At 42.2% G+C, this 56,506-nt stretch carries 62 protein-coding genes and 1 other RNA gene (2 of these 63 running past the window's edge); 22 read left to right on the plus strand and 41 right to left on the minus strand.

Features of this window, described 5'->3' with window-relative positions:
* From M1M80_RS10680 to M1M80_RS10700, 5 genes are all read right to left on the minus strand, one after another.
* Nucleotides 1-193, minus strand: the 5' portion of a protein-coding gene (locus tag M1M80_RS10680) for a GNAT family N-acetyltransferase (RefSeq protein WP_060398808.1). Its footprint begins 551 nt before the window's first position; 193 of the gene's 744 nt are visible here — the first part of the coding sequence; its start codon is at nt 191-193; the stop codon falls past the left edge of the window.
* A gap of 77 nt (nt 194-270) precedes the next feature.
* Nucleotides 271-846: a TetR/AcrR family transcriptional regulator gene (locus M1M80_RS10685; protein WP_060398809.1), complete on the minus strand. Its 576-nt coding sequence runs from the start codon at nt 844-846 to the stop codon at nt 271-273.
* 4 nt (nt 847-850) lie between these two features.
* Complete coding sequence (locus tag M1M80_RS10690; protein ID WP_060398810.1) at nt 851-1,552, minus strand: MBL fold metallo-hydrolase; 702 nt, start codon at nt 1,550-1,552, stop codon at nt 851-853.
* Between the two features lie 76 nt (nt 1,553-1,628).
* Complete coding sequence (locus tag M1M80_RS10695; protein ID WP_060398811.1) at nt 1,629-2,111, minus strand: GyrI-like domain-containing protein; 483 nt, start codon at nt 2,109-2,111, stop codon at nt 1,629-1,631.
* A 53-nt stretch (nt 2,112-2,164) separates the two neighbouring features.
* Entirely contained in the window at nt 2,165-3,103 is a 939-nt protein-coding gene (locus M1M80_RS10700) for a helix-turn-helix transcriptional regulator (protein WP_060398812.1), read from the minus strand.
* A gap of 208 nt (nt 3,104-3,311) precedes the next feature.
* On the opposite strand from M1M80_RS10700, the gene csk22 reads away from it, so the two are divergent.
* Complete coding sequence (gene csk22, locus M1M80_RS10705) at nt 3,312-3,857, plus strand: mother cell-specific sporulation protein Csk22 (RefSeq protein WP_060398813.1); 546 nt, start codon at nt 3,312-3,314, stop codon at nt 3,855-3,857.
* Between the two features lie 25 nt (nt 3,858-3,882).
* Here the strand turns inward: csk22 and czrA are convergent, their stop codons facing one another.
* Nucleotides 3,883-4,206 (minus strand): Zn(II)-responsive metalloregulatory transcriptional repressor CzrA, encoded by a 324-nt coding sequence (czrA, locus tag M1M80_RS10710; protein WP_019258638.1) that lies wholly within the window; start codon nt 4,204-4,206, stop codon nt 3,883-3,885.
* 192 nt (nt 4,207-4,398) lie between these two features.
* Here czrA and M1M80_RS10715 point away from each other — a divergent pair, with 192 nt between their 5' ends.
* The gene (locus M1M80_RS10715) at nt 4,399-5,076 is read left to right on the plus strand and encodes a lysozyme family protein (protein ID WP_060398814.1); all 678 of its coding nucleotides are present in this window, start codon (nt 4,399-4,401) and stop codon (nt 5,074-5,076) included.
* Between the two features lie 93 nt (nt 5,077-5,169).
* Here the strand turns inward: M1M80_RS10715 and M1M80_RS10720 are convergent, their stop codons facing one another.
* Nucleotides 5,170-5,706, minus strand: coding sequence for a DUF420 domain-containing protein (locus tag M1M80_RS10720; protein ID WP_060398815.1), 537 nt, complete (start codon nt 5,704-5,706; stop codon nt 5,170-5,172).
* 137 nt (nt 5,707-5,843) lie between these two features.
* Nucleotides 5,844-6,626, minus strand: a complete 783-nt coding sequence (locus M1M80_RS10725) for a VLRF1 family aeRF1-type release factor (protein ID WP_060398816.1) — start codon at nt 6,624-6,626, stop codon at nt 5,844-5,846.
* Nucleotides 6,627-6,795: 169 nt separating this feature from the next.
* On the opposite strand from M1M80_RS10725, the gene M1M80_RS10730 reads away from it, so the two are divergent.
* From M1M80_RS10730 to desR, 5 genes are all read left to right on the plus strand, one after another.
* The gene (locus tag M1M80_RS10730) at nt 6,796-7,293 is read left to right on the plus strand and encodes an N-acetyltransferase (protein WP_003241676.1); all 498 of its coding nucleotides are present in this window, start codon (nt 6,796-6,798) and stop codon (nt 7,291-7,293) included.
* Between the two features lie 63 nt (nt 7,294-7,356).
* The gene (locus M1M80_RS10735) at nt 7,357-8,334 is read left to right on the plus strand and encodes a S66 family peptidase (RefSeq protein WP_060398817.1); all 978 of its coding nucleotides are present in this window, start codon (nt 7,357-7,359) and stop codon (nt 8,332-8,334) included.
* A 164-nt stretch (nt 8,335-8,498) separates the two neighbouring features.
* Complete coding sequence (gene desA / locus M1M80_RS10740) at nt 8,499-9,557, plus strand: Delta(5) desaturase DesA (protein ID WP_003241672.1); 1,059 nt, start codon at nt 8,499-8,501, stop codon at nt 9,555-9,557.
* 121 nt (nt 9,558-9,678) lie between these two features.
* Complete coding sequence (gene desK / locus M1M80_RS10745; RefSeq protein ID WP_060398818.1) at nt 9,679-10,791, plus strand: two-component sensor histidine kinase DesK; 1,113 nt, start codon at nt 9,679-9,681, stop codon at nt 10,789-10,791.
* 18 nt (nt 10,792-10,809) lie between these two features.
* Nucleotides 10,810-11,409 carry a two-component system response regulator DesR gene (gene desR / locus M1M80_RS10750; RefSeq protein WP_060398819.1) on the plus strand — a complete coding sequence of 200 codons (600 nt, stop codon included), beginning with the start codon at nt 10,810-10,812 and terminating at the stop codon, nt 11,407-11,409.
* A 968-nt stretch (nt 11,410-12,377) separates the two neighbouring features.
* On the opposite strand, the gene M1M80_RS10755 is transcribed toward desR, so the two are convergent.
* From M1M80_RS10755 to M1M80_RS10785, 7 genes are all read right to left on the minus strand, one after another.
* Nucleotides 12,378-13,241, minus strand: coding sequence for a LysM peptidoglycan-binding and 3D domain-containing protein (locus M1M80_RS10755; protein ID WP_003241667.1), 864 nt, complete (start codon nt 13,239-13,241; stop codon nt 12,378-12,380).
* Between the two features lie 247 nt (nt 13,242-13,488).
* On the minus strand, nt 13,489-15,264 hold the full coding sequence (gene recQ / locus M1M80_RS10760; RefSeq protein ID WP_060398820.1) for a DNA helicase RecQ: 1,776 nt from the start codon (nt 15,262-15,264) through the stop codon (nt 13,489-13,491).
* Nucleotides 15,265-15,405: 141 nt separating this feature from the next.
* Nucleotides 15,406-15,592, minus strand: a non-coding RNA gene (gene ssrS / locus M1M80_RS10765) — 6S RNA.
* Nucleotides 15,593-15,823: 231 nt separating this feature from the next.
* Nucleotides 15,824-16,450, minus strand: coding sequence for an FMN-dependent NADH-azoreductase AzoJ (gene azoJ / locus M1M80_RS10770; protein ID WP_060398821.1), 627 nt, complete (start codon nt 16,448-16,450; stop codon nt 15,824-15,826).
* 148 nt (nt 16,451-16,598) lie between these two features.
* A complete protein-coding gene (locus M1M80_RS10775; RefSeq protein ID WP_060398822.1) occupies nt 16,599-17,090 on the minus strand; it encodes a TraR/DksA family transcriptional regulator in 492 nt (163 codons plus the stop codon).
* A 229-nt stretch (nt 17,091-17,319) separates the two neighbouring features.
* Complete coding sequence (locus M1M80_RS10780) at nt 17,320-17,664, minus strand: PH domain-containing protein (RefSeq protein WP_003220141.1); 345 nt, start codon at nt 17,662-17,664, stop codon at nt 17,320-17,322.
* A gap of 326 nt (nt 17,665-17,990) precedes the next feature.
* Nucleotides 17,991-18,194, minus strand: a complete 204-nt coding sequence (locus tag M1M80_RS10785) for a DUF6501 family protein (protein WP_003241656.1) — start codon at nt 18,192-18,194, stop codon at nt 17,991-17,993.
* Nucleotides 18,195-18,423: 229 nt separating this feature from the next.
* Between M1M80_RS10785 and dhaS the strand changes: the two genes are divergently transcribed.
* From dhaS to M1M80_RS10800, 3 genes are all read left to right on the plus strand, one after another.
* Nucleotides 18,424-19,911, plus strand: a complete 1,488-nt coding sequence (gene dhaS, locus M1M80_RS10790) for an aldehyde dehydrogenase DhaS (RefSeq protein WP_060398823.1) — start codon at nt 18,424-18,426, stop codon at nt 19,909-19,911.
* 99 nt (nt 19,912-20,010) lie between these two features.
* Entirely contained in the window at nt 20,011-21,909 is a 1,899-nt protein-coding gene (locus tag M1M80_RS10795; protein ID WP_060398824.1) for a terpene cyclase/mutase family protein, read from the plus strand.
* Nucleotides 21,899-22,744 carry a superoxide dismutase gene (locus M1M80_RS10800; protein WP_060398825.1) on the plus strand — a complete coding sequence of 282 codons (846 nt, stop codon included), beginning with the start codon at nt 21,899-21,901 and terminating at the stop codon, nt 22,742-22,744. The genes M1M80_RS10795 and M1M80_RS10800 overlap by 11 nt, the downstream gene beginning before the upstream one ends.
* A gap of 32 nt (nt 22,745-22,776) precedes the next feature.
* On the opposite strand, the gene M1M80_RS10805 is transcribed toward M1M80_RS10800, so the two are convergent.
* Nucleotides 22,777-24,114, minus strand: a complete 1,338-nt coding sequence (locus tag M1M80_RS10805) for a sodium-dependent transporter (protein WP_060398826.1) — start codon at nt 24,112-24,114, stop codon at nt 22,777-22,779.
* A gap of 230 nt (nt 24,115-24,344) precedes the next feature.
* Here M1M80_RS10805 and M1M80_RS10810 point away from each other — a divergent pair, with 230 nt between their 5' ends.
* On the plus strand, nt 24,345-25,346 hold the full coding sequence (locus M1M80_RS10810; RefSeq protein ID WP_060398827.1) for a bile acid:sodium symporter family transporter: 1,002 nt from the start codon (nt 24,345-24,347) through the stop codon (nt 25,344-25,346).
* Nucleotides 25,347-25,360: 14 nt separating this feature from the next.
* Here the strand turns inward: M1M80_RS10810 and odhB are convergent, their stop codons facing one another.
* From odhB to cdaS, 8 genes are all read right to left on the minus strand, one after another.
* Nucleotides 25,361-26,614, minus strand: a complete 1,254-nt coding sequence (gene odhB, locus M1M80_RS10815; RefSeq protein ID WP_003241644.1) for a 2-oxoglutarate dehydrogenase complex dihydrolipoyllysine-residue succinyltransferase — start codon at nt 26,612-26,614, stop codon at nt 25,361-25,363.
* A gap of 15 nt (nt 26,615-26,629) precedes the next feature.
* Nucleotides 26,630-29,464, minus strand: a complete 2,835-nt coding sequence (gene sucA, locus M1M80_RS10820) for a 2-oxoglutarate dehydrogenase E1 component (RefSeq protein WP_003241643.1) — start codon at nt 29,462-29,464, stop codon at nt 26,630-26,632.
* Nucleotides 29,465-29,692: 228 nt separating this feature from the next.
* Nucleotides 29,693-31,609: a nitric oxide reductase activation protein NorD gene (locus M1M80_RS10825; protein WP_060398828.1), complete on the minus strand. Its 1,917-nt coding sequence runs from the start codon at nt 31,607-31,609 to the stop codon at nt 29,693-29,695.
* A gap of 10 nt (nt 31,610-31,619) precedes the next feature.
* Nucleotides 31,620-32,510: an AAA family ATPase gene (locus M1M80_RS10830; protein WP_003241639.1), complete on the minus strand. Its 891-nt coding sequence runs from the start codon at nt 32,508-32,510 to the stop codon at nt 31,620-31,622.
* An 87-nt stretch (nt 32,511-32,597) separates the two neighbouring features.
* On the minus strand, nt 32,598-33,185 hold the full coding sequence (locus M1M80_RS10835; RefSeq protein ID WP_060398829.1) for a superoxide dismutase family protein: 588 nt from the start codon (nt 33,183-33,185) through the stop codon (nt 32,598-32,600).
* Between the two features lie 93 nt (nt 33,186-33,278).
* Nucleotides 33,279-34,514, minus strand: a complete 1,236-nt coding sequence (gene cwlS / locus M1M80_RS10840) for a D-gamma-glutamyl-meso-diaminopimelic acid endopeptidase CwlS (protein WP_060398830.1) — start codon at nt 34,512-34,514, stop codon at nt 33,279-33,281.
* A 382-nt stretch (nt 34,515-34,896) separates the two neighbouring features.
* Nucleotides 34,897-36,114 carry a macrolide family glycosyltransferase gene (locus M1M80_RS10845; protein WP_060398831.1) on the minus strand — a complete coding sequence of 406 codons (1,218 nt, stop codon included), beginning with the start codon at nt 36,112-36,114 and terminating at the stop codon, nt 34,897-34,899.
* A 234-nt stretch (nt 36,115-36,348) separates the two neighbouring features.
* On the minus strand, nt 36,349-36,963 hold the full coding sequence (gene cdaS / locus M1M80_RS10850) for a cyclic di-AMP synthase CdaS (RefSeq protein WP_019258661.1): 615 nt from the start codon (nt 36,961-36,963) through the stop codon (nt 36,349-36,351).
* Nucleotides 36,964-37,238: 275 nt separating this feature from the next.
* Between cdaS and M1M80_RS10855 the strand changes: the two genes are divergently transcribed.
* Nucleotides 37,239-38,597, plus strand: a complete 1,359-nt coding sequence (locus M1M80_RS10855) for an MATE family efflux transporter (protein WP_060398832.1) — start codon at nt 37,239-37,241, stop codon at nt 38,595-38,597.
* 15 nt (nt 38,598-38,612) lie between these two features.
* A complete protein-coding gene (gene rsbRC, locus M1M80_RS10860; RefSeq protein ID WP_003241625.1) occupies nt 38,613-39,461 on the plus strand; it encodes an RsbT co-antagonist RsbRC in 849 nt (282 codons plus the stop codon).
* A gap of 25 nt (nt 39,462-39,486) precedes the next feature.
* Here rsbRC and bshB2 read toward each other — a convergent pair whose 3' ends face one another.
* From bshB2 to rarD, 4 genes are all read right to left on the minus strand, one after another.
* Nucleotides 39,487-40,152 (minus strand): bacillithiol biosynthesis deacetylase BshB2, encoded by a 666-nt coding sequence (bshB2, locus tag M1M80_RS10865; protein WP_003220099.1) that lies wholly within the window; start codon nt 40,150-40,152, stop codon nt 39,487-39,489.
* An 18-nt stretch (nt 40,153-40,170) separates the two neighbouring features.
* Nucleotides 40,171-40,521: a YojF family protein gene (locus M1M80_RS10870; RefSeq protein ID WP_019258663.1), complete on the minus strand. Its 351-nt coding sequence runs from the start codon at nt 40,519-40,521 to the stop codon at nt 40,171-40,173.
* A complete protein-coding gene (locus M1M80_RS10875) occupies nt 40,518-40,796 on the minus strand; it encodes a hypothetical protein (RefSeq protein ID WP_060398833.1) in 279 nt (92 codons plus the stop codon). Before M1M80_RS10875 ends, M1M80_RS10870 begins: the two co-directional genes overlap by 4 nt.
* Nucleotides 40,797-40,871: 75 nt before the next feature.
* On the minus strand, nt 40,872-41,768 hold the full coding sequence (rarD, locus tag M1M80_RS10880) for an EamA family transporter RarD (RefSeq protein WP_060398834.1): 897 nt from the start codon (nt 41,766-41,768) through the stop codon (nt 40,872-40,874).
* Nucleotides 41,769-41,866: 98 nt separating this feature from the next.
* On the opposite strand from rarD, the gene M1M80_RS10885 reads away from it, so the two are divergent.
* Entirely contained in the window at nt 41,867-42,325 is a 459-nt protein-coding gene (locus tag M1M80_RS10885) for an Hsp20/alpha crystallin family protein (protein WP_060398835.1), read from the plus strand.
* A gap of 32 nt (nt 42,326-42,357) precedes the next feature.
* Here M1M80_RS10885 and M1M80_RS10890 read toward each other — a convergent pair whose 3' ends face one another.
* Complete coding sequence (locus tag M1M80_RS10890; protein ID WP_003241613.1) at nt 42,358-42,594, minus strand: hypothetical protein; 237 nt, start codon at nt 42,592-42,594, stop codon at nt 42,358-42,360.
* An 86-nt stretch (nt 42,595-42,680) separates the two neighbouring features.
* Nucleotides 42,681-44,015 carry a gluconate:H+ symporter gene (locus M1M80_RS10895; RefSeq protein ID WP_060398836.1) on the minus strand — a complete coding sequence of 445 codons (1,335 nt, stop codon included), beginning with the start codon at nt 44,013-44,015 and terminating at the stop codon, nt 42,681-42,683.
* A gap of 343 nt (nt 44,016-44,358) precedes the next feature.
* Here M1M80_RS10895 and M1M80_RS10900 point away from each other — a divergent pair, with 343 nt between their 5' ends.
* Complete coding sequence (locus M1M80_RS10900) at nt 44,359-44,748, plus strand: tautomerase family protein (protein WP_060398837.1); 390 nt, start codon at nt 44,359-44,361, stop codon at nt 44,746-44,748.
* A gap of 59 nt (nt 44,749-44,807) precedes the next feature.
* Here the strand turns inward: M1M80_RS10900 and M1M80_RS10905 are convergent, their stop codons facing one another.
* Nucleotides 44,808-44,996 carry a hypothetical protein gene (locus M1M80_RS10905; RefSeq protein ID WP_060398838.1) on the minus strand — a complete coding sequence of 63 codons (189 nt, stop codon included), beginning with the start codon at nt 44,994-44,996 and terminating at the stop codon, nt 44,808-44,810.
* Nucleotides 44,997-45,197: 201 nt separating this feature from the next.
* Nucleotides 45,198-45,536, minus strand: coding sequence for a transcriptional regulator YodB (gene yodB, locus M1M80_RS10910; RefSeq protein WP_019258668.1), 339 nt, complete (start codon nt 45,534-45,536; stop codon nt 45,198-45,200).
* Nucleotides 45,537-45,665: 129 nt separating this feature from the next.
* Between yodB and M1M80_RS10915 the strand changes: the two genes are divergently transcribed.
* Nucleotides 45,666-46,274: a nitroreductase family protein gene (locus M1M80_RS10915; protein ID WP_060398839.1), complete on the plus strand. Its 609-nt coding sequence runs from the start codon at nt 45,666-45,668 to the stop codon at nt 46,272-46,274.
* 42 nt (nt 46,275-46,316) lie between these two features.
* Here M1M80_RS10915 and M1M80_RS10920 read toward each other — a convergent pair whose 3' ends face one another.
* A complete protein-coding gene (locus M1M80_RS10920; RefSeq protein WP_060398840.1) occupies nt 46,317-46,919 on the minus strand; it encodes an alpha/beta hydrolase in 603 nt (200 codons plus the stop codon).
* A gap of 15 nt (nt 46,920-46,934) precedes the next feature.
* A complete protein-coding gene (locus M1M80_RS10925; RefSeq protein WP_060398841.1) occupies nt 46,935-47,846 on the minus strand; it encodes a ring-cleaving dioxygenase in 912 nt (303 codons plus the stop codon).
* A gap of 183 nt (nt 47,847-48,029) precedes the next feature.
* On the opposite strand from M1M80_RS10925, the gene M1M80_RS10930 reads away from it, so the two are divergent.
* Entirely contained in the window at nt 48,030-48,230 is a 201-nt protein-coding gene (locus M1M80_RS10930; RefSeq protein ID WP_003241600.1) for a DUF3311 domain-containing protein, read from the plus strand.
* Nucleotides 48,230-49,720, plus strand: coding sequence for a sodium:solute symporter family protein (locus M1M80_RS10935; RefSeq protein ID WP_060398842.1), 1,491 nt, complete (start codon nt 48,230-48,232; stop codon nt 49,718-49,720). Before M1M80_RS10930 ends, M1M80_RS10935 begins: the two co-directional genes overlap by 1 nt.
* Nucleotides 49,721-49,754: 34 nt before the next feature.
* Here the strand turns inward: M1M80_RS10935 and ctpA are convergent, their stop codons facing one another.
* The gene (ctpA, locus tag M1M80_RS10940) at nt 49,755-51,155 is read right to left on the minus strand and encodes a carboxy-terminal processing protease CtpA (RefSeq protein ID WP_060398843.1); all 1,401 of its coding nucleotides are present in this window, start codon (nt 51,153-51,155) and stop codon (nt 49,755-49,757) included.
* A gap of 153 nt (nt 51,156-51,308) precedes the next feature.
* On the opposite strand from ctpA, the gene M1M80_RS10945 reads away from it, so the two are divergent.
* Nucleotides 51,309-52,010 (plus strand): class I SAM-dependent methyltransferase, encoded by a 702-nt coding sequence (locus M1M80_RS10945; RefSeq protein ID WP_003241595.1) that lies wholly within the window; start codon nt 51,309-51,311, stop codon nt 52,008-52,010.
* Nucleotides 52,011-52,097: 87 nt separating this feature from the next.
* The gene (locus M1M80_RS10950; RefSeq protein ID WP_003241593.1) at nt 52,098-52,349 is read left to right on the plus strand and encodes a hypothetical protein; all 252 of its coding nucleotides are present in this window, start codon (nt 52,098-52,100) and stop codon (nt 52,347-52,349) included.
* A gap of 82 nt (nt 52,350-52,431) precedes the next feature.
* On the opposite strand, the gene ldcB is transcribed toward M1M80_RS10950, so the two are convergent.
* Complete coding sequence (gene ldcB / locus M1M80_RS10955) at nt 52,432-53,253, minus strand: LD-carboxypeptidase LdcB (protein ID WP_060398844.1); 822 nt, start codon at nt 53,251-53,253, stop codon at nt 52,432-52,434.
* A gap of 82 nt (nt 53,254-53,335) precedes the next feature.
* Nucleotides 53,336-54,037, minus strand: coding sequence for a purine-nucleoside phosphorylase (deoD, locus tag M1M80_RS10960; RefSeq protein ID WP_003241589.1), 702 nt, complete (start codon nt 54,035-54,037; stop codon nt 53,336-53,338).
* Nucleotides 54,038-54,239: 202 nt separating this feature from the next.
* On the opposite strand from deoD, the gene M1M80_RS10965 reads away from it, so the two are divergent.
* Nucleotides 54,240-54,365 (plus strand): hypothetical protein, encoded by a 126-nt coding sequence (locus M1M80_RS10965; RefSeq protein ID WP_003241588.1) that lies wholly within the window; start codon nt 54,240-54,242, stop codon nt 54,363-54,365.
* Between the two features lie 35 nt (nt 54,366-54,400).
* Here the strand turns inward: M1M80_RS10965 and yodL are convergent, their stop codons facing one another.
* The 3 genes from yodL to M1M80_RS10980 all read right to left on the minus strand — a co-directional run bounded on the left by yodL (nt 54,401) and on the right by M1M80_RS10980 (nt 55,646).
* Complete coding sequence (yodL, locus tag M1M80_RS10970; protein ID WP_080429026.1) at nt 54,401-54,718, minus strand: shape determination protein YodL; 318 nt, start codon at nt 54,716-54,718, stop codon at nt 54,401-54,403.
* A 60-nt stretch (nt 54,719-54,778) separates the two neighbouring features.
* Nucleotides 54,779-55,390, minus strand: coding sequence for a phosphatase PAP2 family protein (locus M1M80_RS10975; RefSeq protein WP_060400033.1), 612 nt, complete (start codon nt 55,388-55,390; stop codon nt 54,779-54,781).
* Nucleotides 55,391-55,469: 79 nt separating this feature from the next.
* Nucleotides 55,470-55,646, minus strand: coding sequence for a YozD family protein (locus tag M1M80_RS10980; protein WP_003241581.1), 177 nt, complete (start codon nt 55,644-55,646; stop codon nt 55,470-55,472).
* A gap of 121 nt (nt 55,647-55,767) precedes the next feature.
* On the opposite strand from M1M80_RS10980, the gene M1M80_RS10985 reads away from it, so the two are divergent.
* Complete coding sequence (locus M1M80_RS10985; RefSeq protein ID WP_003241578.1) at nt 55,768-55,911, plus strand: hypothetical protein; 144 nt, start codon at nt 55,768-55,770, stop codon at nt 55,909-55,911.
* Here the strand turns inward: M1M80_RS10985 and M1M80_RS10990 are convergent.
* On the minus strand, nt 55,908-56,506 hold the 3' portion of the coding sequence (locus tag M1M80_RS10990) for a hypothetical protein (RefSeq protein ID WP_003241576.1). It continues 82 nt past the right edge of the window; 599 of the gene's 681 nt are visible here — the last part of the coding sequence; the start codon falls outside the window, past its right edge — the gene reads right to left on this strand; it ends in the stop codon at nt 55,908-55,910. The genes M1M80_RS10985 and M1M80_RS10990 overlap by 4 nt on opposite strands.

Raw genomic sequence — 56,506 nt, forward strand, 5'->3', positions numbered from 1 at the left:
AGCCTAAGCTTTTATAAAAATGCTCGGCCTCTTGCTGGAATTCTCCTTCAGGCATATCCGCAGAAGTCCATACGCTGTTCGCCCTTTTGGTTACGCCAAAGTTGGCTCTGAGAAGCCATTGTCCCATGCTTTTCTGAATATAAGACGGCCATGAAGCTGCCGCTAACTGCTCAATTTTGTGAATGTCAACCATAGCATAATGTCTCTCTCCTATGTATACTACCATAACATTATACAATATTCAGAAATATAAGACATCTATTTATTAGTTTACATAACATTTTTATTGTTAATCGACAATCCTGACAAAAACGTTCGAATTGAAAATGACAGACTTTCTAAAATATCCTCTTCACGTTCAAATGCTTCTTTTGCGATTAAAGCAGTAAAGCCATGAAGCAAACTTCTGAGCCCCCTTGTCGCGTGAATGGCAGTCTTTTCGCATGCATATCTATTTTCAATGAGCAGATTCGTTACAAGCTGGACAATTTGGTCTGACACGATTTCCGCCCTGTTGTCCTGAACCTTAAGCAAAGCCGCCTCATAATATCCGGGATTTTCAACTGCAAAATCAACATATGCATGAGCTAAAGAAAGCAGAGCGGCATCTCCCTTTTGTTCGGTTACAGAGGCTGCCATTTGATCAAAAAGCTTTGTCAGCCCGGTGACAGCAAGCTCTGTTCTGATTGCTTGCAGCCCGTTGACATGATTATACAGCGATGGAGGGCGAACATTCATTTTTTTAGACAGTGCGGCAAGCGTGACACTATTCAAGCCTTCCTGATCGGCAATCTCCGCTGCCGCGTCTACAATCATTTTTTGGTTCAATCCTATTCTGGGTGACATGCTATCATCCTTTCTTTGCTTTTTGTATCGCCTGTCGCATCCGCTCTGAGGGTGATCTCAGAAAATTCCCATGTCCGACAGCGAGACAGGAAGGCGCCTTGTCGGCGAGCAATTGTGCGCTTTTGATGGCCTCCTCCTTATTCCATGTGGCGAAGGCAGGAAAAGGAAACGTCCATTTTACCTGGCCTGATACAGCGATTCCTCCGCGTAATTGAAATGCATCTCCTGCTATTATAATGCCGTTTCTTGTATCAAGAAATGACATGCTGCCCGGTGTATGACCCGGTGTTGGAATTGCAAGCAGAGAACCAATTGTTTCACCGCCCGTCAGCAGATGGTGAGGCTTTGTTTGCACGTGTTTCGGAATACCCCCTTTTATAGGTGTCTGCGGCTCATCATGACGCAAGGATGTATCACCTTGCAGCAGAAAAGAATCCCGTTCTGAGATCATCACCTTTGCATGAGGAAACGCTTGTGTCAATATATCCAGTGATCCGACATGATCCCCATGTGCATGGGTCAATAAAATATGCTGAAGCGGTTTTCCCAGCTGATTTACAGCTTGAATAATTCCTTTATAGCTGCCTGGAATTGCAGCATCAACAAGGGTGACTTCGTTTTCTTCCTCTACTAAATAGCAATTGACCGGAAACAAAACTGGAAAAAAAGTCAGCTGCCAAACCGTTTGATTCTGGGTAACTCTCATCTTTTTATTCCCCCTAACAAAAAACTAATGGTATTAGTTTCATTATAACTAACACCTTTAGTTTTTCAAGAGTTTATCAATTTTTTATGGCGACATATATATTAACTTGCGCCCGTTGAGGTACTGCTGCACTTTGATCATACATCTCAAAGTCGCCTGTAAATGTCCGCAGATGACGCTTATCCCAAGTCCAAATTTCCTTCCACGTTTCATACACAATCTCTTCAATAGGGCCGATTCTGGAAGTGAAAACGGCATAAGCGGAAGCCGGCAAATCAATGTTTTCATACGGTTCCGGAAGAGTCCCGCTGTCCTCCTGAAACGCTCCGACTGAAAATGTGTAAAACCCATTCGTCTCCTGTTCGTAATTGGAATATAAGGCGATAATGCTTTGATCTTTTTCAGCCTGTGAGAAAAGAATGCTCATATCCTGCTGCCAGAATTGGTCCCATAGGGCCGGGATCCGCCTTTCTTCTGTCATTTCCAACGCGTTGCTTGTCCGCTGTGATAGTCCGGCAAACCGTTTCTGTTTTAAGTGTGTTATATGTGAAAAACTCATATGTTCCCTCCTTTTTACCTAGATTATAAAAAAAGAAACCTGACAGCAGTGTGTCAGGTTTCATATACTTTTTGCATCTGATGAATGGTATCTTTTACTTTATCCCGTATATGAAGGGGTTCCAAAACCTCAATATCCTTCCCGAACTGCAGCAAAAAACCGATCAGCCATTGATCTTCTGGAAGAGAAATCACTGCCCGGCAGTTCTCATCTTCATCACAATGAAGAACTTCAGATCCGAACCATTCACGTATTCGCTGACGTGCTGGCTGCTGAACAAGAATAACCAGTTCAGTTAAACGGTCCTTTTCGTACCAATTCCTATCCCACGGCAAGGTATCCAGCTGAATGTCTTTTCTGATAAAGGAATTTTGTAAAATGGCCATATCTTTCATCCGGTTAAGTTTAAAAAAGCGAAAATCGTTTCTAACCAGACAATAGGCGTATAAATACCAGTGTCCCGCCTTGCAAACCAATGTGTAGGGTTCTGTTTCACGAAGAAGTGTTTCCCCGCTTGCGTTCGTATATGTAAATGATATCGTTGACAATTGATCGATGGCGGCACTGATTTTCTCACGAAGTGCCTTTTGATCCTCAGTATGGCCCCAAGCCGTCATATCAATAAACCATTTTTCTGTTTGATGCTTAAATGCTTCAGCAGATTGCTCCGGTATGAGGTGCTTAATTTTTTGATAAGCTGTGCTGTGAGAAGCAGGTTCACACATGGAAGAGACACTCTGCAAAGCGGACGCAATCGCAAACAGCTCCTCCTCTTTCAGCCACTCTCTCTCAAGCCGATACGTTTCCATAATGCCAATTCCGCCCCCGGCGCCCTGTGAGGTCACAATCGGAATACCAGCTCTATTGATCGTATCAATATCACGGTAAATTGTTCTGACGGATACTTCAAACAGCTCAGCAAGTTCAGCAGCCTGCACTTGTTTTTTGCTGATTAATAACACAACAATCGCTAACAAACGTTCCAGTTTCATTCTGTGCACCTTTTCTTCTTTTCATTTCCAACAAATTCAATCATAACATTTTTATAAAGCTTGGGCATATCTATTATGCGGCCCAAAGACACCTCGCATATGTTATGAATACAGGGGTTTCCCCTTCTTTTTTATGTTCAGTATTTGATTTCAACTACTATTTCGAACCGGATAAGCATACACTTCTCAACGGAGGGGATTTCACATCATGCATCTTACACTTCAGAGCGTTTATCCTGCCATGATTATTATCTTTTTTCTGTATAAAAAAATTAAAAGGTCCATCGGATATCAGCCGCTGAAACCTCACTGGCTGTTCACCCGTATGATTCTTTTCTCGCTGTTTGCTTTTGGTCTTTCGGTCTTCAGCATCACTCACCCTTTTTTATATAGATCTCTCATTTTGGGCATTCTTGGCGGATGGCTCCTTGTCTTTTTCGCTAAGAAAAACATCTCCTTTGAAAAACGCAGAGGAAAAATCTATTTTCGGACTCATATTTGGGTAGAAATGATTCTCTTAACTTTATTTTTATCAAGATTTCTGTATCGAGTGACAGAGCTTTATCTTACCTCGCCTGATCTCAACAGCCTTGGATCTTACAGTCAGTCAATCGGAACTGATCCTCTGACAATTGGCGTCTTTTTTCTGATAGCCGTTTATTATATCGGGTTTTCTTCTTTTGTCATCAAACTCAGCAGAAACGAACTCGATCAGAACGGACACGATAAAGAAAAAGACATCCTTGCCCGCTAGCAGCGATTAAGCAAGGATGTCTTTTTTAATCGTGTTGTGTATGATGGATCATTTGCTGAAGAACATCTAAAACGTGTTCATCCTCCGGAGAGTAATAAATAGATGTTCCTTCTCTGCGCGATTTTACAAGCCGGAGATTTTTTAAGAATCTAAGCTGGTGGGAAACTGTGGATTGCAGTAAATTCAGCTTTTCTGCAATTCCGTTTACAGCATGTTCACCCTGGGATAATAAATGGAGAATTCTGATTCTGGTAGGATCTGAAAGCGCTTTGAATGTTTGCGCGACGAGAAACAGCGTCTCCTCGTCCAGATCAGCAGCCGTCCGTTCCGTTTCTCTAAATTCAGTCATATGTATCACCTTTCTTTATTCATAGTTTTATCTTATAACAAATGTGCTTGAGTGCAAACCAACTTGCTCGTGTTCCAATTCAATCTCATAGTTTAAATTTATGTTTCAAATCAGGTTTTTACTTGGTCTGATATACCGTTCTGTGTCATAATAAAAAGGTCATACTGCTCCAAACATTGAGGGTGAAACACAGTGAAGAAAAAGAGAAAAGGCTGTTTCGCTGCTGCGGGTTTTATGATGATTTTTGTCTTTGTCATCGCCTCTTTTTTATTGGTCTTGCTTTTTTTCAACCGGGATTTAATCAAAAAACTTCCGATCGATACAAAAACGATTGTTTTGGAACGTTTAACCGATTATAAACCGCTGGTGGAAGACGAGCTTGAAAACCAAGGACTCTCTAATTATACATCACTCATACTTGGCATGATGTATCAGGAGTCAAAAGGAAAAGGCAATGATCCCATGCAGTCCTCTGAATCTCTGGGGTTAAAACGCAATGAGATAACAGACCCTCAACTCAGTGTTAAACAAGGCATCAAGCAATTTACCCTCATGTACAAGTCCGGTAAGGAAAAAGGTGTAGATTTGGATACAATAATTCAAAGCTACAACATGGGGGCAGGTTATATTGATTTTGTAGCTGAACATGGAGGAACGCATACTGAGGAATTGGCAAAACAATACTCCGAGCAGCAAGTCAAAAAAAATCCCGAGCTGTATACTTGCGGGGGAAATGCAAATAATTTCCGCTATCCGTATTGCTACGGTGATTACACGTATGCAGAAAAAGTAAAAGAAAAAACAAAAACTGTTGAAGAATCTTTGCAGGTTGCAACACTTGAAACCATGGAATCAAAGGCTCATGAATAGGAGTCTATCAATTTACTGACAGAAGCCCAAAAACTGATTTGGGCTTTTGTCATGTTTACAAGCTCAAAAAAAAAGCCATACTCAGTATGGCTTTTAATAATACGGTGATATCATCAGATATACAATAACGCCTGTAAGACTTACATACAGCCATAGAGGCATTGTCCATCTGGCAATTTTTTTATGGCGCTCCACCTGCATGCTGAAGCCTCTGATCAGCGTAAACAGTGCAAGCGGCACAATGATTGCAGAAAGGCAGATATGTGTAATTAAAATAAAGAAGTAAATCGAGCGCATAATACCTTCTCCGCCATAAAGCGTATTCTCCGCAATCGAATGGTAAGTAACATAGCAAATCAAAAATAGTAATGTTGTTGTGAAAGCGGCTAAAATAAAGCGTTTATGAGCTTTGATATTTTTCTGTTTAATCATAATCAGCGCGGCCAATAAGAAGATAAACGTAAAGCTGTTGAATATCGCATTCAGCATTGGCAAAATGTGAATATTCGCATGGCTGAACTGATCTAATTTAGGCATAAAAAACAGCACTGCGATTAAACCGTTAATCAGAACTGTCAGCGTAAGGACAATCCCCGTATAATTTTTCGGTTTATTTTCTGTTTGATTCATTTGATGACCTCTCCTAATTTGTACTGGCTATCCAAATCGTATGCAAATTCAAAGAAGATGTCAACGTTTTCGATTGCTTCGTCAGAAATTAGACACACTTCAAAGGCCGGCGGCTTTTAGCCCCGGCCCTGTTAGATTTACGCCTCTTTGATCAAATGCTCAACGACCTTATGTTCATTTTCATTCAGCAGGTTCTTTTGGATTTTTGAATGAATCGGTTTATTCATATGCTGATCCAAGATATCGGCCGTTTCTTTATCACCGGCGATGACCATTCGTTCCCATCTTTTTGCGGCAGCTTTTTGATCAAGATTGGCAGCCAGACGCTTATACAGTCTCGTTTGATTCTCCGTTACATGTTCCCTCATTTGGTTCTCTTCAAATGGTGCCGCTTTGTTTACAGAGGAATGGCAATTCTCCCAAGACTCATTGATGATATCATACTCGTAATGCTCCACCGCCTCAATTTTACCTAAAACGGTTTCAATAATTTTTACTTCATGCTGCTGAGTTAAAATAAACGCCGTACTTGGGTACGTTTGGCGCAGATCCTTCAGCTGATCCAGAACAGCTGTTTCTTCCCAGTAAAATCTTGTGTCTACAGGGATTTGAAGTTTAATTGGTTCCCATATGCCGCTGTCAGAAACAAAAAATACGAGACTGCGGGGCATGTCTTTTCCCATTTCATTGAGGTATTGGTCAATTTTCGTTCTGATTCCACCCAGACACTTCTCTTCCTCTGGATCACTTGCTGCCAAATACTCTTTCAATCTGCCGAATCCCGACTTTAAGGCAATTTTCCATTCTCCCCCCTGCTGATCTGGATCCCTCATGTCTGTATTGAGATATAGGGAGAGAATTTTATCCGGCGGTTCCAATCGGACATACTGTAATTTCTTAATCAATGAATCAATCGCCATTCCAATTCCTCCTTTTTCACAGGTTAGTTTTCTTTTTCCTCTCTTAAAAACGGTCAAACCTTATTTTGCGCTAAATTCTAGTAATAATGGATTTGTTGTTTACAATGCCCTTCTCATCTAATACAATTGATAACTGTGTTTCTAAGCTGATTTTGAAAGGAGTTTGATCTTGTTTACTGCTGAAGAAAAAAATCGTCAAGAACTTGAAGAAGAACTAAATGATTTAGAATTTCAAATTTACCGCATGCAGGAGAATATGAAGGATCTATCTAAAGATGCCAAAGTGCTTGGTATTGATCAATCGAAACATGATGAGTGGATGATTGTTTCCTCGATTGATGATGGCCAAACATGCAAAATTATGCTTACCGATTGTAAAACGGCTTATAGAGGAAAAGGCTGTTTTTCACTTGTAGCGTCTTACAAGGACGATGTCATTCATATCGGCGACATAAAAGGCCCTCCGAATCACGGGTTTGGTTCCATTTGCATGAAATATTTAAAAGATATCGCCAGAGACCACAATATTCCGAAAGTCACCGGCGACATTGCCAAGCGGGACTGGAATCATGTAGACCGGCTGATTCATTTTTATGAAAAACATCAATTCAAAGTATGCGTTGATCATGATACACAATCAGGCAGCATTAAGTGGGTTGATTTGTAAAAAAGTCTGGAAGAATGAGCCAAGTTGTGCTGTAATGGTGTAAAACCATTGATGGAGGGTTCTATGTACGCCTCAAAACTAAAAAAGGGAGACGAAATCCGAATCGTGTCTCCCGCGACCAGCATGTCTATATTATCAAATGAAGCAAAAATTCAAGCAAAAACGGCGTTAGAACGCTTAGGTTATCGGGTGACTATCGCCGAACATGCAAATGAATGTAACGAATTTGATTCCTCTTCTATCGAATCAAGAGTTCATGATCTGCATGAAGCCTTTTTTGATCCAAACGTCAAAGCGATTTTAACGACACTCGGCGGCTTCAATTCAAATCAGCTGCTTCGTTATCTTAATTACGAGAAAATCAAACAGCATCCAAAAATTCTGTGCGGCTATTCCGATATAACGGCTCTTTGCAACGCCATTTATCAAAAAACGGGCCTTGTTACTTATTCAGGTCCCCACTTTTCAACATTTGCAATGAAAAAAGGGCTCGATTATACAAAAGAGTATTTTCTTTCTTGCTGCGCTTCGGACGATCCGTTTGAGATTCACCCTTCAAGCGAGTGGAGCGATGACCGCTGGTTTTTGGATCAAGAAAACAGACGATTTTATCCAAATAACGGCCCTGTTGTGATCCAAGAGGGTTATGCGGAAGGCACTTTGATTGGCGGAAACCTTTGCACACTTAATTTGCTGCAGGGAACAGAGTATTTTCCTAAAACAGAACATACCATTTTATTGATTGAAGATGATTATATGTCAGACATCCACATGTTTGACCGCGATCTGCAATCACTCATCCATCTTCCCTCCTTCTCAAATGTTAAGGCAATTATGATCGGCAGATTTCAGAAAGCATCAAACGTATCAATAGATCTTGTGAAAGCCATGATTGGAACAAAAAAAGAATTATCCGGCCTCCCAATCATCGCAAATATAAATGCAGGACACACCTCACCAATTGCCACGTTTCCTATAGGAGGAACATGCAGGATTGAAGCTGTTTCGGGTACATCACGAATATGGATCGATAAACATTAATCAGCTTGTAAATTTCTTTTTTACAAGCTTTTTCAGCGTAAACATTTATGCAGCCGCACGAGGATATGACAAATGTCATATATCATGCATGATGTGTGCTACTACAAAGGACTTCTCTCATTCGCGTATACTGAACTGAGACACACAATGAGAGGATACTTACTATGACTGAACAAACCATTGCACATAAACAAAAACAGCTTACAAAGCAAGTCGCCGCTTTTGCTAAGCCCGAAACAAAAAACAGCCTGATTCAGCTTTTGAACACGTTTATTCCTTTCTTCGGATTGTGGTTTCTGGCTTATTTCAGCCTCAACGTCTCCTATCTCCTTACGTTAGCATTAACAGTAATTGCCGCAGGATTTTTGACAAGAATTTTTATCATCTTCCATGACTGCTGCCATCAATCATTTTTCAAACAAAAGCGCTATAACCATATTCTCGGTTTTCTGACAGGTGTTCTGACTTTATTCCCGTATCTTCAATGGCAGCACAGCCATTCGATTCATCACGCGACAAGCAGCAATCTGGATAAACGCGGAACGGGTGACATCTGGATGTTAACAGTAAACGAATATAAAGCTGCATCCAGACGAACAAAGCTTGCATACAGACTTTATAGAAATCCGTTTATCATGTTTATTCTCGGACCGATTTATGTTTTTCTAATCACCAACCGTTTTAACAAAAAAGGCGCAAGACGTAAGGAGCGTGTAAACACATACCTTACGAATCTGGCCATTGCGGCGTTGGCTGCTGCTTGCTGTCTGATCTTTGGCTGGCAATCGTTTTTGCTGGTGCAAGGCCCAATTTTTCTGATCTCAGGTTCAATCGGTGTGTGGCTGTTTTATGTTCAGCATACATTTGAAGATTCTTATTTTGAAGCAGATGAAAACTGGAGCTACGTTCAGGCTGCTGTGGAAGGCAGTTCGTTTTATAAACTTCCGAAACTGCTTCAATGGCTGACAGGCAATATCGGTTACCACCACGTTCATCATTTAAGTCCAAAAGTGCCTAATTATAAGCTTGAAGTTGCTCATGAACATCACGAACCATTAAAAAATGTACCGACAATCACCTTAAAAACAAGCCTGCAATCACTTGCATTCCGCCTTTGGGATGAAGATAAAAAACAATTTGTGTCATTTCGGGATATCAAACATATACCTTTCAGCCTTCCGCCTGATTCAACAGAAAAACAAAAGCTGCGGAAGAACGCCTGACAATGAAGGAGGTCTTCTCTTATACACAAGAAGGCTTCCTTTTTATTGTTCGAGGGTGCATTCTGGCTTTCGCAATGATAAAGTTACATGTAAGATGAAAAGTTGAAAATGAGGTAATATTATGATGAAAAAGCATTTTACATTTCAAAAACTAAGCGGGATTACGCCCTATATATGGACGATATTTTTCATCCTCCCCTTCTACTTTATATGGAAAACATCATCTACATTTGTTATTATTGTCGGCATCATTTTGACGCTTTTATTTTTTTCGGTATATCGATTTGCTTTTGTCTCAAAAGGCTGGGCTATTTATTTGTGGGCGTTTTTGTTAATTGGCATTTCAACTGCCTCTATTACGCTGTTCAGTTATATTTATTTTGCTTTTTTTATCGCGTATTTTATTGGAAACATAAAGGAACGCGTTCCCTTTCATATTTTATATTACGTCCATTTAATAAGCGCAGCCGTCGCAGCTAATTTCAGCCTCGTATTAAAAAAGGAATTCTTTCTGACTCAAATTCCTTTCGTCGTTATTACTCTCATCAGCGCGATTTTATTGCCCTTTAGTATAAGAATCCGCAAGGAGCGCGAACGGCTGGAAGAAAAACTCGAGGATGCAAATGAACGGATTGCCGAGTTGGTGAAATTAGAAGAGCGGCAGCGAATTGCCCGCGACCTCCACGATACACTTGGGCAAAAGCTTTCTCTTATTGGTTTAAAAAGCGACTTGGCAAGAAAATTGATATACAAAGATCCCGAACAAGCAGCACGTGAACTGAAAAGTGTACAGCAAACAGCGAGAACTTCTTTAAATGAAGTAAGAAAGATCGTATCCTCTATGAAAGGCATCCGGCTCAAGGATGAACTGATCAACATCAAACAAATTCTCGAAGCAGCTGACATTACGTTGATCTATGAAGAAGAGAAATGGCCCGAAAATATCTCATTGCTTAATGAAAACATTTTGAGCATGTGCTTAAAGGAAGCTGTCACAAATGTCGTCAAACACAGTCAGGCTAAAACTTGCCGAGTTGACATTCAGCAGCTATGGAAGGAAGTTGTCATTACAGTGTCTGACGATGGAACATTCCAAGGAGAAGAAAAATTCTATTCAAAAGGTCATGGCTTACTCGGTATGAGAGAACGGCTTGAATTTGCAAACGGGAGCCTTCACATCGATACCAAAAACGGGACCAAGCTTACCATGGCAATTCCTAATAACTCAAAATAAACAAAAAGGATGGCTTACATGATTAGTATATTTATTGCGGAAGATCAGCAAATGCTGCTGGGCGCTTTAGGATCACTTCTAAACTTAGAAGACGATATGGAAGTCGTAGGCAAAGGTACAACCGGTCAAGATGCTGTTGATTTTGTCAAAAAACATGAGCCTGATGTATGCATTATGGACATTGAAATGCCCGGAAAAACAGGGCTTGAAGCTGCTGAGGAGTTAAAGGATACAGGCTGCAAAATTATAATCTTAACCACTTTTGCCAGACCCGGCTACTTTCAGAGAGCCATTAAAGCAGGCGTTAAAGGCTATTTGTTAAAAGACAGTCCGAGCGAAGAGCTCGCAAGCGCCATCCGTAGCGTCATGAAGGGAAAACGCATCTATGCACCTGAACTGATGGAGGACATGTACAGCGAAGCTAACCCTCTTACAGATAGAGAAAAAGAAGTGCTTGAACTTGTGGCTGACGGTAAAAACACAAAAGAAATCGCTCAGGAACTCAGCATCAAAAGCGGGACGGTGCGAAATTATATCTCAATGATTCTGGAAAAGCTTGAAGTGAAAAACCGAATTGAAGCCATTACTCGGTCAAAGGAAAAAGGCTGGTTTAAATAAAAAGGATCTTGGCGATGCCAAGATCCTTTTTGTAACCCCAGCTTTACGTGTTTCAAGGTGTTAGATTCTCTTGCGGATTGTGATCGAGTTTATATTCTGTCAGAAGCTAACACCCACTGAAAATGGAAAAAGTACGGCAAGGATGTACAGAAAATAAATGTGTTCTAAATAGATTTTTGATAAGCCGTATAAAACAATATGGTCTGGTATCGCTATTTTTGCAGCTAAAGCCGCACTTTTTTGTAAAAAACCGCTGACGACTGCTGCTGATAACGGTACTTTTAAAAGCCGTATATCTCTTGAACATAGCTGTATAGCCCCTTTGGCGTATAAAAAAATGGTGCGATGACTATCGATACAATCCCAAGAACTGCAACGAAAAGCCGCCCTGTTTTGATGAGACAAGTACATCTGCATGTTACATATACCGGGTTGTATGTGTCCAGAGTAAACATGCTAATGGTAATAGCTTAATATCGCGGCGAATACATTATGGCAATAAATCGGCAATCGGCGGAGGCTATACACTGTCAGCGTTCTCAATTCAGCCCCATAAATTGATAGGCAAGCACTTCGGGGACGAGTAACTAAAAGCGCCGATGAGTTTAAAGAAACCCTCTAAAAGAGCGCCCTTTTGTCCTTCAGCTAAATTTTTTTCGCTCCTAATGCCTGCTGAACGACCGCTTGGTTAACAGCCCTATAAATTGATTAATAGCCCCACTGCACACCTTCCGAATTGCTGATATCAATTGAATTGAGTTTTTCAGTATAGAAAGCCGTCCGTTGAGCAACTCCGCTCCCAAAGCGGCGAGCTTCCGATATAAGTCCTTCCTCCAATAAAACCTATTTATTACACGTGAAAACATCGGGACCACTTTTCTTTTATCAGCATATGATATAAACATCTCTAAACAGAAAGAAAAAAGACACAAGCCAAAAGCTCGCGTCTTTTCTCACAATCTATATGATTAGTTTAAGATTTTTACATTTACAGTTTTGACGCCCCAATTAGATGCATCACTTTTATTTGGTACAAATACGTCGATTTTATTTCCTTTAATAGCGCCGCCAGTGTCTGCTGCTGTTGCTTCACCGTAGCCTTCAACATAGACTTTAGAACCTAGTGGAATCACATTAGGATCAACCGCGATGACTTTCGCGTTCGGGTTCTTATTTAAGTCAATGCCTGTTGCCGTAACGCCGGAAATGCCGCCGTCGTTAGCAGTGTAAGCAGTAGCAGTAACTGTTAGTTCTTTTGAAGCTTCTTGATTATTTGTATTTGATTGAACAGCCTTCTCTTCTGTGTTAACAGAAGTTTCTGCCTCAGCCTTTGTTTCTTGTTTAGGTTGCTGTTGTACAGCTTCTTGTTTAGGTTGCTCTTTTTGCACAGCCTCTTGTTTTGGTGCAGTTTGAGGTGCGCTTGTTTGCGCATTCTCAGTAACTGTGTTTGCTGCTGTTGCCTGACCTTTTACTGAAAGTGTAGATCCAGCATAGATCATATCAGAGCTTAGGTTATTCCAAACTTTCAGGTTGTTGACTGTCGTACCGAATTTTTGAGCAATCTTAGAAAGCGTATCTCCCGCTTTAATTGTATATTGCCCAGAAGTGGTTGTTTCTTCTGAAGAAATGGTCAGTTTTTCTCCTGCAAAGATTTTATCAGAAGTTAACTTGTTCCATTCTTTTAGGTCCTTTAGGTTCACTCCGTTTTTCTGAGAGATTCCCCAGAGCGTATCACCCTTTTGCACCGTGATTTCTTTTGCAGAAGCGTGAGCTCCGAATGCAGTTGTTGAAAGTGCAGCAACTGCTACAAAGGACATAATCGTCTTCTTCATAAGTAAATCCTCCCTTGTTAGCTTTTTATTGGCGGCTAACAGGTGATATCGTAACACACGTAAATGTCAAATCAATAACAAAAAGATATGATTTAGATTACAGTTCCTTTACATGAAGGATTTCTCTGTGTTGGAAAGACTTGCTGAACCCTTGATATAATAGGCTTCGCAAGTCTTTTTGATTTGAACCAAAAAAGAGAAAATAAAATGTGTTTTTTATAGAAAAAAAGGTTGATTTTCTGTTTTTTTAGTCTGTCATCCCTGCATAAGCTTGTATTTCTTGTAAAAAAAGCCGGCCGTATTTTGCTCTTTTTTGTTCTCCGACGCCTTTTATAGACAAAAGTTCCTCATCATTTACTGGCTGTTTGCCTGACATTTCTTTTAACGTTTGGTCAGAAAAAACGACAAAAGGCGGAACCCCCTGCTCTGCCGCAATTTCTTTGCGAACCATGCGCAATCGTTCAAACAGCTCGTCATTTTCAGTAATCGCAACCGCTTTTAATGCTTCTTTTCTCGTTACTGATAATTCTCCTTTCAGCACATTCCTTCCTTTACTGCTGACAAAAAGAGTCGGAAATGTTCCGTCTGACATCCTGATGAAATCGTCAGAAATAAGAAATTCAATAAAATCACTGATTTCCCCTACTGATTGGTGTTTTAATATCCCGTATGTTGAGAGGTCGGAAAAGCCATTTTCAAGAACTTTTTTATTTTTAGAGCCGGCGAGCACCTGGGCAACCATCGTCTTGCCAAACCGTTCTTTCATGCGAATGATACAAGATAAGACCATTTGCGCCTCCCGTGTCACATCATGGGCCGTCCTTGTATCAGTGCAGTTTCCGCACTGTCCGCACGCGTCAGGCTCCTTTTCTCCGAAATACATAAGGATAAAACGCTGCAGACAATCTTCCGTGTGACAATAGTCGACCATTTGTCTCAGCTTTTTTAAATCCTGCTTTTGTTTCTCTTCATGTTCTGATTGTTCAATTAAAAAACGCTGCACCATAATATCCTGCGGTGAAAACAGGAGAACACATTCGCTGTCAAGACCGTCCCGCCCAGCTCGTCCAGCCTCTTGATAGTAGCTTTCCATATCTTTCGGAATTTGTGCATGCAGAACAAATCTGATATTTGATTTATCAATGCCCATTCCAAAAGCAGACGTTGCCACCATCACTTGCAGCTCGTCATTAAGAAACCTTTCCTGCTGCTCTTTTCTGACATCATCAGCCAAGCCTCCGTGATACCGGCCTGCACTGATCTGATTTCGTTTCAATCTCTCATAAATCCGATCAGCTTCTTTTCTGGTCGCTGTATAGACAATGCCAGCTTCATGTTTGTTCTTTTGCACATATTCATCAATAAAACGATCCTTATTTTCTCCTTTTGCTACTTTAAAGGTTAAATTATCACGGGAAAATCCGGTATATACCGTGTTTTCTATTTGAATATGCAGCTGTTTGCAAATATCCTCATGAACCTCGGGTGTTGCTGTTGCTGTTAATGCCATGATGACAGGTTTGTCATGTAATTCTCGGAACAAAATTTCAATATTTCTGTAGCTGGGCCTAAAATCGTGGCCCCATTGAGAAATACAGTGCGCCTCGTCTATTGCGACCAAAGGAACATCAATGCCCTGCAAAATCCGAATAAACTCCGTGGACGTTAATCGCTCCGGTGTAATGTAAAAAAGCTTATAAGCCCCTTCTTTGAGCCCGTTCAGCCTCTCATATATTTCCTGATTGGATTGTGTGCTGTTGATGTAGGCGGCGTTAATCCCCGCTTCTTCCAACGCATCTACCTGATCCTTCATCAAGGAAATCAAAGGCGAAATGACGATCGTTGTCCCTTCAAACATCAGTGCCGGGATTTGATAGCAAATCGATTTGCCTCCTCCCGTCGGCATTATGCAGACCGTGTTTTGCCTTTCTTCCGTCACCGAGCGGATCGCTTCCTCCTGGCCGATGCGGAGCTTTTCATAACCGAAATAATGGGCCAGAAGGGATTGGGCTCTATGTAACATAACGTGTAAACCTCGCTTTTCCTTGAATTTCTCCCATCATATCATAAAAAAGCGGCCTTCATTTCTTTCACACAAAAATTGAATTTTCATTATACCTACCTTTTTTAGATAAAATAAAAAGCCATTTCCAAAAAGGAAATGGCTTTCGCTACGTCTTGCCGTATGCAAGTAAGAAAGTTTTAAACCACCACTCCTCAAAGTGGGTGTTTGCAGAAACGTTCCTGTCGTCCTCTGCAATGGAGGCATGACATTCCGGCTTCGATATAAAACTCCCTATTACAGCTTAAAGGTTAAAACTTAATTAACAATACGCACAAAGTAGCTTCTTTTATATAGTACACCATCAGACGTTTTTTATCAAGGGGCCAAAACAATTGTTTAGAAAAACTTTTTCTCAGCCATTAAAACTGTTATTTCGCCATTATATTCGATCATTCGACAATCAAAAATATATCACAATAGAAAAAAACAGCCATTATAGCGAAAAGAATTTATCACTTTCTTCTATATAATATGTATACAAAAAACTCCTATCGCATGGATAGGAGTTTTGACTTGATTAGAATTTTGCAGCAAGATCTTTTGCTTCTTGTAAACCTTTTTCAACGATTTCTTGCGCTTGATCAGGTGCTGCGTTATGTCCTTCGATGACAACTGTGTGCAAGTCTTGAACACCCCAGAAACCAAGAACAGTTTTCATGAAGTTTAATGACATTTCAAGTGAAGCCATTGGTCCTTCAGAGTAGATGCCGCCGCGCGCGTTAAGAAGCGCAACTTTTTTGCCGCCCATTAAACCAACTGGTCCTTCTTGTGTGTATTTGAATGTAACGCCTGCACGAGACAGGTAATCAACATAAGTATGAAGCACTGCCGGCACTGTGAAGTTCCAAAGCGGGAATGCGAAAACAACTTTGTCAGCTTTTACAAACTGATTCAGATATTTGTCAGCAATTGCAGCTTGTTTTTTCTCTTCTTCTGTCATTTCCATTCCTTGACCAGCTTTAAATGTTCCGTTAATCATATCTCTTCCAAGGTAAGGAAGGTTTTCTTTATGAAGATCTAATTCAATCACTTCATCATTAGGGTTGTTTTCTTTATAAGCAGCTAAGAAAGCTTCGTAAAGTTTAGTTGAAACGCCTTCTTCAGCTGTACGGTCGCTTGATTTTACAAATAATACTGTAGACATTTGTATTCCTCCCGGTAAACTTTTTATATTTACTTACAAATAGTATGTTACTTTCTTTTTTACTCAAAGTCAATCACTTTATTTTGAATATGAGATTTTTTTCAAAAAAAGCAAGTACACCTAATATCGGTGTACTTGCTTATCATTTTTACTTTGAATCTTGTTCACGATCCAAAATCTCATACGTCTGTGAGCTTTTTTGATCAACTGTTTCTTTATTGGATAGATCCTTTACCTGTTCATGAAACTCTCTTTCAAATGACGGAGCATCTGTCTCTAATTCATCCTCCATATCAGCTTGAGCTTCAACTGTCATTCTTGCATAAGGAACAGCTTCGAGCCTTTCGTAGGGAATGTCTTGGCCAGTTTTTTCACACACTCCGTAAGTTCCGTCTTTCATCTTTTGTAATGCATGGTTGACCTCCTCTAACAGCTCCCGGTCTATTTCTCTCACCGTTTGGTCTGTCATCCGGTCTGTGACGAGCGTTCCGTGATCTGCCATGTGGTTGTCAACCCCATTTGAAAGCTCCCCCACTTCTTCCGTCATTGATTCTGTTTCCTTTTTCTCGCCAGACAATTCTTTTTGCATATCGAGCAATTTATGGTAGAGATGCTGTGTTTGTTCTTTTGTCAGTGACATGTGTATCCTCTCCTTTCTATCCTGTTTCCCGTTTCGCCCTCTGTCAAACATGGGAACTTGATGGAAAGTTGAGCTACTGTCTTTGTAACCGCCGGCGATGATGGTGTGGGATTTCTTTGGCACATTTTGTCCTTCTTAGTCGTGTAAACAGAACGAGCATGTGCGCATTGTTCTGTATTTATATAAAAAAAAGCCTAACCATTTTTTGAACGGCTGGCTCGTCAAATATTCAGCTGCACAAATGCTTTGTCAGCACCGCTTGAACTTCGCTTAAATCGGTGTCTTTTGCAAATTCTAATTCAAAGGTTTTGCTTCTTGTCATCAGTAAAAGCCCAGTGTCTGGATCAAACATGCCCGCTTCTTGGATCGCAAAGCTTTCAATTGTTTTATATGGAAGAAATACACGAACCTTCTTTTTAGAAAACATTTTATTGTCAAAGAAAATGATCCGTTTATTTGTAAAGCAAATTTGGTCAACCCGGAGCTTATAAATCGATTCTATTCTTTCCCCTTCAACGAGCAAAGCTTCAAGCTTCTTTGCGTCCGTTGATCTGCTAACAGAAAAAATACCCAATGAAGAACCCCTCTTTCTGCGTTTATCTATTTGTTTTATCATTCATTACATAAAAATAAGTCCTTTATCCCTATATAAGAATACGACATAGAAGACATTTAAACCATTACGAACAGATTACATTTTTCAAATTTTTGATTTGTTTTTCGTCTTTTAAGCTGTTGTCATCAAGTAATACGCACGTATAGAGAAAAAAGTTTCAATATTCAGCAATATTTTTTAAAAAGGTTTTAAAGTTTTCATTGTTTTGTTTTATTTTTCCTGTTTTAACCATAAAAAACCGCAGCTGAGCTGCGGTTTTTTATATCCTCGGCTTTATTCAGGCATTAAACCTCTTCGAAGTATTCTTTATAATAGCCGCCGACTTTATTCGTATTGTCGATCACAAATAGAAACTCCTCTGTTTCATTTTTCACTTCATATTCTTTTCCCGGAGTTAAAACGCGGTTCACGATATATTTTTTTGCGTTTGTCTGCACACATTTTACCTTTTTGATTGTTTCTTTTTCAAGCCAATTGTTATGAATCATGATGAAATCTCCTTTACTTATCTATAAGCTTATTGTAGCTTTTTTCTTTTGTAAATTGCAATATCGGTTATTCATTGATTTTGCCTTGTTTTCTATTATAGAATGTTTGTATACGCTTACTCTTACTGTAAATAACACAGCTTATTTCTGCTATTCAATCAAGGAATTAATGTGCTATCACCAAGAATCTCAAAACAGACCATAAAAATTGACTGGAGGTTTGTTACGGATGAGTTCTTTAACGATGCAAGTGACGAAAAGGCTGGAGACATTTTTACAGGGAACAAAGAAGCTTTATATTGATGGAAAGTTTGTTCCGAGTGCCTCAGGGGCAACCTTTGATACTCCCAACCCGGCAACCGGCGAAACCTTGATGACGCTGTATGAAGCCCAGGCTGCGGATGTGGACAAAGCGGTTAAAGCTGCCCGGAAAGCCTTTGACCAAGGCGAATGGAGAACAATGTCTCCAGCTTCGAGAAGCAGACTGATGTATAAGCTGGCAGACTTAATGGAAGAGCATAAAACTGAGCTTGCTCAGCTTGAAACGCTCGATAACGGAAAACCGATAAATGAAACGACTAATGGAGATATTCCGCTGGCTATTGAGCATATGCGCTATTACGCCGGCTGGTGCACAAAAATAACAGGACAGACGATCCCGGTTTCCGGCGCCTATTTTAATTATACGCGCCATGAGCCTGTCGGCGTCGTCGGCCAGATCATTCCATGGAATTTCCCTCTCCTGATGGCGATGTGGAAAATGGGTGCGGCTCTTGCAACAGGCTGTACAATCGTGCTCAAACCGGCTGAACAAACGCCGCTTTCAGCTCTTTATTTAGCAGAATTAATTGACCAAGCCGGTTTCCCTGACGGTGTAATCAATATCATTCCGGGATTCGGTGAAGATGCGGGAGAAGCGCTGACGAACCACGAAGCGGTTGATAAAATTGCCTTTACCGGTTCCACTGAAATCGGAAAGAAAATCATGTCCACCGCTGCGAAAAGCATTAAGCGGGTTACACTGGAGCTGGGCGGAAAATCACCTAATATTCTTTTGCCGGATGCGAATTTGAAAAAAGCGATCCCAGGCGCTTTAAACGGTGTGATGTTTAACCAAGGCCAAGTCTGCTGTGCGGGCTCGCGCGTTTTCATTCATAAAGACCAATACGATGAAGTTGTTAATGAGATAGTGTCCTATGCTGAATCACTTCGCCAAGGAGCGGGCCTTCATAAAGATACACAAATCGGGCCTCTCGTGAGCAAGGAACAGCACGAACGCGTTCTTTCCTATATTCAAAAAGGAAAAGATGAAGGAGCAAAAGCAGTGACTGGCGGAAGCTGTCCTTTTGAAGAAGGGTATTTTGTCGCACCGACTGTGTTTGCGAATGTTGAAGACGAGATGACCATCGCAAAAGAAGAAATTTTCGGTCCGGTGCTGACTGCCATTCCGTACGAAACTGTCGATGAAGTCATTGAACGAGCAAATCATTCAGAATATGGACTCGCGGCCGGTCTATGGACAGAGAACGTCAAGCAGGCCCACTATATCGCGGACCGTCTTCAAGCGGGAACCATCTGGGTGAACTGCTATAATGTGTTTGACGCGGCGTCTCCGTTCGGCGGTTATAAACAGTCGGGACTCGGAAGAGAAATGGGATCCTATGCCTTAGATAACTACACAGAAGTCAAAAGTGTATGGATTAATCTCGAAGATTAACATGCATGTTAAAAAAACTGCTGCCTGCCAGCAGTTTTTTCTTTCTGTAATGGCGGTAAATGACGCTGAATATATATGCTTCTGAAGGAGTTGAGCGTGATGGGCACACTTCAGGAGAAAGTGAGGCGTTATCAAAAGAAAACCATTGCAGAGTTAAGAGACAGGCAAAACGCTGACGGTTCGTGGACATTTTGCTTTGAAGGACCAATCATGACAAATTCCTTTTTTATTTTGCTCCTCACCTCACTTGATGATGGGGAGAATGAAAAAGAACTGATATCAGCGCTGGCAGCGGGCATTCGCGAAAAACAGCAGTCCGACGGCACATTTATCAATTATCCCGATGAAACGAGTGGAAATATAACGGCTACCGTCCAAGGATATGTCGGGATGCTGGCTTCAGGATGTTTTCACAGATCTGACCCGCACATGAGGAAAGCTGAACAATTTATCATTTCACATGGCGGCCTGAAACATGTTCATTTCATGACAAAATGGATGCTTGCCGCGAACGGGCTGTACCCTTGGCCTGTTTTGTATTTACCATTATCACTCATGGCGCTCCCCCCAACATTACCGGTTCATTTCTATCAGTTCAGCGCATATGCCCGAATTCATTTTGCTCCTATGGCTGTAACACTCAACCAGCGATTTGCTCTTAAAAACCGCAATATTCCATCTCTTCATCATCTCGATCCGCACATGACAAAAAACCCTTTCACTTGGCTTCGATCCGATGCTTTTGAAGAAAGAGATCTCACGTCTATATTGTCACATTGGAAACGCATTTTTCATGCACCATTTGCTTTTCAGCAGCTGGGCTTACAGACAGCTAAAACGTATATGCTGGACCGGATTGAAAAAGACGGAACATTATACAGCTATGCGAGCGCAACCATATTTATGGTTTACAGCCTTCTATCACTTGGCGTGTCGCGCCACTCTTCTATCATTAGGAGGGCAATTAAAGGCATCAAATCGCTAGTGACAGAGTGCAGCCGGATTCCTTATCTTGAAAACTCTACTTCAACTGTTTGGGATACTGCTCTGATCAGCTATGCCCTTCAAAAAAACAGCGTAACCGAAACAGACAGCTCTATTACAAAAGCATCCGCCTTTTTGCTAGAACGACAGCATACCAAAATAGCAGATTGGTCTGTCAAAAATCCGGACGTACCTCCCGGCGGCTGGGGATTTTCAAACATCAATACAAATAACCCTGACTGTGACGACACTGCAGCCGTATTAAAAGCGATACCCCGCAGTTATTCTCCTTCAGCTTGGGAGCGAGGATTGTCTTGGCTTTTATCAATGCAAAACAATGACGGCGGATTTTCTGCTTTTGAAAAAAATGTGAACCATCCTCTGATCCGTCTTCTCCCGCTTGAATCCGCCGAGGATGCGGCAGTTGACCCTTCAACCGCCGACCTCACCGGACGTGTGTTGCACTTTTTAGGCGAGAAAGCCGGTTTTACAGAGAAACATCAACATATTCAGCGCGCTGTGAACTGGCTTTTTGAACATCAAGAACAAAATGGGTCTTGGTACGGGAGATGGGGGGTTTGCTACATTTACGGCACATGGGCTGCTCTTACAGGTTTGCATGCCTGCGGGGTTAACCGAAAGCACCCTGCTATACAAGAGGCCCTGCGCTGGCTCAAGTCTATACAGCTTGATGACGGCAGCTGGGGAGAATCCTGCAAAAGCGCTGAAATCAAAACGTACGTATCGCTGCATAGAGGAACCATTGTACAAACGTCCTGGGCTTTAGACGCTTTGCTCACTTACGAAAATCCCGAACACCCATCTATTGTGAAAGGTATGCAATACCTTACTGACAGTAGTTCTCATGGCGCCGATAGTCTGGCCTATCCAGCAGGAATCGGATTGCCAAAGCAATTTTATATCCGCTATCACAGCTATCCATATGTATTCTCTTTGCTGGCTGTCGGGAAGTATTTGAATGCTATTGAAAAGGAGACAGCAAATGAAACGTGAATCTTATCAAACGGAGATGTTCAATTGGTGTGAAGCCCTGAAGGATCAGATTCAAAAACGAGGACAGCTTGATCAGTTTGAAGATCAAATCGACAAGATGATTGAAGCACTGGAAGATGATCAAACAACAGAAGAAGATTGGTATAATCAGGCTGCTGCCCTTTATCGGGATATTACAGAATCAGAGGATACAAGTGAGAGACGCGCTTATGTCCCTATAGGGAAACATGTGCTGCCAAAGCTTCCGTACAAATATTCCGCCTTAGAGCCTTATATTTCACGCGAGATTATGGTCCTTCATCATACGAAGCATCATCAAAGCTATGTTGACGGTCTGAACAAAGCAGAATTAGAGCTTAAGAAAGCGAGAGCATCAAAGAATTTTGATTTGGTCACTCATTGGGAAAGAGAACTTGCATTCCATGGAGCAGGCCATTATTTGCACAGTATTTTCTGGTTTTCAATGCATCCAAACGGAAAAAGGCGTCCTACGGGCGCATTGTTCCAGATGATTGATCTTTCATTTGGAAGCTATTCCGCTTTTAAAGAACATTTCACGCAGGCCGCTAAAAAAGTAGAAGGTGTCGGCTGGGCCATTTTGGTCTGGGCACCTCGATCGGGACGGTTGGAGATTTTAACGGCAGAAAAGCACCAGCATTTCAGCCAATGGGATGTGATCCCTCTTTTACCGCTTGATGTATGGGAACATGCCTACTATTTGCAATATAAAAATGACCGGGCGAGCTACGTTGATCATTGGTGGAATGTCGTGGATTGGCGCGAGGCAGAAAAACGTTTTGAGCAAGCAAAAGAAGTTGTTTGGAAACTCTATTAAAAAAAGCCCCCTTTTCCCGGGGGCTTCTTGTTTTAAAAAATGCCTAACACATGTAAAAATACGATGATGATGGCAACAGGTGAAAGATAACGAATGAGCAGGAGCCAAACCGCAAACCACTTTCGTTTGAGGCTGGAACCGCTTTTCAGCTCGTCGAACAAATCCTGTTTCGGTATTTTTAACGGAACAAAAATAGAAATCAATAACGCGCCTAACGGCATTAAAATATTGCTTACAAGATAGTCTGCCGCATCAAAAATGGACAAGTGAAATATAGAGACGTCACTTAAGACACCGTATGATAATGCAGATGGCACTCCGACAATAAAAATAGCAATTCCGCCTAACCAAGCGAATCGTTTTCTTTTATTGACATCGCCTTTTGAAAGCACCGCGACCAAAATTTCCAGCATTGAAAAAGCGGATGTTAGTGCCGCAAATAAAAATAGAAGTAAAAATGCTAATAAAAAGATAATTCCGAACGGCATTTGATTAAATACAGTCGGCAGCACGTTAAATAACAGGACCGGCCCTTGGTCTGGTTTGAGGCCGAATGAAAAGACAGCTGGAAAAATCGCAATTCCGGCCATTACAGCAACAAGCACGTTCAATACCGTTACAGATACAGCGGATTGCACCAGATTTTCCTGTTTCTCTAAATAAGAGCTATACGTTACCATGACAGATACACCAACACTTAGTAAGAAAAAGGATTGTCCCATCGCATATAAAATCGTATTGGCATCAATTGCGGTTAAATCAGGCATCAGGAAAAACTTAAGACCTTCCATTGCGCCATCAAGTGTAATGGAACGCACCATTAATATGACAAATAATATAAAAAGCGCCGGCATTAATACTTGGCTTGCTTTTTCAATTCCGCTGCTTACCCCTTTTGCAACAACTAAAATTGTCACCACCATAAAGAGCAGCTGGCCTCCTACAGCCAAATAAGGATTTGAAATCGTACTTGCAAATATCGTATCAAAACCAGATGTTTGCGATAAACCGCCAGTGAAGCCTTTGATAATATAAACTAAAATCCACCCGCCAACGACACTGTAGAAAGATAAGAGAATAAAGCACGTCGCCATGCCTAAATAACCGATCCAATGCCACTTCGTTCCTGGAGCAAGTGTTTTATAGGACTGAACGGCATCTTTCTGTGTTTTTCTGCCTATGATAAATTCACCTAACAACAAAGGCAGTCCGATTAAAAACGTAAATAAAATAAAAATAAGTAAAAATGCGCCTCCTCCGCTGGTGCCTGCTACATATGGAAATTTCCATATCGCGCCAAGCCCGATAGCTGATCCTGCCGCGGCTAAAATAAAGCCGAGCTTCGAAGACCATTGATTCGCTTCCTTCACCCTATCACTCCTATTTTATCTAACCATTATAAAGATTCATTGTAAGAATATCTTCCTATATAGTCAAGAACATTTTAATTAGTTTACATAATATATCTACTGTCATCTATTTAAAGCCAATCCGTCTATTGATATTGAATTATTCAGAAAATTAATTATAATAAGAGAATGTTTAAAATTTTGTGAGAATTTCTGCTGAAGTTCTTGATAAATGTGTAAGGAGTGTTTTTATGGACATCATTAGAAAAATAAGTCATTTCGCGGGACAAACCTTCGGCATATGGGTCATTGTTTTTGCCGTGCTGGGATTTTCTTTCCCGTCTTTATTTACGTGGATCAGTTCTTATATTACGATTTTTCTTGGCATTATCATGTTTGGAATGGGTCTTACATTGCAAGCCGATGATTTCAAAGAGCTGCTCAGAAAGCCTTGGCACGTCATCATTGGAGTGATTGCTCAGTATACCATCATGCCGCTCGTTGCTTTTGGATTGGCATTTGGACTGCATCTGCCAGCTGAAATTGCAGTGGGTGTTATCCTTGTGGGTTGCTGCCCTGGGGGAACTGCATCTAATGTCATGACATTTTTAGCAAAAGGAAATACGGCCCTTTCTGTTGCTGTTACAACAATATCTACCTTGTTGGCACCTGTTGTAACCCCGGTTTTGATTATGCTGTTTGCAAAGGAATGGCTTCCAGTCTCGCCGGGGTCTTTGTTTATTTCAATCTTACAGGCTGTTTTATTTCCGATCATTGCAGGCCTGATCGTCAAAATGTTTTTCAGAAAACAAGTCGCAAAAGCCGTACATGCCCTTCCGCTTGTTTCTGTCATTGGCATCGTTGCAATTGTCTCAGCTGTCGTCAGCGGCAACCGGGAAAATCTGCTTCAATCAGGGTTGCTCATTTTTTCTGTTGTCATCCTGCATAACGGTATCGGTTATTTGCTTGGATTTCTTTGCGCAAAGCTTTTAAAAATGGATTATCCGTCTCAAAAAGCCATTGCAATCGAAGTCGGCATGCAAAATTCAGGACTTGGGGCGGCACTAGCCACGGCTCATTTCTCACCGCTATCTGCCGTACCAAGCGCGATATTCAGTGTGTGGCATAACCTTTCAGGTTCCATGCTTGCAACATACTGGTCAAAAAAAGCGAAAAAGAAACAAACAGCATCAACCAGCAGTAATCTATCTCATAAAATCCGCATACAAAAAAGGTACATCACATTATCGTGATGTACCTTTTTTTATTAGCCCTCTAATAAAAGCTGTTCAGGATCTTCTAGTAAATTTTTGATTGTCACTAGGAAACCAACCGCTTCTTTACCGTCTACAATCCGGTGATCATAAGATAAAGCGATATACATCATCGGACGGTTTTCGAAGCGCTCTTCATCAATTGCCACAGGGCGCAGCTGAATCTTATGCATGCCCAGTATACCGACTTGAGGGCTGTTTAAAATCGGAGTCGACATCAGTGAACCGAAAGTCCCTCCGTTTGTAATGGTGAAGGAGCCCCCCTGTAGCTCACTAAGGGTTAATTTATTGTTTCTTGCTTTTTTCGCAAGCTCGCCAATTTCTTTTTCGATTCCTGCAAATGTCAGGCGATCCGCATCCCGTACAACCGGAACGACAAGGCCTTCATCAGCCGCAACAGCGATCCCAATATCGTAGAATTTCTTAACGATCAGCTCATCGCCTTGAATTTCCGCATTCAGCAGCGGATATTTTTTCAACGCAGCTACGACCGCTTTCGTAAAGAAAGACATGAAGCCGAGCTTCACTTCGTTTTGCTCAAAGAATTGATCTTTGCGGCGTTTTCTGAGATTCATGACAGCCGTCATGTCTACTTCATTAAATGTAGTCAGCATCGCCGATGTTTGCTGTACCTCTACAAGGCGTTTTGCAATCGTTTGTCTGCGGCGTGACATTTTTTGCACTTCAACAGGTTTCTCAAAGCTTTGCTGTGCTTTTTGAGCCTGAGGCTGCTGTCTTTGCTGAGGAGCCGGTTTTGACGCTGGTTTTTCGTACGCTTCGACATCATGCTTGCGCACTCTTCCTAACGGATCTCCCGTTGGAACCTGAGACAAGTCAATTCCTTTCTCTCTTGCCAGCTTACGGGCTGAAGGAGAAGCAATCGTTCTTGATTTTGCTTCGGCTTGCGTTTCCTCGCTCACCTCTTGTGCCGCTGGTTCAGCTTGCTTCTCTACTTTTTCGCTTTCCTTGCTTTCAGCTTTCTCTGAAGGAGCAGGGGCAGAACTTTCACCCGCGCCTTCTGAAATAGTACCGATAATTTCTCCGACTTGGACGGTATCACCCGAATCTTTCAATACCTCTTGAAGTACACCCGATTCTTCTGCTGTCAATTCAACATTTACTTTGTCCGTTTCTAGTTCAAGCAGATATTCACCCTGTTCTACATAATCACCAGGCTGCTTTAACCATTGGGCTATTGTTCCTTCTGAGATTGATTCTGCTAATTCAGGTACCTTAATTTCCGCCATTTTTTCATTTCCCCCTTAGTTTTTGCGAGTCAAGCTATCAGATACAATACGTTCCTGTTCTTTTTTATGAACTGTCGGATCTCCCTCTGCAGGGCTGGATCGTCTTCTCCGTCCAATATATTGAACGCTTACTCCCTGTGGTGCAATTTCTGTCAAATACGGGCTGATATAACTCCAAGCCCCCATGTTCTGCGGCTCTTCCTGCACCCAAACGATTTCTTTCAGGTTCGGAAGTTTTGCAAATAATTCTTTGACTCCTTTTGCCGGGAATGGATACAGCTGTTCAATTCTCGCAATGTGAAGCCACTCTTTACCGTCTTCTAATTTATTGAAATGATCACTGATGTCTATGGACACTTTACCGCTGGATAATACAAGTCTGGTTACTTTTTCATAGTCATGAGAAAGTCCGGACTGTTCGTAAACAGGCTGGAAGCGGCTTTCGCTGAGCTCCTGCACTTCCGAAACCGTATTCGGATTACGAAGAAGGCTCTTCGGCGTCATAATGACGAGCGGTCTGATCTCTTCACGAAGCAGCATTTTCGCCTGTCTTCTTAAAATATGGAAATACTGTGCAGCGCTTGTCAGATTGGCAACCGTCCAGTTGTTCTCCGCGGCAAGCTGCAGGAACCGCTCGATTCTTCCGCTTGAGTGCTCAGGCCCCTGTCCCTCGTAACCGTGCGGAAGCAGCATAACTAATCCAGATTTTTGGCCCCATTTCGCACGTCCGGCAGAAATGAATTGGTCAAAATACACTTGAGCAGCGTTGGCAAAATCTCCGTACTGCGCTTCCCACATGACAAGCGTTTCCGGTGAATGCACGTTATAGCCGTATTCAAAGCCGAGAACCGATCCTTCAGACAGCGGGCTGTTATGAACAGCAAACGATGTGCCACAGTCAGATAAGTGATGAAGCGGCACAAATTCTTCACCCGTCTCACTGTCATGAAGCACAAGGTTTCTTTGGGCGAACGTTCCGCGCTCGGAATCCTGTCCTGTTAAACGAATCGGTGTTCCGTCTTTCAAAATAGAAGCAAACGCAAGTGATTCAGCCAAAGACCATTCCACTTTTCTGTCATCATCAAACGCCTTTGCGCGTCTTTCTAAAATGCGCTTTAGCTTGCCGAAAACGTTAAACGACTCCGGCCAGTTGACCAATTCGCCATTCAGCTTGCGAAGCACATCAAAATCAATGGAGGTGTCCACATCAGGGAAACCGTTTGAAACAGGCTCTGGAAGTTCAATTTCACAGGCGGTATGTTCCTTTTTAGCCGGCACTTTCTGATAAGCATCCTCAATGCGCTTCGTTACCGATTTTTCGATGTTTTGAACAACTTCCTCGGTAAGCACGCCTTCGTTCACAAGCTTTTCGGCGAAAATTTGTTTGACGGTCGGATGCTTTCTGACAGCATCATACAGCATTGGCTGAGTGGTTGACGGCTCATCCATTTCGTTGTGTCCGTAGCGTCTGTACCCGATCAAGTCAATTAGAAAGTCCTTGTTGAATGTTTTTCGGTATTCGACCGCAAACTTAACAGCTGAAAGACAGGCTTCAGGATCGTCTGCATTTACGTGAACAATCGGAATTTCATAGCCCTTCGCCAGGTCACTGGCATAGTTTGTCGATCTTGATTCAGCGCTTTCTGTTGTGAATCCGATCATGTTATTGGCAATAATATGAATCGCACCGCCTACTTGATACCCTTTTAAAGAGCTTAAATTCAATGTTTCAGCAACAATTCCTTCCCCAGGGAATGCAGCGTCTCCATGAATTAAAATGGCAAGCGATTTTGTTTCATCCTGCACCGGGTATCCGCTTTGTGTTCTTGTTTCTTGTGCCGCTCTTGTACTGCCTTCAACAATTGGATTGATAAATTCCAAGTGGCTCGGGTTGTTTGCTAACGTAATGCGTGCTGATTTTGTTTCAGCGTCTTGAAGCTCCCGATTTGCCCCCAGATGGTATTTCACATCCCCTGTCCATCCGTAGCTGATTCCGATTGATCCCTCAGACGGGACAAGGTCTTTGTTCGGCGCATGCTGAAATTCAGAGAAAATAATTTCATACGGTTTGCCGAGCACGTGAGCCAATACATTCAGGCGCCCCCTGTGCGCCATTCCGATGTTGACACTGGTCGTACCTGATTTGACAGATTGTGCAATAATGTCATCCAGCACTGGTACAAGCGCGTCCAATCCCTCAATGGAAAAGCGCTTCTGTCCGACGAATGTGCGGTGCAAAAACTGCTCGAAGCCCTCTACTTCTGTCAGTCTCTCCAGCACAGCCGACAGTTTTTCAGCTGAGTTCTTCTGGAACAGCTCGCCAGATTCAATCTTTCTCGTCAGCCACTCACGCTCTTTGAAGTCATGCACATGGTCAAATTCAAATGAGATCGTTCTTTTATAGGTATTTCGTAAATACTGAATGGCTTCTAGACCGTTCGTAATGTTTTTAGGAGCGTCTTTACAAATCACTGACGCAGGTATTGCTTTTATTTCTTCTTCTGTTAGCCCGTAATCGGATAATGGAAAGAGTTCGCTCTTTTTCCCATCCTTTCTGAGCGGATTGACGGAAGCGTTTAAATGGCCATAGGTTCGGATATCTTCTGCAAGTCTGACTGCGGATGCGATCTTTTGAATCAGATCGGCTGTAACACGTCCCTTTTCTTTTGTTCCCGAGGCCTCTTTTATATCGCTTGGCGGAGCACCGAGCTCGTCGAACATGTCCTTTAGATCCGGATCAATGCTGTTCGGATCCTGGGTATACTGATCGTAAAGCTCCAGCGCATAGCCGAGGTTCGGACCGTAAAAATCTTCCCAATTCATTCGTTGTTTCATACTATTTTGAAACATTTGAATATTACCCCCAACTTAGATAATCAAGTGAATGATTCACTATCTTAAAATAACTTTCGAACACTGTGTCCAAAATTATGTAATAAAAACGCTTCCAACGATATTTTACCACTGTTTGCAATTTGATTCTACCTTGATTGTTCACAAAATAGTAAAAAACCTTTATAAAAAACAAAAAATTTAATCATTTAAAAAAAGAAACGCCAAAAAGCATAGGATAAAGGGCTATCCTATGCTTTTATGGAGCAGTTTTTTCAGCAGCGGATACAGAACATCCGGGAGCTGATCGACATCCGGGACAAATATACTGAATTTTCCGTACATATCCTGAATGGTCTTCATTTGCGATTCTTCTATTTCTGAGTTGGAGAGAAAAACATTTATCACTTCTATTCCTCTTTTTCGGGCTTCAATAACCGCTTCACTTGTATCGACAATCCCGTTTTGTTCATAGCCAAATGCAGCCGGCTCTCCATCTGAGAAAACGATTAAGAACTTTTGTGCCTCGCTGCGCTGCAGCAATTTTTTCGTCATCTGCCGGATCGCATAGCCGTCACGGTTATCTTCCTCAGGCTCGAGCTGCATAATTGCAGGCCCAGCATCTTGTCTTAATGACGATTGGAAAGGAATAACCGTATTGAAATAGTTTGGCTGGCTTGTTTCGGTTGCATCGTTTGTGTCCTCCCAGAAGCCGACAATCTGATGCGGAACCGCTACCGATTTCAACGCTTCGTGAAACAACACGATTCCCCGTTTTGTTTCGTCCATTTTGTCGAACATGCTGGCTGAACAGTCGACCAGCAATGTAAAAACTGCGTCAATTTCTGAAGACGGTTCTTGCTTTTTGTAGAATAGACGCGGATTTCGCTCAGTGAAGTAGCGCAGAAGCTTATTGTTCAGCCGTCCGGCATGAAGGTCTGTTCTCGGCAATGTTTTTTTATGCTCCAGCGTTTTTTGAATCATTTGTTTTAAACGCTTTTGATACGACTCAATCGTTTTTGCCTGCTGTTTATAGGAAAGCTCCTCTTCACTGGTTGCCGGCTGAGGTTCTTTGTAAATCGGAAATGCGTATTTATTTTCTTTGCCGTCAGCCATACCCGCTCCGTTCGGCTGGTCTTTTTGGGACTCCAGCGCTTCCAGCTTGGAATAGTCTTTCCGTTTTGTTTGTCTGGCTGATCCTTGGACAGAACCAAGGGCTTGATCTCCATCGTCGCCTTCCCTTGAAGCGTCTTTTCCTAAATCTGATTTTGCGCCGTGTTCAATATCGAATTGAAGGAAGCTTTTAGCCGGTGCTTCTGTTTCCCGGTGCCACGTCGGCATTTCTTCTTCATGAATATCCTCATCACCGTCTGATTTTTTCGGAAGCGCGATGTCATCACTCAGCTTAGGCGCTTTTTTCTCTTCTTCAAATAACGGCTGTTCCGCAGCGTTTGCGTAATCAAGCTCAGGCAAAAAGAAGTAGGTGTTCAGCATATCCTTATCGAGCACCTCTTCAAGCCCGTCCATGAGGTCTTCAACAATTTTCAGGACCTGCCGTGTCGAATCTGCTTCATACACGCGAAGGAGCTGCTGCTCAATAAACGGGCGCATCAGATCAATATCTTCACGCATAGACGGAAGGGTCTCGAGCGGCGATTCCGTTGTTAGCTTGACATAGATCGCACAAAAGAGGGCATCCGTAAAAATGCTTCGTTCTAAATTTAAGGTCAGCTGGGTAGAGAAGTGTTTTCTGTACATGTCTTTTCGCTTCGCAAATACATGTTTTGTACCCGGACGCTCGTGTTTGATGCATTCTTCAATTCTGATGTCCTCAAGCAGCATAAACAGCTGCTTGGCAAAGCTTTTGAACGTAAGATGCCGATGGATATCATCCAAAAAGTTCGCAAACTCTTGCAGCGAGCTATATCTCGTTCCGACCGAACGCAGGTAGACGTCGCTTTTCAGACCCGCCTCCATGTCCTCGGCTGCTCTGTCTTTCCAAAAGTGGCTCATATAGATTTTCTTTTCAAATGGATTGTAATAGGACTGAACGCCATACTCCACTTCTACCGCTTCACTCTTGGTAAGTGTTTTGGCCAAATCAGTCAGCATCATAAATAAAAACGAATCAATTGTGCTGTCGTTAAATTTGATAAATTTCATCGCAGCTCCCTCATTCAAACAGAGTTTCTGCAATATTTCGAACGGCCGCCTTTTCCCGGTCATCATCAAGCTTCTCTACAATTCCCCGTTCGATGGCACGACGCGGCGGAATATAAGCGGCTAAATCACATGTATCGATTAAAGCTCTGATGGATGCCGCTTCTTCAGACACCTGTCCGTTATTGGCCTGAACAATCAGGTCAGAGGAAAGCGTGATAAACCGGTCAATTAATTTCTCATCTTGCAGAGCTGACTGAGACATAAGCACTTGTTTCAGCAGCTCGCCTTTAATATAAGGTACATCGATGATGACAAAACGGTTTTTCAATGCTTCATTCAGCGGAACAGTTCCAACATAGCCTTCATTGATGGCTGCAATAACTCCGAATCCGCCTTTAGCCCGAATGACCTCGCCTGTAAACGGATTTGTCATCATTTTTCTGTAATCTAATACACCGTTTAAAATGGGCAGTGTTTCCGGCTTTGCCATATTGATTTCATCTATATAAAGAAAATGGCCTTCCTTCATGGCTTTTGTGACAGGCCCTGAAACAAACTCGATCGTCGCTTGGCCAGATTGATTTTCAATTGTTTTATAGCCGACCAAGGCTTCTGCATCCAAGTCAACTGAACAGTTGACACTGTGCATCGGTTTATGAAAATAGCTGGACAATGTTTCTGCCAGCTTTGTTTTTCCTGAGCCTGTAGGCCCTTTCAGCAGGACATTTTTTCCCATGGCTAATGCGATAATGGCGTCGAATAAAATGGCTTCATCCTCCGCCTCATAGCCTGATGTCCCGATGAGTGACTGAAACTCTGGGGAAATTGGCTGATCTTTATACGATAAAAGCTTTTTTTGTATATCTTCCGGCAATGTTAAGTGCTGTAATTGAGTTGTCATAGACAGGTTCCCTTTCCTATTCGTATTCCATTAACGAGTATACTAAAAAAGCCCCTGTATGCTCAATACAAAAGGGCTTGGATGATATTACTGCTTCTCGTTATTGCCTGAAAGGGCTCCGCAGACGATACGCGCACCTGAATTCCCGCTTGGATTCGTCAAATAATCGTCGGCATGTTCATGAATAATAAACGCACTCCCGTCCTGGTCGAGAATATTTAGTTTACTTCCTTTTTTCAGTGAGGTGTCCGGCGCATTCATAATGACATCTACTTTTCCATCAGCACCGACTTCAAGGTTCGGCAGATCTCCGGCATGATGCCCCATCGGATTGTTGAAGCCGTGTTCTTTGTTCAGCGGATTAAAGTGACCTCCTGCTGATTCAAAATCCGGCCTGACACATGAACCTTTCTCATGGATATGAAAACCGAGTGAAGCGCCGGGACGCAGGCTGTTTGCGGAAATATGAATGTCGAGTCCTTCGTCTTCTGATTCTTTGAGTTCTATAAAACCGACTGCTTTGCCTTCACGATTAACCAGCTGGACATGATGACCAAACGCTGACGTTTCAACGGCTTCTTTTTCCGGTACCCGCTTAGGAGGGTCAGGAGGGTTTTGTCCGCATCCCGCAGCTCCCAGTGCCATCACCATCATCAACAGCAAGAGACGGTACATACTGTCTCCCCCTTGTTTTTTCTAACAGTGTGGTCAATCATTGTCTGATATAAACAAAAAAGCCTATAAAAAGGCTTTTTGTCATGCTCATTTTTAAAAATAGCTTCTTGCGCCCAAGTAGCGCTGTTTCCAATATGAATTGCTGAGATTGGAAATGTCTACGCCCGATGAGCTTGCATGAATAAAGTCTCCGCCGCCTAGGTAAATTCCCATGTGAGACGGGCCGGATTTATATGTGGTAAAGAAAACAAAATCCCCGACTGACGGCTGGCTGACTTTTTGCATGACATTCCAATACCCTGCCGTACTCAATCTTGATATCGATGATACATTATTAATGAGGTAATAAATGAAGCCGCTGCAATCAAAACCGGCAGGCGTGTTTCCTCCCCAGCGGTACGGCACTCCGACATATTTTTTCGCTTCTGTTATCATTCTGTCAATCTTCGAGCCTATTTGAATGTTTGACCCTGAGTTATCTTTTGGCTTTGTCTGATTTGAATTGTTAGACTTTGTTGTTCCCGAGATAGTCAGAACCTGTCCGATTTGCAGCACATCAGATGATAAATTGTTTTTATCACGGATGCTTTGCACAGTGACTCCGAGCTGATTCGCGATTTTCCACAGCGAATCGCCTGCTTTCACCTTGTATGTAGTTGTTTTGGAGGAATTGGAGTTTGACGGCTTCTTGGAACCGCTGTTTCCGCTCTTGGGTGAGCTGCTTCCTTTTATTTTGAGTACCTGTTTAGGATAAAGGGTATCTGATGTTAAGCCATTTAATGTTTTCAATTCAGCTACTGTCATATTTAAGCTGTTTGCGATTTTCCACAGTGAGTCACCAAGCTTAACTGTATATGTACTTTTTGAAGAGCCTGAAGAATTGGAACCGCTGTTTTTCTTTGATCCATTTGAGCCGCTTGAACTGCTTGTCCCTTTGATCTTAAGCTTTTGCCCTGGACGAATCAGGTCACTGCTCAGGCTGTTTAAGCTTTTAAGCTCAGAAACACTCATTTTATGATTTTTAGCAATCATCCATAGCGAGTCACCATATGCAACAGTGTACGTTGACGTTTTGCTTGAGTTTGATGAAGGTTTCGTGCTTTTTTTGCTGTTTTCAGGAATCTTAAGGCTTTGTCCGACATAAAGCACCGACGATTTCAATTTGTTTTCGGATTTCAGTTTGGATATTGTCGTATCATATTGGCGGGAAAGTTTCCAAAGAGAATCACCGCTTTTTACTTTTATCGTTTTTGCTTCCGCGGGCGCTGCTGTCATCGATGACCCAACAACTGCGGAAACAGCCAAGCCGGCTACAATCTTCTTTTTCATTCATTCAACCTCCTAAACTGTTTATTGCTCAAAAAACAGATAGTATTTTATTTCCAAAAATGGCGCACATCAGTTTTATCGTCACTTCTTCAAAAAGTTAAATCCTTTTCAAACATTCGGCAGCAATTTCAGCATCGTTCGACCTTTAAATCTTCAAATAAACACCTAACATTTTACATAACCTGCATCTATTTTTCGAAAGTCTAAAGAACTATTTAAGCGGGGGCAAAAATGATGTTTTTCTATTGATGAACGAAGCAGATTTTCCTCCTTTCTTGTCTGTTTTTCTTATCAATTCTCTATTGGCGTGTCAAATCCCTTCCTCTGCTTTCTTACGAAAATTCCAAAATGCCTGTTCTTTTGATAAGAACAGGCATTTATATTATGCGTTGGCTGATTGAGTTTTGTGTTTCACAACTTCAAGAATGCTGTCGGCCGCTTTTTTAGAACCGCCTGCCGCTTTCAGTGATTGTCCAATGTCTTTCGCCTTTTCAGCATACACAGGATTGTTCATCACTTCTTGAATCGTTTCTTTCAGAAGGCTTTCAGATAGTTGTTCTTTTTTCAGAACTTTCCCTGCGCCGATTTTTTCCACTTGATTTCCGACGGCAAATTGGTCAGCTCCCATGGGAATAACAACAAGCGGAGTTTCAAAATACAAACCTTCACTTGTGCTGTTCATTCCGCCGTGGGTCACAAATAAACTGGCCCTTTTCAGGATCTCAAGCTGAGGGACATACGGGCGTACAATGAAATTCTCCGGAATGTCGTTTAACTCATTTGCTTTGATATGCTTGCCGATGGAAAGCACAACCTTACCGTCAAAGTCTTTACAAACCTCAAGACATTGATTAAAAAACTGCTTTTGATTGTTAAAAATGGTTCCCATCGAAATAAACAGCACGTTTTCATTGTCAATCTGCTCAAATGGGAAATCATTGTTTCCGGCTCTTTCCGTAATTGAAGGACCAACAAATACATACTGATCGCCGAATTGCTCAGCCATTGGCTGAAATTCCCTTGATGTAAAGACAATCGTCAAGTCCCCCTCTGAAGAAAAAACGTCAAATGGCTTTTTGATCCCTGCCTGAAAATCAGTATTTAATGTTTCTGCAAGCTGCTTGTAAGATTCATAATGAGGCGAATCTTCAAATGATCCTCTCATGTATGCACCCATCATTTCCTTTAGAAATTCCTCATTCATCGCAAAGGTTGTACACAGTGAAAATCTCGGCAGCTTCAACAGGTTGGCAATGATTTTACCGGCCAGTAGGTGATGATCATATATGACATAATCATACGACTCATGTTTGACTTCATCATAAATATGAGTCGCGATATCCTTACAGCCTTTCAAAAAAGCGCAGATCATTTCTGTGAAATCTCTTTCTTCATCTCCGGTTGCATTCTTTCCGAAGTAATCTTCCCGGAAATCATGATACTCACGAAACTCAATATCAAGAGCTGCAATTTTTTCTTTGTATTCCTTCACTGCGTAGTAGGTAATATGTTCTCCCCGTGATTTCAACTCCTTCATTACACCGATAGACGGATTAATATGCCCTTCACCGGGAAAACCGATCATTAATACATTAGCCATGCGGCAGCACCCTTCCTTTAAAAATTTATATAATATTTTATACGGTACTATAAATACATAATTAGGTAAAGTATTTAACTTAATTAATATTCATTAGATATAACTTTTCTACCAGTTTATATTTCCTGCCTTCAAGACAAAAAGCATTCAGCTTGAAGTGAATGCTTTAAAAAAGATCCGATTTCAGTCATTTTGTCTCATGATAGGATTCATTATCAGGCCCTTTTATTTATTTTACGTTCTTGGCGAAATTAACGGATATAATACACCGTCTTTTGCAAACGACATCTTCCCTGTCTCCTCTGAAACAACGAGCACAAGCGCGTCCGTATACCCCGACATTCCAAGAGCCGCGCGGTGCCGGGTTCCCAGATGGATATCCACATCCTTTGTTGTCAGCGGGAGTACATTAGCTGCTGATACGAGTTTATTTTCCCTTACCAATAAAGCGCCGTCATGAAGAGGATTTCCGGGGAAAAAGATGCTCTCAATTAATGAAGCGCTGATCTCCGCATGAAGGGATGTTCCTTTTTGAATAAAATGTTCAACAGGGTCCGCTCTTTCAATCACAATTAAAGCACCATGCTTATGTTCCGATAAGGCTTTAATCGCCTTGGCCAGCTCAATAAATGCCGGCGTAAATTCCTCAATGTATGATTGCAAATAAAAGGATGATGCGATCCCCTGCATGTCCTGAAAAATATGCCCCAATTCATCTAATTCACAAAGGAGGCACTGGTCTTTTTCGTGAAGCGCCTTCAAAATTAGCGATGCATCACCTAATATTTGCTCTAAGTACACTTGTATTTTCCCCTTGAATGCATTTTCTGACATCTGCTCATAACGCATAGACCTTCATCTCCTTTTCAAAATTCCAACTTTTCACGCATGCTTATCTTATTGATGCACATTCTATTGGTAAAGGAGGGATGTAAAGAATGGAAATCGAAAGAATCATTCAGTATATTTGCACCTTTTTAGGCGTGATTTCGCTTTCTTTTATTTATGCCCAAATGTTTAGAAAAACGAAACCGACAAAAAAAGAATAGGCCTGCCGTTCATTGCTTTTTATACATAAAATGTTATAATTTCTCTCGTTATGAAAAAGAAACGGAGATCAATGTATGAAAGAAACTCGAAACGCCCGGCAGAAGATCAAACAGCTTTTGCACATTTTAATTCCGATATTAATTACCCAGGCGGGGCTATCTCTTATGACTTTTTTAGATACTGTAATGTCAGGGAAAGTCAGCCCCGCTGATTTAGCCGGTGTCGCCATTGGCTCAAGTCTTTGGACCCCTGTTTATACAGGACTTGCAGGCATATTAATGGCGGTCACCCCGATTGTCGCTCAGCTTTTAGGCGCTGAAAAAAAACAGAAGATTCCCTTTACTGTTTTACAGGCTGTATACGTGGCCGCGCTTCTTAGCATCGCCGTTTTAGCGATTGGATATGCTGCAGTTGACCTTATTCTTGGCCGATTAGACCTTGAGGCTCACGTGCATCAGATTGCCAAACACTTTTTAGGGTTTTTATCGCTGGGAATTTTCCCTTTATTTGTTTACACCGTTTTGAGATCATTCATTGACTCATTAGGGAAAACGAGAGTCACAATGATAATTACACTCAGTTCTCTTCCGATCAATTTTGTATTGAATTACGTATTCATCTTTGGGAAATTCGGAATGCCTGCCCTTGGCGGCGTCGGTGCCGGGCTAGCGTCCGCGCTTACATATTGGTGTATCTGCATCATCAGTTTTTTCATTATTCATAAAGCCGCGCCATTTTCCGAATACGGGATTTTCCTTACAATGTATAAGTTCTCTTGGAAAGCGTGTAAAAATATGCTCAAAATCGGGCTGCCTATTGGGTTCGCCGTGTTTTTTGAAACGAGCATTTTCGCAGCTGTCACGCTTCTGATGAGCCATTTTGATACAGTGACCATCGCGTCCCACCAGGCGGCCATGAACTTTGCTTCGCTTTTATATATGCTGCCGCTTAGCGTGTCCATGGCTTTAACAATTGTTGTCGGTTTTGAAGCCGGTGCAGCCCGATTTAAAGATGCACGCTCATATAGCTTGATCGGCATCATGATGGCGGTTGGCTTTTCTTTGTTAACTGCAGCCTGTATCCTGTCATTTAGAGCGCAAATTGCCGGCATGTACACTTCTGACCCCGATGTGCTCCTGCTGACACAGCACTTTTTAATTTATGCGCTGTTTTTTCAGCTTTCCGATGCTGTGGCCGCACCTATCCAGGGAGCGCTCAGAGGATACAAAGATGTGAACTATACGCTTGCGGCCGCATTTGTCTCTTACTGGGTCATTGGCCTTCCTGTCGGTTATGCGGTCGGTACGTTTACAAGCCTTGGCGCGTTCGGTTATTGGATCGGGTTAATTGCAGGACTCGCCGCCGGGGCAGTTGGGCTGTTTTTCAGGCTGGCTAAACTGCAAAAACGTTATTCGCAAAAACAATACAGTTAAAAGAGGTGATCATACATGGCAAAAAATAAAAAATTATACGAATATCTTTCTCAGCATGCGGAGACCATCAGTTCAACATGGTATGAAACAATTGAGGAGACCGATCCGAATTCCATATATGCATCAACAGACCCTGCTGTCATTCACAATTTAAAGAGCCAGAATCTTGCCTTCAATTATAAAATAAACCGTATTTTTATAGATGATGAAGATGTGTACCTGCCTATACTGAAAGAATGGGCCTTTGAAGTCACACAGGATCAAGAGCATTTAAAGACTCCTATCCACTATATTATCCGGGAGTTTGTTAGAGTGAGAGATTTATATGTTTCCTATGTGAAAGAATTTGTCCATATCAATCAGGACACTGTGAAAGGCGAAGAAGCCGAAGACCTTTATCACGCCCTTATAAAAGCGTTTGATCTTGTGATTCATATTTTTATAGAAGAAATGTACAAAAACACAAGTCTTCAGCTTCAAGCCCAAAAAGATATGATTACTGAATTAAGCGCGCCGGTCATCGTGCTGTTTCACAGCGTCGGGCTGCTGCCTTTAATCGGAGATATTGATACAGTTCGCGCCAAACTGATTATGGAAAACACACTGCATCAATGTGCGGAGAAAAAGGTGACACAGCTGTATATTGATTTGTCAGGAGTAGCTGTTATTGATACGATGGTTGCCCACCAGCTGTTCAGTCTGATTGAGGCGCTTCGTTTAATCGGCGTTTCATCAACTTTGTCGGGAATCCGCCCTGAAATAGCACAAACAGCGGTTCAGCTTGGTTTGTCTTTCGAAGATATTTCCCTGAGATCCACCCTCGCTTCAGCGATTGCATCTGACTTGAAATTAAAAAAGGTATAAGGCTAAAGGCCTTATACCTTTTTGATTAATCATTCCATTGATACGTCCAATATACTTCTTCTTCAAACCATGTTGCCATAACAGGTTCATTGTTTTTCAATTTTTCTTCAAGCTCTCTGAGCATGCCTTCTGTTTGAGTGCGGTGAGCTCTTAACGCATTCATTTTAATATCAGCTACTTCTTTGATATCAAGTACGACATCTGCTTCGCCGAGAACTTCTTCCCTGTTGCGTGTAATGGCCATGCAGAGCGTACGCGGACGGTCTTCTTTCTTTTTACGGTACAATGCACGGATAACCGCTTCCCCGCATGCATCATGGTCAGGGTGCACGCCGTGTCCAGGATAAAATGTGACAATTAAACTTGGTTTTACATCATCTATGATCTCTTCCATGATATCAGCTAAATACTCATCGTCTTCAAATTCGAGCGTTTTGTCACGGAGCCCAAGCATCCGAAGGTCATTGATATCCATTTCTTTGCATGCGTTAATAAGCTCTTGTTTTCTTAATAGCGGCAACGTTTCCCGATTCGCAAAAAATGGATCGCCCATATTTCTGCCCATTTCACCTAAAGTGGCGCAGGCGTACGTAACCGGAATGTCTTTTTTTCTGTTTAAGGCAATCAGGCCTGCCACTCCGTATGATTCGTCATCAGGGTGAGGCAGGATTACAAGTACATGTTCTTTCATTATTTTTCACCCTTTTCTTTAAACTGTGAACGGTTTTTCACTGATTTGCAGAGAAATAGCCAGTTTACCGCCCGGCAGGTGTCCTGCCATTAATAAACGGTTGTCTTCATCTACCGTGTATTCAGTCAAGCCTTCAGCATAAATCCAGCCGTCTTCTGTTTTTAAACCAACCCGAAAAGGGCCGTTGCCTTTAATTTTCGCCTGATGATAGGTAACTTTTGCATTGCGGATGTATGCAACAACCGTCATGTTTTTTTCATTTAAGTGCGCTGAATAAGAACCGGTTGTGGTTTCTAAATGGATATATACAGGGCGGTCCGCATATCGTTCTAAAGATGCTTGCACATCTTCTTTTATGATTGCTTTCATGATTGCTCCCCTCTTTCTTCTTTTAAATGCTCTGCGCGTTCTGTATGTAATTTGACCAGCTGATATTTCACAGCCGGTTCGAGCTGTGAATTCACAATGCGCTGGATCGCGGCAAAATATTTTTCCAGCATCGGTTTCCGGAGTCTCGGATGTGTACGTTTATCCAAGAGCTCAAGATCAATCGCCTCTGCTACCGCTTCTGCGTCATCACTTGCGAAAGATCGGTTGTTCCAAAGTGAAGCGTAGGCTTTCACTATCTCTTTATCATTGTCCATCGTCTTGCTCCTTTATGTCTTACATACATGAAATGATTATACATAATATATGGTTCAGCTGAAAAGCCAAAGGCCTCAATGGCTTTTTGACGCCCGCTTCCACTTTACTTGTGAAAACGTAAACAAGAGCAACGCAGCCCATATACAGCTGAATGTGAAAGCCTTCGAGCTTGAAAATGGCTCATGATAAACAAACAGCCCGATCAGCAAGGTAATGGTCGGTGCAATATATTGTAAGATACCAACTTGGTACAGCGGCAGCCGTTTCGCTCCTTCCGCAAACAATAATAGCGGCAGCGCCGTAAATACACCGGCAAAAAAGAGAAGCATCCACGTCCCACCGCTTTCTGCACCCGCGGGCTGGATATGGCCGCTCAGCAGCAAATATCCCAAAGCAATCGGCATAATCATGAATGTTTCCAGCGTTAAGCCAATGGCGCTCGACAGGCTTGTTCTTTTTTTGCTTAACCCATACAGCCCGAAGCTGAATGCAAGCAGAAGCGCAACATAAGGAATGGAGCCGTATTGGAACGCCGAGATAATAACGCCAGCCGCCGCAATCGAAACCGCCACCAATTGCAGGCGATTCAGTTTTTCCTTTAGAAATAAAATTCCAAGGAGCACTGATACAAGCGGATTAATGTAATAGCCAAGACTAGCCTCAAGCAAAAAGCCATGGTTGACAGCCCATATGTATACAAACCAGTTAATCGAAATCAGGATAGAAGCGAGAAATAAAGAAAGGATGCCGCCTTTCTTTTTCAAAGAGCGCAGCTCCTGCCACCCTGTTTTCCATTGCCGCAAGAAAAAAAGCACGATACACATAAAAACAAAAGACCATATAATACGGTGAGCCAAAATATCAAGGGCCGGCAGCTGTTCGAGAAGCTTCCAATAGAGCGGAAAGAGCCCCCACATGAGAAAGGAAACGGCTGTGTAAAGAACGCCTTTTTTTGTTTCTGAGTATTGCATTTATATCCCCGCCTTTCTTTAGAGCATCTTATATTATATCACGTGAAAGATCGGGCGGGCATATACTATTTTGTCCGTGAAGAAAGGGTGTGATGACGATGTTTGAGTGGAACAAGTACTTTCCTTTCCACAATCAATTTTCCAAGGAAGCATTAAAAAAAGCAGATCCAAAAGAAGTTGAAACGTATGTAAATCGCGTAATGGAAAGTGTGTTCGGCAGTGATTATGCGGCTCAATTTCCTTTCCGCGATCCTCTCCCCCAAAAAGAACAGCCCGCCAAATCTGCTAAACCTGATATGGATATATTTGAAACAACAGACCATGTGTTTGTAAAGGTGCCAATCAGCGAAAGCCAGCTGGAACAGTTGAAAATCAAACACACTTCTCACGCATTAATGATAGAAAATTTTCCGAATTTGGATCATCCGAAAAAAATAAGCCTGCCTTGTTTAGTCAAACGCAAAGGAACAAAAGCCGTCTATAAGGATGGCCTTCTGGAAGTCATGTTTCAAAAGCAGCAAGACTACAATATGTCCGAGGTAGAAATCATCCGATAAAAAACGACCTGCACCGATGCAGGCCGTTTTTGTTAATAGAAACCGGGATATCCGCCGTATGGCACGCCGGCACCAAAACCGTACGGTGCGCCTCCGTAACCATACGGGACAGGCGGATAAGCATAGGGACGAGGTGCGTTAAACAGAGCACTCCCGAGAAAACCGCCTAATAAACCACCGACTAAAGGAGCGCCAAACAAGAAAGGATTGCGCGCCGGATATCCGGCTGGATCTGGGTTCCCGCGATAATATGAATGATGAGGGTACATGATTTTTCCTCCTTTATATCTGCCTATACGTAAAGTATTCAACAAGGAAGAAAAACGATTGGGCTATGGACTGAATCTGGGTATTGTTACATCACAAGCCCTGCCAATAACACACAACCGAGCCCTGTTACTGAGAGAACTGTTGTAAGCAGCGTCCAGGTTTGAAAGGTTTCTTTCATGCTCAAACCGAAAAATTCCTTTACCATCCAAAATCCTGCATCATTTACATGACATGCGATGACACTTCCCGCTCCGGTTGCCAGTACCATCAATGCCGGGTTTACACTGCCTGCCTCCATAAGCGGAGCTGCCATTCCCGCAGTGGTAAGCGCAGCCACAGTAGCAGAGCCCAAACACAGGCGCAGAACCGCAGCGATAATCCATGCAACGAGCAGCGGCGACATGTTTGTTTGACTGAAAAGATCAGCAACATAATCACCGACCCCGCCGTCAATCAGAACCTGTTTAAACGCCCCTCCCCCTCCTATGATAAGCAGCATCATCGCGATTTGTGAAATCGACTCGGATAACGATTTGCTAATCTCCTTCATAGGTATTTTACGCGCATATCCCATCGTATAGAGCGCAAGCAAAAGTGAAATGAGCATTGCCGTCCCCGGAGTGCCGATAAATTCTATGATGTCTTTTCCTCTTGAATGTTCTTTGAGTAATAAAGAAAAAACAGTCGCAATGGCCATAAAGATAACTGGAAATAAAGATGTGACAACACTGATCCCAAAGCCTGGTGTTTCATCCAGCTGAAATTCTTTCCGCGGCCCGAACGCCGATAAACTTCCGCGCTTTTGATACGCACCGGGAAACCGCTTCATCGCAAATTTATTAAATAAGGGCCCGGCAATCACAGTCGTCGGAACAGCGATGATGATTCCAAAAAGCAGCACCTGACCAATATGGGCGCCGTATGCAACTGAGATGGCAGTTGGCGCAGGATGCGGGGGCAAAAATCCGTGAGTGACATTTAAGGCGGCTGCCATCGGGATTCCCAGATAGAGAAAAGGCATTTTTAATTCTTTGGCAATCGCATAAACAATCGGAATCAATAGAACAAGACCCACTTCAAAAAACAGGGCTATGCCGATGATAAACGAGGCAATGACCACCGCCGCCTGTATTCGTTTCCTCCCAAATTTGTCAATCAGCGTAATGGCAATGCGATAGCCGCCCCCAGCATCTGAGACGAGCCTTCCGAGCATCGCACCAAGCCCAAACACTAAAGCTAAATGCCCGAGCTGCCCGCCTATACCCGCTTCAATTGAAAGAACGATTTTATTGATATCCATCCCAAGTCCGATGGCTACTAAAAATGAAACGACAATAAGTGAGACAAAGGTATTTAATTTTACTTTAATAATGAGAAATAACAGAATCAGCACTCCGACAGCAACGATTAAAATCGGCATGGTACCCCTCCAAATGTGTTTTAAAAATGAATTCGGCACTATTTAAGCCCAGCCAAACAGAAAACGCTTTCACTAATAACCAAAAAATGTTGGTTATATGATTGTTATCTTTTGATCAACTAGTGTATTCTTACTAATCTCCTAATCAATGACTGTCAATTGTTTTTATGAGTTTTTCTCAATTATCTAACGCCTATCCTATCGATTTGTTAGTTACATGTTGATTAACTTTTGGTTATATGTTATGTTTTTGATCAAGCTAGCAGCCAGTTTTCATATCTATCCATTGCCTGGAAGCAAATTGAACAATATGAAAACAGACTTCACAAGAGGAGGAATTCACATGCCATTATTACGTTTTGATGTAATTGAAGGGCGTGACGAAAAATCACTGCAATTGTTATTAGATACTGCTCACCAAGCGATGGTCGAAGCGTTTGGTGTTCCGGAAAAAGACCGTTATCAAATTGTCCATCAGCATCCAGCAAACGAGCTTATGATCCAGGATACAGGATTAGGATTTCAAAGAACTAAGGATCTGGTCATCATCAGTATAACGAGCAAAACAAGAACAGAAAGCCAAAAGGAAAAATTGTATGCCCTGCTGGCTGAAAAGCTAGAAGCAGAATGCGGTATTTCCCCAGAAGACCTAATGGTTTCCATTACCGAGAATGGTGACGCAGACTGGAGTTTCGGTCTTGGTGAGGCGCAATTTTTGAATGGAAAACTATAAAATAATAAAACATAGTAAAAAAGAGAGCTTCATCAGAGGCTCTCTCTTTTATAATTCTCTCATTTCTTTTTGATAAAAGCGGAAATCCCAAGTTTGGTGGATAGAGCCTGGATCTCTTTTTTAAATCCAGTTTCGATGCCAATGTAATTCCAATGGAAGCTGACTGGTTTTTGGCAGTAAACATAAAATTCAGGCAGATAGAGTTCCGTTTTGCCGATTTGCAAAACGAGATAAATGATGATCCCCATTTACAAGAGGTTAGCTGCTAATCATTTTTTCACAGATTGGAACATTCCCTATTTTTGTATATTCACTTCATATTCACATTACTTTGTAAACCTGTAAAAGCCATTTTGACAAATATAAAAAGTCATGTAAACGGTATGAACCACCACCCCTTACATGACTTTATTATTGAAATAAAGACTCTTTCCCGGACGCCCCTTTCCTTATTTCTCTTCTTCGCACACTGTTTCACCGGGCTCGCAAAATTGATCGGCCCACGCCTGCATCTCTTGGAATACAGCTTGAAGCGCTGTTCCTTTTTCAGTCAGCGTGTAGATGACTTTGACCGGCGTTTCAGGGAGAACCTGCCGCTGGACGATCTCGTTTTGTTCAAGCTCCTTAAGGCGTTCCGCAAGCATTTTTTGGCTGATCATCGGTATTGTTTCCGTTATCTCTTTAAACCGTTTCGGCCCATCCATTAACACATGGATGATCAGACCGTTCCATCGTTTTCCCAGCAATGAAAAAGCGGATTCCATTTTAGGGCACATTGTATTTCCCACAAGTCTTCATCCCTTCATCTATTGATTGACATGTATTCAATGATCCATTACAATAATCTTTCAAGTTACATTTAGTAAGCTTCTAACTTTTCTATTATCATACCACGTTTATCCGAAGGAGGAAACACTATGACGAATACTCTGGATGTTTTAAAAGCACGTGCATCTGTAAAGGAATATGATACAAATGCCCCGATCTCTAAGGAAGAGCTGACTGAGCTATTGGACCTTGCCGCTAAAGCGCCTTCAGCTTGGAACCTTCAGCATTGGCATTTCTCAGTATTCCACAGCGATGAATCAAAAGCGGCGCTTCTTCCTGTAGCGTATAATCAAAAACAAATCGTTGAGTCTTCTGCTGTTGTCGCTATTTTAGGCGATTTAAAGGCAAATGAAAACGGTGAAGAAGTTTACGCTGAATTGGCAAGCCAAGGCTATATTACAGATGAAATCAAACAAACATTGCTCAGCCAAATTAACGGCGCCTACCAAAGCGAGCAATTCGCACGTGATTCTGCTTTCTTAAATGCTTCTTTAGCTGCTATGCAGCTTATGATTGCCGCAAAAGCAAAGGGTTATGACACGTGCGCAATCGGCGGATTTAACAAAGAGCAGTTCCAAAAGCAATTTGATATCAGTGAGCGCTATGTTCCTGTTATGCTTATTTCAATCGGAAAAGCATTGAAACCTGCCCATCAAAGCAACCGCTTATCGCTTTCAAAAGTGTCAACTTGGCTGTAAGGATATGAAAAACCTTAGTCCGAAATACGGACTAAGGTTTTTTTATACAATCGCATTTTTGTACCATTCACGAGCCTGTTCAGCTTCATGCTGCGTCAGCTGATGGCCCCCATCCTGCCAGAATACGGAGGCTGATGCCCCGCTGTCACGTAAATAGCTGTGAAGCTCTTCTGATTCTTCCTTCGTGCAGAGAGGGTCGTATTTCCCGGCACCGATAAAAACTGGGAGTCCCGTCATATCAGGCAGCGTGACACCGCGAACCGGAACCATCGGATGATGCAGAATAGCCCCTTTTAAGACATCTTTATAATGGAAAAGCAGGCTTGCTGCAATATTTGCGCCGTTTGAATAACCGACTGCAATCACTCGGCCGCGGTCAAATTGATGCATTTCTGCAGCCTCGTCGATAAAATCTTTCAATTCTCTTGTCCGCTCCACGAGGTCCTTTTCATCAAAGACACCTTCACTCAGGCGTTTGAAAAATCGCGGCATTCCATTTTCAAGCACCGATCCTCTGACACCAAGCAAATGGGCATGAGGGTCTATAAACCGTCCCAATGAAAGCAGATCGTGTTCATTACCGCCTGTTCCATGCAGCAGCAGCAGTACGTTGTCAGATGTGCCTTTTTCATAAATATGCTTCATCGTAAATTCCCCCTTTTAAAGTTCAGGCAACATGTCTATTATTTGTTGTCTATGTTTCTCCAACCATTCAGGCAGTTTTAATGAAGTACCCAGCTCATCAAACGTTTCATCTGTTATAAAGCCCGGTTCATCTGTGGCGATTTCAAATAAGATACCGCCTTTCTCCCTGAAATAAACGGATGTAAAGTATTCTCTGTCAAGGATTTCTGACGAAGGAAGGTGGTTTTCCGCAATAATCGGCAGCCATTTCGCCTGTTCCTCTTTCGTTGTCCGAAACGCTACATGGTGGACCGTGCCATAACCTCCCACCCCTCTTTTTTCAGGGTGTAAATGTACGTCAATGACGCCGCCGATGGCCGCTGAGGATGTCAGTCTGACAATCTGGTCTTCTTCCGCCGCTTTGGAGTATCCGAAGCTTTCCGTTAACAATTGAATGGTCGCCTGCGGGTCGTAGGAATACAGCAGCACGCCTTTCATTCCCGTAATCGCCTCATGTTTTGAAATGCCGTCAGGTGTCCAGTCGCTTTTATTGCTTTTCTCGTCCTCTATGATCGCTAATGGAAGGTCTTCCGTATCATGAAAAACAAGCGCCTTTTCACCGAATAACGTTTTTCCCTCCAGTTTCAGCCCGTTTTTCTCAAGACGTTCCTTCCAAAAAGACAGGGAGCCTTTTGGAACTGAAAAGTACACCCGGCCCGCTTGGCCTTTGCCTACCGTTCCCTGCCCGCTTCCTTGGAACGGGAAAAAGGTCATAATTGTACCGGGATCTCCATTTTGGTTCCCGAAGTAAAAATGGTACGTTGCGGGATCATCGAAGTTTACTGTTTTTTTGACAAGCCGAAGCCCGAGCACTTCTGTATAAAATCGCAAGTTTTCTTGCGGATCTCTGGCGAATGCTGTGACGTGGTGCAATCCTTCTGTTTTCATTTTCCCACTCCTATTTATCTCGATTTCAAGATATTTATTATTTTAAACCTTTATTGAGCAGGATGCAAACAATGTGTTTTGGTTAAATAATTGAAAAAATCATTTTTTTCTAATAATTATCTTGTGATCTTATCTTACAACTGCTATTATAGTGAGCATTATCATGTTTCAGGAGGAAAGTAAATGGTTAAAAAAGCACTTATTGTTATTCTCATTCTTTTGCCATTCGCCCAACTTGCGCTATTGCCGCTTGTGAATCGAATTGAACCGATTATGTTCGGCCTTCCGTTTTTCCACCTTTGGCTGCTGTTGTGGATTATCATTACGCCGTTATGCTCGTTTGGCATTTACCAGATGCAAAAAAAAGATGGAGGGCTTGAATAATGCAAGGGAATCTCACTGCACTTCTCATTACAGCTGTTATCGTTTTAACCGTTGTCTGTATCGGATTTCTCGCCGGAAGAGACAAATCCTCACGCACCTCGGTGGAAGAATGGTCTGTCGGAGGCAGACGCTTTGGCGGCCTTCTCGTCTGGTTTTTAGTAGGCGCTGACCTCTATACGGCATATACTTTCTTAGGGTTAACCAGTACTGCTTATACGGGCGGAAGCGTTGCATTTTTCGCCATTCCTTATTCTGTATTGGCCTACTTTATCGCCTACTTCTTCCTGCCGAAACTTTGGAAAGTTGCGAAAATTCATAAATTAATGACACTTGCGGATTACGCCCGGGAGCGTTTTGACAGTAAGCTTTTAGCAAGCCTTGTTGCCATCGTCGGTGTGCTGATGCTTATTCCGTACATATGCCTTCAGCTGAGCGGCATTCAAGATACGCTCCAGGTTGCCGGCACCGGATATATTAATGTGAAATTCGTTGTCATCATCTCATTTATTCTTGTTGCTCTTTACACATTCTTCAGCGGGATTAAAGGTCCTACATTTACAGCTATTATTAAAGACATTTTAGTATGGGTTATTATGCTGTTTATGGTGGTGTCCCTTCCTCTCATTCATTTTAACGGCTGGACGCCAATGATTGACACGTTAGTAAAGGAAGCGCCTCAAATGCTGACGATACCGGCTGATGGGCCAAAAGGCATTCCTTGGTTTATCACAGCATCTATTGTTTCCGCTCTTGCACTTTTTATGTGGGCACATGCGGCTACAGGAGTTTTCACAGCGAAAAGCGCCGATGCAGTAAGAAAAAACAGCATGTTTTTACCGCTTTATAATATTGTTTTAATTTTGGTCATATTTCTTGGTTTTATCGCATTTCTTGTTCTGCCGGAAGATACAAATCCAAGACTGGCGCTGCTGCATTTGATTCAAACATCTTACGGCGGCGTGGCACAAGGTTTTGCATATGCCACTATCGCTCTTGCTTCATTGATTCCTTGTTCCATCATGGCAATCGGGGCATCAAATTTATTTGCCAATAACCTATATCGGGATTTGATTCATCCGAATGTGTCTCAAAGCAAGCTGACACTTGTCACACGTTCAATGGTGTTTGTTGTCATCGGCCTTGCGCTTCTGTTTGGAATGCTTTTCCCGACTGCCTTAGTGACACTCCAGTTATTAGGCGTATCCGGCATGGTGCAAATCTTCCCGGCGATTGCTGTCAGCCTATTCTGGAAAAACCAAACGAAAGAAGCGACAGTTATCGGATTATTGGTCGGCCTTGCGGTTACGTTTATTGTGTATACCACTCAATCCGCACATGGCATTTATGAAGGGTTCTGGGGATTGGCCGCCAATATCATCGCTGTGGTTATTCTCAACCCGCTGTTCGTCAAAAAAGCAGGGTCCAATCCTGTTATTGAAGGTTTATTTGGTAATAAACAAGACCAAAACCCGAATCAAAAGGGTGCATAAAAAACCCATACGCGGCAACCGCGTATGGGTTTTTTTACATTTCTTTTTTCAGTGTTTCAATTGCTTTTTCCATTTGCGTGTCATTATTTGACAGCTTCTTTTGAAGTTCTGTCATTAATTTCGTTGTTGTATCGCCAGTCAGTACGCCAGTTTCTTTCAGCTTCTCTTTTTTCTGGAACTGTTTGACCACAGATGCAAAATCCTGATCATACGTACTGTTCACTTTCACCTGATAGCCAAGTGCTTTGAACATTTGCTGAGCTACTTTGACGTTGGTGCCTGAATCACCTGACTTGTACGTTTTATCCGCATCCAAATACGGCAGTTTCGCGTAATCAGGCAGCTCTGCTTTCACTTGAGGCTTGATGCCTTTTTTGTGAATCCATTCACCATCGGCAGTCAGCCATTTGGCGACTGTCAGTTTTACGGTTGAGCCATCATCATATTCTTTTGCTGTCTGCACTGTGCCCTTGCCAAATGTCGTTTCACCGATTAATGGTATGCCTGACGATTCGTGAAGGGCAGCGGCCATAATTTCGGCGGCGCTGGCTGTGCCGTCATTCACTAAAACGACGGTCGGTTTGGTCACTGTTCGTTCTTTTTCAGCCTTCATGACTTCTTTAGAACCGTTTTTGTATTCAACCTGCATGATGTTTTTCCCTTTATCAATAAACAGGTTGCTCATTGTAATCGCTTGGTCCATTAAGCCGCCCGGGTTGCCCCTTAAGTCTAAAATATAGCCTTTGGCGCCTTTTTTCTCTAAACTGTCAATCGCACTCGTCAGCTCTTTAGCAGTTGTTTCAGAGAAAGAAGTGATTTGGATTTCGCCGATGTTGTTGTCTTTCATCTCAGAATAGACGGTCTCTACAGGAATGGTATCGCGCTTAATGGAAAGATCGATATTTCCGACTCCCGCTCTGTTCAGTTCAAGCTTCACTTTTGTGCCCTTTTTGCCGCGGATTAAAGCGACAGCTTGATTTACATTCATGCCTTTGACGCTTTTTCCGTTCACCTTAAGGATTTGGTCCCTCGGTTTGATTCCGGCTTTTTCAGCAGGTGAACCTTTAATTGGCGATACAATAAGGATTTCACCGTCTTTCTCCTCTACTTGGGCTCCGATGCCTTCAAAGGATGCGGAAATCGTCTCATCGAATGATTTTGCTTCCTCTTGATCCATATATGTGGAATACGGATCATCCAGAGATTCAATCATTCCTTTAATTGCTCCATCTACTAATTTGTCATCATCTGTCTTCTGGTAGTAATCACTTTTGATTTGCTCATACGCTTTATTTAATTTGTCGAACTCGCTGTCTCCCATGCTTGCTGATTTCGGGCCCAGGATGCTGGAATTGCCCGTAATAAATAAAGTAAGCGCTGAAGCGACAACCGCAGTGATCAGCACAATAAAAAACAGTTTTAATTGCCGTTTCAATTAAACACCACCTTTTTCTTCTTACATTATTATCATGGACGAATTCTTATTCGTCAACTCGGAGCAGAAATGAAAGAGAAAACGCCCTTCTTTCGCTTTTCATAAACCTATGTCTTTATACGACATATGATAAAGAAAAAGGAGGATTCGATATTGAGCCGATATTTAGAAATGCTGTCCTTATTCGGTGTCGCAGGGGCGCATCCAGGCGGGCTGGCTTTTTCAAAAGCGGTCTTGCAAAAAGCTGCCCCCTCCCCAGATCAGCCGATTCTTGATGCCGGATGCGGAACAGGCCAAACAGCGGCTTACTTAGGACATTTACTGTATCCTGTAACAGTCGTTGATAAAGACCCTATCATGCTAGAAAAAGCGAAAAAAAGATTTGCAAATGAAGGGCTTGCCATCACTGCATATCAGGCAGAGCTGGAACATCTCCCGTTCTCTTCTGAGTCCTTTTCCTGCGTCCTGTCAGAATCGGTCCTCAGTTTTTCCGATTTGACGCCCTCTCTCCAAGAAATTTCAAGAGTATTGAAGCCCGGCGGGATGCTGATTGGTATTGAAGCAGCTTTAAAAAAACCGATGCCGCCTGCAGAAAAAAAGCGAATGATGGATTTCTACGGTTTTACTTGTTTACATGAAGAAACCGAGTGGCATAAAACTCTTAGGTCTTATGGCTTTCAAAAAACGGAAGCGATAACACTTCTTCCAGATGACATGGAATTTGAACCGACCACAGAAATGGATTTATCGCAAACGATCGCTCCTATCTACTACGATACGCTTCAAACACATTATGAACTCATGCAGATATATAGCGAGTTCATGGGACATTGTATCTTTGTCGCGCATAAGTAAAACGGCGTATCGCCCCCTGTTTTCGTCCAACCTTTTTATCCTATCTATCATATGCTGATAGAAAGTCAGTATAGGAGGGAAACAATATTGGAGAGATATTACCATCTTTGCAGAAACCATCAAGGTAAAGTCGTCAGAATTACAGAGAGAGGCGGAAGAGTTCACGTCGGCAGAATTACACGTGTAACAAGAGACAAAGTTTTTATAGCTCCGACCGGCGGAGGGCCGAGAGGTTTTGGTTACGGATATTGGGGCGGTTATTGGGGATACGGAGCGGCTTACGGTATTTCCCTCGGTTTAATTACAGGAGTGGCTCTGGCTGGTTTATTCTTCTGGTAAGCATAGAATAAATGTATGAACAAATGCTAGATTCACCAAACACAATAAAGCCCGCTTATCAATTGTAAGCGGGCTTTTACTGTTAGATTTTCTTCACTTTTTCAAAGTACTCTTCCAGCGTTAAATCATTATCATGGATGACCTTTGCGGCCTTTTTGCCTACATAGCGCAGGTGCCATGGCTCATATTCGTATTTGGTGATATCTTCTTTATTTTTTGGATAGCGAATGATAAAGCCATATTTATAAGCATTGTCCTGCACCCATTTTCCGTCTGCCGTGCTGCCGAACGCTTCATTTATCTGAAAACCGTTGCTTCGGCTCGAGATGTCCATCGCAAGGCCTGTTTGGTGCTCGCTTTCACCCGGATAAGCGACCGCTTCCCTTGCCTTCTTTTCCCCTTTTAGGCTGACTTCATTGTTAAAAATGACTTGCTGTCTGTCATACGAACGGTATCCTGAAACAGCTGCAAGTTCATAGCCTTCCTTTTTCGCAGCATCGAACATCGTTTTTAATGCTTCGGCCGCTTCCTTTCTGATGTAACGTTTTTGAATCTTTTCTTCAAAAGAGAACTCTACATCAGGTATGACTAGATCACTAGGTTCATAGTTTCCGGGCAGTGCGTATTCTTTATTAACAAGTGCGAGTATGTTTTCTGGATTTTGAATGGTTTCCAGACCGTCCACTTTTTTAATATTATTGAAATATTTGCTTTCCAATGAAAACGCACTGTCCTGAGTGTTTGCTTTTTTGCTGTCAGCTGTTTTTTGTTCTGTTTGCTTTGTTTCTGCTGTGGTTTTCGTATCCTTTTGAGCATCTCCGTTTGACATGCTGCAGCCGGCTCCGACTATTGCCGTTACACTCAGAGCGGCAGCCAGTGAAAACCATTTACCGGACTTTTTCATATTACATTACCTTCCTTTTATCAATCGTTTCCGCATTCATAAAGAAGAGGCTGCCGGCACCCAGCACGCCTCTTGATTTATTTTATTGTGATACGGAATGTAAAGCCACTTCTATCATATCATGAAATGTCGTTTGACGCTCTTCCGCTGTCGTTTCTTCTCCTGTTAATACGTGATCGCTCACGGTGAGAATTGACAGCGCTTTTCTTCCGTGCTTCGCTGCTAATGTATACAATGCAGTCGTTTCCATCTCTACGCCCAGGACACCGTATTTTGCAAGCTTTTCGATTTGCGAATCGTCGTTGTAGAATTGGTCAGCTGTAAATACGCTTCCTACAGTGACCGGCACGCCTTTATCCTTTGCGGCATCATAGGCATTTTTTAAAAGCTCAAAATCTGCGCAAGGCGCAAAATCAATGCTTCCGAAAGCGACTCTGTTCATTTGTGAATCAGTTGAAGAGGTCATAGCCAAAATGACGTCTCGCACTTTGACATCTTTACGAATAGCGCCGCAAGAACCTACTCTTATTAAATTTTGCACATCGTAGCTTTGAATTAATTCATTCACATAAATTGAAATCGACGGAACGCCCATTCCCGTGCCTTGCACGGAGATTTTTTTGCCTTTATATGTACCCGTAAATCCATACATGCCTCTAACTTCATTGTAGCATTCTACATTTTCAAGATACGTTTCAGCAATAAATTTTGCTCTGAGAGGATCTCCCGGCAAAAGCACTGTGTCCGCAATCTGTCCTTTTTCAGCACCTATATGTACACTCATCTCATATCCTCCTGTAAATCTAAATTATCATCCAGTCCGTTCATTTTACAACGAATGTCATGATGAGACAAACTTCAGCATTGATTATAAAGGAATATGGCGAAAAAAGAAATGTTCCGGGGCCGTTTGGGCACTTCCGGAGAAAAACGGGATAATTGAGGTGTTTATTTGAAAACCTAACCGCAGGAAGGAGGGATGGGACATGGGTAAAAAACAGCGTAACCGGATCACCGGCCAAAAAAAGAACAACCACATACCTGCAAAAGACGTGATTGCAGCTGAAGAGGCGCACGAGAAAGAGTATTCCGCTGCCAAACGCAAGCCTTAAACTGCAGAAAACTGCGGAAATCCGCAGTTTTCTTTTCATTTTGTCGTTTGTACAATCAGACGATTGATTTTCCTCCATCCGGCGGGAAGCAGTTTATAATATGTTTTCCCTTTTCTTCCTTCATCAATCAGAATCACGTCCCCTGTGGCCATAAATCTCGCATCATAATCACTTGGAACAGTGTCAAATACATTAAACAAAGAGAATGCTCTTTTTAGCACGTCTTGATGATCGCTCCCGTTCAGTTCAGTTCGATAGACGGCTCTGTAGCCCTTTTTTTCGCCAAACCGGGGTGTTTGAAATATTGTCACGTCATAGGAACAAGACTTCTTTTTAAACACGGATAACATCATCAAGATCCCCTCCCTTTTATTTCTTTAACATATTAGCGTTTTTGCCCGGTTTTCCTCTCTCTATTTTTGTCGAAACCGCTTAATCTTTTCGTCAAAACCTTTTACGAGGAAAAACAGAAGCAGGCCGAGACTAAAGCCCCCTAGCACGTCGGTTACAAAATGCACACCCAGATAGACTCTGCTTATGCCGACCAAAACCGTGATCACGCCGGCTATGGTGTATACCATTTTTTTATGTTTGGACAAAAACGGGAGGTGTTTTACTAAAAAGTAGGCAATAACAGGATAGACATAGGCAGCGTTCATAGCGTGGCCGCTCGGAAAGCTGAAGGATGATTCATGAACCAGCGGTGAAAAATCAGGCCTCACTCGCTCGATCCATTCTTTTAACACTTTGTTTAACAGCCGATCTGCACCGAATACCAAAAGCATCAAAAGCCCATCCCATGTTTTTCTGTAAAAAAACAGGCCCACTCCAATGATCAGGATAAGAGGGAACAGGAAAGAAGAAGCTCCCAGATGCGTGATCCCTGTCATGGCATCATTAAGCCATGGCTGGCGAATCAAAACAGCTGCCTTGCTTATCGCTTCATCTGCAGATTGAACAGCATTTGAATGAATGACCGCAGCTAGAAAAAGAAAGAAAAGAAACAGACTAACGGGCTTGTACAACATTTTAACCACCTCGATTTTCACAGAAGTCATAGAACATGAATAATAAAACCGGAGCTGGGCGCTCCGGTTTCATGCCTCAATCATCTTCGTCCAGCTCTTCATCTATCATACATTTTTCTATCAAATAATCAAAGGTAATATCAGCGATTTCAAACAGCTCATCCTCACTCGGTATGTAGCCCCGTCTTGCAAGCTCTCTGTAAAAAAATTCAGCGATTTCTTCCGTATCAATCACAAGATCTATTTCTTTCATCTCCGTACCGCCTCCTTTTTTATGTTTTATGAAAAAACAGGCTGAATTATACCCGGTGTTCTAAACAATTCTTTCGGTCATATACATTGAATAAAAAAACAAGCCATAGGAGGCTGACTATATGATCGCTAAAATGATGGAAGCACTGGACGGAGAAAGATTTGATATCATAATGGAAAAAACGCTCAAAGGAATGACGCAAGTGATGATTTGGGGCTGTCTGCCTTATTTTTTATATGTTTTGATCCGTATGTTCACAAACTAACTGAAGTGCTCTTTTAAACTTTCCAGAACAAACATCATCATATCTTTATATTCTTCATCTTGAAACATTTCGTACAGAATTTTGTAGTCATTATAAATATCCAGAAGCTCATCAACAATTGATACAGCAAGGATGTGAAGGGTATCTTGATCTTCATCATCACCTTCAAACTGAAGAAGAGCAGACGATGCGATATCTTCGCCGATCTCTTGGGCAGTTTCTCCGACATAGTGGACAAACAAAAGCTGATGTACAAACTGGTCCATTTCATATTTTCTTAGCACCAGCGTGAGATCCTCTTCCTCCGTTTCAAGCCACTCTCCATCCTTTAAACGGGTCAGCTCATAAATGATATCTTCCCAGCCATCTTCTAAATATCTCCAAATTTCTGTTCTGTGGCCGATAATGCGAAAGAGTTCTTTTCCATAATCTTTTACATAAACGACGTCCCCAATAAGGAATTCATACTCAATATCAAGTTTTTCCATGTCGACAATGACACCCTCATAATCTTTGTAAAGCTGAATGGACGACTCAAAGTATAAGACTTCATTATGATTGACTTCATATAGATAGTGTTTATCAATTTGGTGTA

The organism is Bacillus inaquosorum (assembly GCF_023238325.1).
Lineage (GTDB): Bacteria > Bacillota > Bacilli > Bacillales > Bacillaceae > Bacillus > Bacillus inaquosorum.

Bases quoted from the DNA above. Each gene is read 5' to 3' on its own strand.
- cdaS (WP_019258661.1), bottom strand. From the start codon at position 36,963: ATGCGTTATGAGCAGATGTCAGAAAATGCATTCAAGGGGAAAATACAA.
- deoD (WP_003241589.1), bottom strand. From the start codon at position 54,037: ATGAGTGTACATATAGGTGCTGAAAAAGGACAGATTGCGGACACAGTG.
- M1M80_RS10735 (WP_060398817.1), top strand. From the start codon at position 7,357: ATGTACGCCTCAAAACTAAAAAAGGGAGACGAAATCCGAATCGTGTCT.
- M1M80_RS10930 (WP_003241600.1), top strand. From the start codon at position 48,030: ATGGTTAAAAAAGCACTTATTGTTATTCTCATTCTTTTGCCATTCGCC.
- bshB2 (WP_003220099.1), bottom strand. From the start codon at position 40,152: ATGAAAGAACATGTACTTGTAATCCTGCCTCACCCTGATGACGAATCA.
- csk22 (WP_060398813.1), top strand. From the start codon at position 3,312: ATGCATCTTACACTTCAGAGCGTTTATCCTGCCATGATTATTATCTTT.
- M1M80_RS10905 (WP_060398838.1), bottom strand. From the start codon at position 44,996: ATGGGGATCATCATTTATCTCGTTTTGCAAATCGGCAAAACGGAACTC.
- M1M80_RS10725 (WP_060398816.1), bottom strand. From the start codon at position 6,626: ATGGCGATTGATTCATTGATTAAGAAATTACAGTATGTCCGATTGGAA.
- M1M80_RS10795 (WP_060398824.1), top strand. From the start codon at position 20,011: ATGGGCACACTTCAGGAGAAAGTGAGGCGTTATCAAAAGAAAACCATT.
- azoJ (WP_060398821.1), bottom strand. From the start codon at position 16,450: ATGTCTACAGTATTATTTGTAAAATCAAGCGACCGTACAGCTGAAGAA.
- rarD (WP_060398834.1), bottom strand. From the start codon at position 41,768: ATGCAATACTCAGAAACAAAAAAAGGCGTTCTTTACACAGCCGTTTCC.
- M1M80_RS10935 (WP_060398842.1), top strand. From the start codon at position 48,230: ATGCAAGGGAATCTCACTGCACTTCTCATTACAGCTGTTATCGTTTTA.
- M1M80_RS10870 (WP_019258663.1), bottom strand. From the start codon at position 40,521: ATGAAAGCAATCATAAAAGAAGATGTGCAAGCATCTTTAGAACGATAT.
- M1M80_RS10890 (WP_003241613.1), bottom strand. From the start codon at position 42,594: ATGTACCCTCATCATTCATATTATCGCGGGAACCCAGATCCAGCCGGA.
- M1M80_RS10830 (WP_003241639.1), bottom strand. From the start codon at position 32,510: ATGACAACTCAATTACAGCACTTAACATTGCCGGAAGATATACAAAAA.
- M1M80_RS10920 (WP_060398840.1), bottom strand. From the start codon at position 46,919: ATGAAGCATATTTATGAAAAAGGCACATCTGACAACGTACTGCTGCTG.
- M1M80_RS10690 (WP_060398810.1), bottom strand. From the start codon at position 1,552: ATGAGAGTTACCCAGAATCAAACGGTTTGGCAGCTGACTTTTTTTCCA.
- M1M80_RS10915 (WP_060398839.1), top strand. From the start codon at position 45,666: ATGACGAATACTCTGGATGTTTTAAAAGCACGTGCATCTGTAAAGGAA.
- M1M80_RS10980 (WP_003241581.1), bottom strand. From the start codon at position 55,646: ATGAAAGAAATAGATCTTGTGATTGATACGGAAGAAATCGCTGAATTT.
- M1M80_RS10875 (WP_060398833.1), bottom strand. From the start codon at position 40,796: ATGGACAATGATAAAGAGATAGTGAAAGCCTACGCTTCACTTTGGAAC.
- M1M80_RS10695 (WP_060398811.1), bottom strand. From the start codon at position 2,111: ATGAGTTTTTCACATATAACACACTTAAAACAGAAACGGTTTGCCGGA.
- cwlS (WP_060398830.1), bottom strand. From the start codon at position 34,514: ATGAAAAAGAAGATTGTAGCCGGCTTGGCTGTTTCCGCAGTTGTTGGG.
- M1M80_RS10800 (WP_060398825.1), top strand. From the start codon at position 21,899: ATGAAACGTGAATCTTATCAAACGGAGATGTTCAATTGGTGTGAAGCC.
- M1M80_RS10775 (WP_060398822.1), bottom strand. From the start codon at position 17,090: ATGTCACTGACAAAAGAACAAACACAGCATCTCTACCATAAATTGCTC.
- M1M80_RS10785 (WP_003241656.1), bottom strand. From the start codon at position 18,194: ATGATTCATAACAATTGGCTTGAAAAAGAAACAATCAAAAAGGTAAAA.
- desA (WP_003241672.1), top strand. From the start codon at position 8,499: ATGACTGAACAAACCATTGCACATAAACAAAAACAGCTTACAAAGCAA.
- recQ (WP_060398820.1), bottom strand. From the start codon at position 15,264: ATGTTACATAGAGCCCAATCCCTTCTGGCCCATTATTTCGGTTATGAA.
- desR (WP_060398819.1), top strand. From the start codon at position 10,810: ATGATTAGTATATTTATTGCGGAAGATCAGCAAATGCTGCTGGGCGCT.
- yodL (WP_080429026.1), bottom strand. From the start codon at position 54,718: ATGATGTTATCCGTGTTTAAAAAGAAGTCTTGTTCCTATGACGTGACA.
- M1M80_RS10825 (WP_060398828.1), bottom strand. From the start codon at position 31,609: ATGAAATTTATCAAATTTAACGACAGCACAATTGATTCGTTTTTATTT.
- sucA (WP_003241643.1), bottom strand. From the start codon at position 29,464: ATGTTTCAAAATAGTATGAAACAACGAATGAATTGGGAAGATTTTTAC.
- M1M80_RS10720 (WP_060398815.1), bottom strand. From the start codon at position 5,706: ATGAATCAAACAGAAAATAAACCGAAAAATTATACGGGGATTGTCCTT.
- M1M80_RS10755 (WP_003241667.1), bottom strand. From the start codon at position 13,241: ATGAAGAAGACGATTATGTCCTTTGTAGCAGTTGCTGCACTTTCAACA.
- ldcB (WP_060398844.1), bottom strand. From the start codon at position 53,253: ATGAAAAAGTCCGGTAAATGGTTTTCACTGGCTGCCGCTCTGAGTGTA.
- M1M80_RS10845 (WP_060398831.1), bottom strand. From the start codon at position 36,114: ATGGCTAATGTATTAATGATCGGTTTTCCCGGTGAAGGGCATATTAAT.
- rsbRC (WP_003241625.1), top strand. From the start codon at position 38,613: ATGGCAAAAAATAAAAAATTATACGAATATCTTTCTCAGCATGCGGAG.
- M1M80_RS10855 (WP_060398832.1), top strand. From the start codon at position 37,239: ATGAAAGAAACTCGAAACGCCCGGCAGAAGATCAAACAGCTTTTGCAC.
- M1M80_RS10700 (WP_060398812.1), bottom strand. From the start codon at position 3,103: ATGAAACTGGAACGTTTGTTAGCGATTGTTGTGTTATTAATCAGCAAA.
- desK (WP_060398818.1), top strand. From the start codon at position 9,679: ATGATGAAAAAGCATTTTACATTTCAAAAACTAAGCGGGATTACGCCC.
- M1M80_RS10885 (WP_060398835.1), top strand. From the start codon at position 41,867: ATGTTTGAGTGGAACAAGTACTTTCCTTTCCACAATCAATTTTCCAAG.
- M1M80_RS10685 (WP_060398809.1), bottom strand. From the start codon at position 846: ATGTCACCCAGAATAGGATTGAACCAAAAAATGATTGTAGACGCGGCA.
- M1M80_RS10925 (WP_060398841.1), bottom strand. From the start codon at position 47,846: ATGAAAACAGAAGGATTGCACCACGTCACAGCATTCGCCAGAGATCCG.
- M1M80_RS10985 (WP_003241578.1), top strand. From the start codon at position 55,768: ATGATCGCTAAAATGATGGAAGCACTGGACGGAGAAAGATTTGATATC.
- M1M80_RS10810 (WP_060398827.1), top strand. From the start codon at position 24,345: ATGGACATCATTAGAAAAATAAGTCATTTCGCGGGACAAACCTTCGGC.
- M1M80_RS10895 (WP_060398836.1), bottom strand. From the start codon at position 44,015: ATGCCGATTTTAATCGTTGCTGTCGGAGTGCTGATTCTGTTATTTCTC.
- dhaS (WP_060398823.1), top strand. From the start codon at position 18,424: ATGAGTTCTTTAACGATGCAAGTGACGAAAAGGCTGGAGACATTTTTA.
- czrA (WP_019258638.1), bottom strand. From the start codon at position 4,206: ATGACTGAATTTAGAGAAACGGAACGGACGGCTGCTGATCTGGACGAG.
- M1M80_RS10900 (WP_060398837.1), top strand. From the start codon at position 44,359: ATGCCATTATTACGTTTTGATGTAATTGAAGGGCGTGACGAAAAATCA.
- M1M80_RS10965 (WP_003241588.1), top strand. From the start codon at position 54,240: ATGGGTAAAAAACAGCGTAACCGGATCACCGGCCAAAAAAAGAACAAC.
- odhB (WP_003241644.1), bottom strand. From the start codon at position 26,614: ATGGCGGAAATTAAGGTACCTGAATTAGCAGAATCAATCTCAGAAGGA.
- M1M80_RS10835 (WP_060398829.1), bottom strand. From the start codon at position 33,185: ATGTACCGTCTCTTGCTGTTGATGATGGTGATGGCACTGGGAGCTGCG.